The 56,550-nt window shown below is 67.1% G+C and carries 48 protein-coding genes and 2 pseudogenes (1 of these 50 only partly in view); 22 read left to right on the top strand and 28 right to left on the bottom strand.

The window, feature by feature from the left end:
- The 9 genes and pseudogenes from BLS55_RS10140 to rfbB form a co-directional block, all read right to left on the bottom strand.
- A pseudogene (locus tag BLS55_RS10140) lies at positions 1-103 on the bottom strand (polysaccharide biosynthesis protein) (its annotated part extends 248 nt beyond the left edge of the window); the annotation flags it as partial.
- Positions 104-165: 62 nt separating this feature from the next.
- On the bottom strand, positions 166-1,986 hold the full coding sequence (locus tag BLS55_RS10135) for an ABC transporter ATP-binding protein (RefSeq protein ID WP_092154861.1): 1,821 nt from the start codon (positions 1,984-1,986) through the stop codon (positions 166-168).
- Positions 1,980-2,924 carry a GDP-L-fucose synthase family protein gene (locus BLS55_RS10130; protein WP_092154859.1) on the bottom strand — a complete coding sequence of 315 codons (945 nt, stop codon included), beginning with the start codon at positions 2,922-2,924 and terminating at the stop codon, positions 1,980-1,982. Before BLS55_RS10130 ends, BLS55_RS10135 begins: the two co-directional genes overlap by 7 nt.
- A gap of 4 nt (positions 2,925-2,928) precedes the next feature.
- Positions 2,929-4,077, bottom strand: coding sequence for a GDP-mannose 4,6-dehydratase (gmd, locus tag BLS55_RS10125; protein WP_092154857.1), 1,149 nt, complete (start codon positions 4,075-4,077; stop codon positions 2,929-2,931).
- A gap of 139 nt (positions 4,078-4,216) precedes the next feature.
- The gene (locus BLS55_RS10120; RefSeq protein WP_092154855.1) at positions 4,217-5,647 is read right to left on the bottom strand and encodes a mannose-1-phosphate guanylyltransferase/mannose-6-phosphate isomerase; all 1,431 of its coding nucleotides are present in this window, start codon (positions 5,645-5,647) and stop codon (positions 4,217-4,219) included.
- A 164-nt stretch (positions 5,648-5,811) separates the two neighbouring features.
- Complete coding sequence (locus BLS55_RS10115) at positions 5,812-7,227, bottom strand: phosphohexomutase domain-containing protein (RefSeq protein WP_092154853.1); 1,416 nt, start codon at positions 7,225-7,227, stop codon at positions 5,812-5,814.
- A 143-nt stretch (positions 7,228-7,370) separates the two neighbouring features.
- Complete coding sequence (gene rfbC / locus BLS55_RS10110) at positions 7,371-7,904, bottom strand: dTDP-4-dehydrorhamnose 3,5-epimerase (RefSeq protein WP_092154851.1); 534 nt, start codon at positions 7,902-7,904, stop codon at positions 7,371-7,373.
- Positions 7,895-8,788, bottom strand: coding sequence for a glucose-1-phosphate thymidylyltransferase RfbA (gene rfbA / locus BLS55_RS10105; RefSeq protein ID WP_092154849.1), 894 nt, complete (start codon positions 8,786-8,788; stop codon positions 7,895-7,897). Before rfbA ends, rfbC begins: the two co-directional genes overlap by 10 nt.
- Positions 8,785-9,915: a dTDP-glucose 4,6-dehydratase gene (gene rfbB, locus BLS55_RS10100; RefSeq protein WP_092154847.1), complete on the bottom strand. Its 1,131-nt coding sequence runs from the start codon at positions 9,913-9,915 to the stop codon at positions 8,785-8,787. Before rfbB ends, rfbA begins: the two co-directional genes overlap by 4 nt.
- Before the next feature lie 569 nt (positions 9,916-10,484).
- Here rfbB and BLS55_RS12340 point away from each other — a divergent pair.
- From BLS55_RS12340 to BLS55_RS10070, 6 genes are read left to right on the top strand one after another with little or no spacing between them, the layout of a single operon-like run.
- Positions 10,485-11,288, top strand: coding sequence for an efflux RND transporter periplasmic adaptor subunit (locus BLS55_RS12340; protein WP_257243214.1), 804 nt, complete (start codon positions 10,485-10,487; stop codon positions 11,286-11,288).
- Entirely contained in the window at positions 11,228-11,728 is a 501-nt protein-coding gene (locus tag BLS55_RS12335; RefSeq protein ID WP_257243213.1) for an efflux RND transporter periplasmic adaptor subunit, read from the top strand. Before BLS55_RS12340 ends, BLS55_RS12335 begins: the two co-directional genes overlap by 61 nt.
- The gene (locus tag BLS55_RS10085; protein ID WP_092154843.1) at positions 11,728-13,659 is read left to right on the top strand and encodes a MacB family efflux pump subunit; all 1,932 of its coding nucleotides are present in this window, start codon (positions 11,728-11,730) and stop codon (positions 13,657-13,659) included. The genes BLS55_RS12335 and BLS55_RS10085 overlap by 1 nt, the downstream gene beginning before the upstream one ends.
- The gene (locus BLS55_RS10080; RefSeq protein WP_092154841.1) at positions 13,656-15,080 is read left to right on the top strand and encodes a TolC family protein; all 1,425 of its coding nucleotides are present in this window, start codon (positions 13,656-13,658) and stop codon (positions 15,078-15,080) included. The genes BLS55_RS10085 and BLS55_RS10080 overlap by 4 nt, the downstream gene beginning before the upstream one ends.
- Before the next feature lie 9 nt (positions 15,081-15,089).
- Positions 15,090-15,764, top strand: a complete 675-nt coding sequence (locus BLS55_RS10075) for a response regulator transcription factor (RefSeq protein ID WP_092154839.1) — start codon at positions 15,090-15,092, stop codon at positions 15,762-15,764.
- Positions 15,764-17,062 carry a sensor histidine kinase gene (locus tag BLS55_RS10070; protein ID WP_092154837.1) on the top strand — a complete coding sequence of 433 codons (1,299 nt, stop codon included), beginning with the start codon at positions 15,764-15,766 and terminating at the stop codon, positions 17,060-17,062. The genes BLS55_RS10075 and BLS55_RS10070 overlap by 1 nt, the downstream gene beginning before the upstream one ends.
- Before the next feature lie 93 nt (positions 17,063-17,155).
- On the opposite strand, the gene hcp is transcribed toward BLS55_RS10070, so the two are convergent.
- The 5 genes from hcp to BLS55_RS10045 form a co-directional block, all read right to left on the bottom strand.
- On the bottom strand, positions 17,156-18,781 hold the full coding sequence (hcp, locus tag BLS55_RS10065; RefSeq protein WP_218970744.1) for a hydroxylamine reductase: 1,626 nt from the start codon (positions 18,779-18,781) through the stop codon (positions 17,156-17,158).
- Between the two features lie 90 nt (positions 18,782-18,871).
- Positions 18,872-19,222, bottom strand: coding sequence for a cupin domain-containing protein (locus BLS55_RS10060; protein ID WP_092154833.1), 351 nt, complete (start codon positions 19,220-19,222; stop codon positions 18,872-18,874).
- 442 nt (positions 19,223-19,664) lie between these two features.
- Positions 19,665-20,351, bottom strand: coding sequence for a Crp/Fnr family transcriptional regulator (locus BLS55_RS10055; protein ID WP_092154831.1), 687 nt, complete (start codon positions 20,349-20,351; stop codon positions 19,665-19,667).
- 37 nt (positions 20,352-20,388) lie between these two features.
- On the bottom strand, positions 20,389-21,282 hold the full coding sequence (locus tag BLS55_RS10050) for a UbiA-like polyprenyltransferase (protein ID WP_092154829.1): 894 nt from the start codon (positions 21,280-21,282) through the stop codon (positions 20,389-20,391).
- Between the two features lie 76 nt (positions 21,283-21,358).
- Positions 21,359-22,159 carry a MogA/MoaB family molybdenum cofactor biosynthesis protein gene (locus BLS55_RS10045; RefSeq protein ID WP_092154828.1) on the bottom strand — a complete coding sequence of 267 codons (801 nt, stop codon included), beginning with the start codon at positions 22,157-22,159 and terminating at the stop codon, positions 21,359-21,361.
- Between the two features lie 169 nt (positions 22,160-22,328).
- Between BLS55_RS10045 and queF the strand changes: the two genes are divergently transcribed.
- The 4 genes from queF to ftsY all read left to right on the top strand — a co-directional run bounded on the left by queF (position 22,329) and on the right by ftsY (position 27,309).
- On the top strand, positions 22,329-22,829 hold the full coding sequence (gene queF, locus BLS55_RS10040; protein ID WP_092154826.1) for a preQ(1) synthase: 501 nt from the start codon (positions 22,329-22,331) through the stop codon (positions 22,827-22,829).
- A 104-nt stretch (positions 22,830-22,933) separates the two neighbouring features.
- A complete protein-coding gene (locus BLS55_RS10035; protein ID WP_257243212.1) occupies positions 22,934-24,643 on the top strand; it encodes a lipid II flippase MurJ in 1,710 nt (569 codons plus the stop codon).
- Positions 24,644-24,685: 42 nt separating this feature from the next.
- A complete protein-coding gene (locus BLS55_RS10030; RefSeq protein ID WP_180365447.1) occupies positions 24,686-25,792 on the top strand; it encodes a hypothetical protein in 1,107 nt (368 codons plus the stop codon).
- A gap of 50 nt (positions 25,793-25,842) precedes the next feature.
- A complete protein-coding gene (ftsY, locus tag BLS55_RS10025) occupies positions 25,843-27,309 on the top strand; it encodes a signal recognition particle-docking protein FtsY (RefSeq protein ID WP_092154824.1) in 1,467 nt (488 codons plus the stop codon).
- A gap of 61 nt (positions 27,310-27,370) precedes the next feature.
- Here ftsY and BLS55_RS10020 read toward each other — a convergent pair whose 3' ends face one another.
- Positions 27,371-27,736 (bottom strand): molybdenum cofactor biosynthesis protein MoaE, encoded by a 366-nt coding sequence (locus BLS55_RS10020; RefSeq protein WP_092154823.1) that lies wholly within the window; start codon positions 27,734-27,736, stop codon positions 27,371-27,373.
- Positions 27,737-27,841: 105 nt separating this feature from the next.
- Between BLS55_RS10020 and BLS55_RS10015 the strand changes: the two genes are divergently transcribed.
- Entirely contained in the window at positions 27,842-30,559 is a 2,718-nt protein-coding gene (locus BLS55_RS10015; protein WP_092154821.1) for an atrophin-1 family protein, read from the top strand.
- A 199-nt stretch (positions 30,560-30,758) separates the two neighbouring features.
- Here BLS55_RS10015 and BLS55_RS10010 read toward each other — a convergent pair whose 3' ends face one another.
- From BLS55_RS10010 to guaB, 8 genes and pseudogenes are all read right to left on the bottom strand, one after another.
- Entirely contained in the window at positions 30,759-31,106 is a 348-nt protein-coding gene (locus tag BLS55_RS10010; RefSeq protein WP_092154818.1) for a DVU0772 family protein, read from the bottom strand.
- A 268-nt stretch (positions 31,107-31,374) separates the two neighbouring features.
- Positions 31,375-32,115 carry a 1-(5-phosphoribosyl)-5-[(5-phosphoribosylamino)methylideneamino]imidazole-4-carboxamide isomerase gene (gene hisA / locus BLS55_RS10005; RefSeq protein ID WP_092154816.1) on the bottom strand — a complete coding sequence of 247 codons (741 nt, stop codon included), beginning with the start codon at positions 32,113-32,115 and terminating at the stop codon, positions 31,375-31,377.
- Positions 32,112-32,771 carry a hypothetical protein gene (locus BLS55_RS10000; RefSeq protein ID WP_092154814.1) on the bottom strand — a complete coding sequence of 220 codons (660 nt, stop codon included), beginning with the start codon at positions 32,769-32,771 and terminating at the stop codon, positions 32,112-32,114. The genes hisA and BLS55_RS10000 overlap by 4 nt, the downstream gene beginning before the upstream one ends.
- Entirely contained in the window at positions 32,771-33,367 is a 597-nt protein-coding gene (locus BLS55_RS09995; RefSeq protein ID WP_092154812.1) for an imidazoleglycerol-phosphate dehydratase, read from the bottom strand. Before BLS55_RS09995 ends, BLS55_RS10000 begins: the two co-directional genes overlap by 1 nt.
- A 146-nt stretch (positions 33,368-33,513) precedes the next feature.
- Positions 33,514-34,272 (bottom strand): annotated as a pseudogene (tatC, locus tag BLS55_RS12440) (twin-arginine translocase subunit TatC); the annotation flags it as partial.
- 590 nt (positions 34,273-34,862) lie between these two features.
- On the bottom strand, positions 34,863-35,378 hold the full coding sequence (gene tatB / locus BLS55_RS09985; protein WP_092154810.1) for a Sec-independent protein translocase protein TatB: 516 nt from the start codon (positions 35,376-35,378) through the stop codon (positions 34,863-34,865).
- Positions 35,379-35,382: 4 nt separating this feature from the next.
- Entirely contained in the window at positions 35,383-36,918 is a 1,536-nt protein-coding gene (gene guaA, locus BLS55_RS09980) for a glutamine-hydrolyzing GMP synthase (protein WP_092154808.1), read from the bottom strand.
- 63 nt (positions 36,919-36,981) lie between these two features.
- The gene (guaB, locus tag BLS55_RS09975) at positions 36,982-38,439 is read right to left on the bottom strand and encodes an IMP dehydrogenase (protein WP_092154806.1); all 1,458 of its coding nucleotides are present in this window, start codon (positions 38,437-38,439) and stop codon (positions 36,982-36,984) included.
- A gap of 215 nt (positions 38,440-38,654) precedes the next feature.
- Here guaB and ffh point away from each other — a divergent pair, with 215 nt between their 5' ends.
- The 4 genes from ffh to rimM all read left to right on the top strand — a co-directional run bounded on the left by ffh (position 38,655) and on the right by rimM (position 41,541).
- Positions 38,655-40,181, top strand: coding sequence for a signal recognition particle protein (ffh, locus tag BLS55_RS09970; RefSeq protein ID WP_092154804.1), 1,527 nt, complete (start codon positions 38,655-38,657; stop codon positions 40,179-40,181).
- A gap of 124 nt (positions 40,182-40,305) precedes the next feature.
- The gene (gene rpsP / locus BLS55_RS09965) at positions 40,306-40,545 is read left to right on the top strand and encodes a 30S ribosomal protein S16 (RefSeq protein ID WP_092154802.1); all 240 of its coding nucleotides are present in this window, start codon (positions 40,306-40,308) and stop codon (positions 40,543-40,545) included.
- 232 nt (positions 40,546-40,777) lie between these two features.
- Positions 40,778-41,008 (top strand): KH domain-containing protein, encoded by a 231-nt coding sequence (locus BLS55_RS09960; RefSeq protein ID WP_092154800.1) that lies wholly within the window; start codon positions 40,778-40,780, stop codon positions 41,006-41,008.
- 8 nt (positions 41,009-41,016) lie between these two features.
- Entirely contained in the window at positions 41,017-41,541 is a 525-nt protein-coding gene (rimM, locus tag BLS55_RS09955) for a ribosome maturation factor RimM (protein ID WP_257243210.1), read from the top strand.
- Positions 41,542-41,647: 106 nt separating this feature from the next.
- Here the strand turns inward: rimM and BLS55_RS09950 are convergent, their stop codons facing one another.
- Positions 41,648-43,033, bottom strand: coding sequence for a sigma-54-dependent transcriptional regulator (locus tag BLS55_RS09950; protein WP_092154798.1), 1,386 nt, complete (start codon positions 43,031-43,033; stop codon positions 41,648-41,650).
- Entirely contained in the window at positions 43,030-44,499 is a 1,470-nt protein-coding gene (locus tag BLS55_RS09945) for a sensor histidine kinase (RefSeq protein ID WP_092154796.1), read from the bottom strand. The genes BLS55_RS09950 and BLS55_RS09945 overlap by 4 nt, the downstream gene beginning before the upstream one ends.
- A 254-nt stretch (positions 44,500-44,753) precedes the next feature.
- Between BLS55_RS09945 and BLS55_RS09940 the strand changes: the two genes are divergently transcribed.
- Positions 44,754-45,179, top strand: coding sequence for a hypothetical protein (locus BLS55_RS09940; protein ID WP_092154794.1), 426 nt, complete (start codon positions 44,754-44,756; stop codon positions 45,177-45,179).
- A gap of 262 nt (positions 45,180-45,441) precedes the next feature.
- Positions 45,442-46,497 (top strand): sulfite exporter TauE/SafE family protein, encoded by a 1,056-nt coding sequence (locus BLS55_RS09935; RefSeq protein ID WP_092154792.1) that lies wholly within the window; start codon positions 45,442-45,444, stop codon positions 46,495-46,497.
- A gap of 280 nt (positions 46,498-46,777) precedes the next feature.
- On the opposite strand, the gene BLS55_RS09930 is transcribed toward BLS55_RS09935, so the two are convergent.
- From BLS55_RS09930 to mtnA, 3 genes are read right to left on the bottom strand one after another with little or no spacing between them, the layout of a single operon-like run.
- A complete protein-coding gene (locus tag BLS55_RS09930) occupies positions 46,778-47,215 on the bottom strand; it encodes a C-GCAxxG-C-C family (seleno)protein (protein ID WP_092154790.1) in 438 nt (145 codons plus the stop codon).
- Positions 47,212-49,188: a TIGR04326 family surface carbohydrate biosynthesis protein gene (locus BLS55_RS09925; protein ID WP_092154788.1), complete on the bottom strand. Its 1,977-nt coding sequence runs from the start codon at positions 49,186-49,188 to the stop codon at positions 47,212-47,214. The genes BLS55_RS09930 and BLS55_RS09925 overlap by 4 nt, the downstream gene beginning before the upstream one ends.
- Before the next feature lie 9 nt (positions 49,189-49,197).
- Positions 49,198-50,301: an S-methyl-5-thioribose-1-phosphate isomerase gene (gene mtnA, locus BLS55_RS09920; RefSeq protein ID WP_092154786.1), complete on the bottom strand. Its 1,104-nt coding sequence runs from the start codon at positions 50,299-50,301 to the stop codon at positions 49,198-49,200.
- A 219-nt stretch (positions 50,302-50,520) separates the two neighbouring features.
- Here mtnA and BLS55_RS09915 point away from each other — a divergent pair, with 219 nt between their 5' ends.
- From BLS55_RS09915 to BLS55_RS09895, 5 genes are all read left to right on the top strand, one after another.
- Positions 50,521-51,702 carry an aminotransferase class I/II-fold pyridoxal phosphate-dependent enzyme gene (locus BLS55_RS09915; protein ID WP_092154784.1) on the top strand — a complete coding sequence of 394 codons (1,182 nt, stop codon included), beginning with the start codon at positions 50,521-50,523 and terminating at the stop codon, positions 51,700-51,702.
- Between the two features lie 53 nt (positions 51,703-51,755).
- On the top strand, positions 51,756-53,090 hold the full coding sequence (locus tag BLS55_RS09910; RefSeq protein ID WP_092154782.1) for a homoserine dehydrogenase: 1,335 nt from the start codon (positions 51,756-51,758) through the stop codon (positions 53,088-53,090).
- Between the two features lie 32 nt (positions 53,091-53,122).
- Positions 53,123-53,539: a secondary thiamine-phosphate synthase enzyme YjbQ gene (locus tag BLS55_RS09905; protein WP_092154780.1), complete on the top strand. Its 417-nt coding sequence runs from the start codon at positions 53,123-53,125 to the stop codon at positions 53,537-53,539.
- 4 nt (positions 53,540-53,543) lie between these two features.
- Positions 53,544-55,232 carry a cation:proton antiporter gene (locus tag BLS55_RS09900; protein WP_092154778.1) on the top strand — a complete coding sequence of 563 codons (1,689 nt, stop codon included), beginning with the start codon at positions 53,544-53,546 and terminating at the stop codon, positions 55,230-55,232.
- A 129-nt stretch (positions 55,233-55,361) separates the two neighbouring features.
- Positions 55,362-56,550 (top strand): DNA polymerase IV (locus BLS55_RS09895; RefSeq protein WP_143339549.1); only part of this gene is annotated, 1,189 nt, incomplete at its 3' end.

Here is a 56,550-nt window from a genome sequence, read left to right as displayed (position 1 = left end):
TAATAAGCCGCTTCGGTCTATACGCGTGAAGCAGCACGTCTACGCATTTTTTCCCGAAAGAGCCTGTGCCGCCAGTGATGAGGATCGTTTTGTCTGTGAACATTGTCGTTATGATTAAATATTATTTTATAAATGTTTTTAATTACGGATCGGCAGCTCACCAATTTATTTGATTTTTTTTAAATCCAGATATGCCGCATATGCCGGTAGGACTGCTGCCGACGTCCCTTCCATGCGTACCGCGCCACCGTCTATCCAGTACACATAATCGCAGGCTTCCACCGTACTCAACCTGTGGGCCACTACCACCAGGGTCATGCGTTCGCGCAGGCTGTTGATGGTCTGTTGGATAGCCTGTTCCGCCGCGCCGTCCAGGGCGCTGGTGGCCTCGTCAAACAGGATGAACTGCGGATCGTTGTACAGCGCGCGGGCAATGGCTACACGCTGCACTTGCCCGCCGGAAAGGCGCACGCCGCGTTCGCCTATGACGGTGTCAATATTTTGGTCCAAATCATCCACAAAGTCCATAGCCGCCATGCGGCAGCACTGGCGCACCCGTTCGCGGTCCACAGTGGAACCCCAATGGCTGAAGGCCACGTTCTCCGCAATGCTGGCATTGAGCAGAAAGGGCGACTGGGGCACATAGCCGATGCGGCGGATCCAGCCCTCGCGCAGGGCCACATCCATGGGGCGGCCGTCCACCAGCATCCGACCGGCCGTAGGTGGGAAAAGGCCGGTCAGCAGGCCCACGATGGTGCTTTTGCCCGCGCCGGAAGGGCCCACAAAGCCCACCATGCTTCCGCGCGGAATGCGGATTTGTAAGTGGCGCAGGGCATCGGGCTTGCCCTCTGCAGTGTTGGGGTAGCGGAAGGAGACGTCCTCCAGGCGCAGTGCTTCCTGCAAGGGGCACTCCTGCGCCGTAGCAGTATCCGTGCGCGGCAGGTCGGCCACTTCGTCCAGTTTGCGCAGCACGGGTTCGATCTGCGGGATCTGCTGCTGCATAATGAGCAGTTGTTGCACCAGCTTGTTCATGGTGGGCAGCAGGCGCCAGGCTACGGCGGCCAGCAGGGTGAGGGTGCCCACAGTGCGGGCCACGCCGACGTTTTGCCAGTACAGCAGAACGACTGCCCCCAGCAGCAGCGCCATGCCCACCCATTCCAGCGTCCAGGAGGGCAGGGGGTGGCAGAGAGGCAGAAGCGCCTGGGCGTGCGCTACCCGTCCTTCGTGTTGCAAATAGCGGGCTTCAAAGGCGGCCTGCTGGCGGTAGATCATTAGTTCGCGCACGCCATACAGGGCCGTATGTGTAATGCGCCCAGAATCACGTTGTGCAACGGTTAATTCTCTACTGTATTTGTTGACCAGTTTGCGGCTCAGGCGAAACATGACAAAGGCGCACAGGCCGGTGCCCGCAAGTACTACTGTGCCCGCCAAGGGCGTCACCACAAGGACAACGGCCAGTAACAGGGCAGCCACTGCCACTTGCGCCAGTGCCTGTACAACGGCAAAATAATACATTCCGATGCTGTTGCGCCAGCCGAGAGCCGTGGATAGGTCACTGACCCTTTGCTCCACATGCCAGAGGTAGGGCGCGTGCACAAAGCCGTGGAACAGCCGTCGGCCCATCTCCAGGTTGACGGCCTGGCTGAAGCTGGCCTGCCGCCAGGTGAGCAGGGCCAGGGCCAGGGATTTGCAGAGTACGGCTCCGCACAGGCCTGTCAACAGGACAATCAACAAAAGGCGCGGGTCTTCGGTCACCGGGCGCAAGGGCGGCCACAAAGCCACCAGCCTGTGCATAATGCCGGACTGGGCAATGGTCTGCGGCGAGGCCAGCACCACGCCCAGCAGGGACACGGCGGCGGTAAGCACAAATTCGGTCAAAGCCACGACGGTGGAAAGGCTCATGACCCGCCAGAAGCGCCGTTGCAGATCCCTGCTCAGGCGGGTGTAGATGGCGCGAAATACTTTGCCGATCTGCGGATTCAGCATGCGGCCCCCGCCCCATTACGGGCGCAAAAATCCCCATACGCCGCGCGCAGGCCTTCCTCCAGCCCCACGCGGGGCCGCCAGCCCATGGCGAAGAGCTTGCCGCAATCCAGAAGTTTGCGCGGCGTGCCGTCGGGCTTGGAGGGATCCGTAACAATGCTGCCTTGATAGCCCACCACCTGGGCCACGCGGCGGGCCAGATCCAGAATGGTGCATTCTTTCTGGCAGCCCACGTTCACCTGCTCGAAATCCGAGTAGTTTTCCAGCAGAAACACGCAGGCTTCGGCCATGTCGTCCACATACAAAAATTCGCGCAGGGGCGTGCCCGTGCCCCAGATGGCCACCGCCGCCGCGCCGGCCGCCTTGGCCTCGTGAAAGCGGCGGATGAGCGCCGGGACCACATGGCTGTTCTCCGGATGGTAGTTGTCGCCTGGGCCGTAGAGATTGGTGGGCATGGCGCTGATGGCGTCAAAGCCGTACTGCCTGCGGTAGGCCTGGCACATCTTGATGCCCGCGATTTTGGCCAGGGCGTAGGCGTCATTGGTGGGCTCCAGCGGGCCGGTAAGCAGATACTCTTCCTTGATGGGCTGCGGGCAGAGCTTGGGATAGATGCAGGAGGAGCCCAGAAAAAGCAGTTTTTGGCAGCCGTTGCGCCAGGCGCTGTGGATGACGTTGTTCTGGATTTGCAGATTCTGGTGGATGAACTCCGCCGGATAGGCGGCGTTGGCCTTGATGCCGCCCACCTTGGCGGCGGCCAGGATGACCACGTCCGGTCGCTGGGCCGCAAAGAAGGCCGCCACGGCCGCCTGGTCGCAGAGGTCCAGCTCCGCATGGGTGCGGGTGAGCAGACGCGCGTAACCCGCGCGGTTCAGGGCGCGGCACAGGGCGCTGCCCACCAGGCCGCGGTGCCCGGCTACATAGATGCGAGCGTTTTTATCCACCGCGCTACTCATTGTGGCTGAAGGTTCTGAAGCCCGCCACCCGGCAGAGGGCGTCGCGCATGCTTAAGCTCAGGTCTTCGCGGGCCATTTCCGCCACCATGTCCTCAAAGCTGGTTCTGGGCTCCCAGCCCAGCTTCTGCTTGGCCTTGGCCGGATCACCCAGCAGGGTTTCCACCTCTGTGGGGCGGAAGTAGCGCGGGTCCACCCGCACGATGACGTCGCCGGGTTTGAGGCGGCATTCCAGGCCCTGGCGGTCGCCGGCGGCCCGGCGCAGACGATCCTGATCCACAGCGGCCAGCGTGCCCGTTTCCTCCACGCCCGCGCCCTGCCAGGTCAGGCTGAGGCCCATTTCCGCCGCCGCCGCGTTGACGAAATCCCGCACCGAAAACTGCCGCCCCGTGGCGATGACAAAATCCTCCGGCGCGTCCTGCTGCAGCATAAGCCACTGCATTTCCACATAGTCGCGGGCGTGGCCCCAATCTCGCTTGGCGTTGAGGTTGCCCAGGTAGCAGCAATCCTGCAGCCCCAGAACCATGCGGGCCAGGGCGCGGGTGATCTTGCGGGTGACGAAGGTCTCGCCCCGGATGGGAGACTCGTGGTTGAACAGGATGCCGTTGCAGGCGTACAGGCCGTAGGCCTCGCGGTAGTTGACCGTGATCCAGTAGGCGTAGAGCTTGGCGCAGGCGTAAGGCGAGCGCGGATAGAACGGCGTCTTTTCCGTCTGCGGCACCTCCTGCACCAGGCCGAACAGCTCGGAAGTGGAGGCCTGATAGAACCGCGTGGTCTCCGTGAGCCCGGCGATGCGGATGGCCTCCAGCAGGCGCAGCGCGCCCAGGGCGTCCACGTCCGCCGTGTATTCCGGCGATTCAAAGGAGACCTGCACGTGGCTCTGGGCGGCCAGGTTGTAAACCTCGTCGGGCCGCACTTCCTGCATGATGCGAACCAAGTTGCTGGAGTCGCTCAGATCCCCGTAGTGCAGGATAAAGCGGCGCTCCTGGGCGTGCGGATCCTGATAGAGGTGGTCGATGCGATCCGTATTGAAGAGCGAGGCCCGGCGCTTGATGCCGTGCACCTCATAGCCCTTGTGCAACAGAAATTCCGCGAGGTAGGCCCCGTCCTGGCCGGTGATGCCGGTGATCAGCGCTTTTTTCATGATGTCAGGCACATATCCTTTGCTGCGCGGGGCGTGACGCTCCCCGCAGAGAAGCTGGTCTGCAACAAAATCGTAATAGAATATCCTGAGTCCGTGTTCTTGTCCACCGCACTGCACGCCGTGAAGCGGGCGGAAGGCGTCATGGCCGCGGACGTTTGTCCTCGCGGCCGTAGACGTCCGCAAAGCGCACAATGTCGTCCTCACCCAGATAGGAGCCGGACTGGATCTCAATGAGCACCAAGGGGATGACGCCGGGGTTTTTGAGCCGGTGCCGGGTTCCCACAGGAATATAGGTAGACTGGTTTTCCGTGTAAAGGCGCACCTCCGCGCCGTTGGTGACCTCGGCCGTGCCGCTGACCACCACCCAGTGTTCGGCGCGGTGGTGGTGCATCTGTAAGGAGAGCTCCGCGCCGGGATTGACCACAATGCGCTTGACCTGAAAACGCCCGCCCAGGGCAAGGGTCTCGTAGCTGCCCCAGGGCCGGTAGACCAGCGGATGCTGGCGGCATTCCGGCCGCCCGGCGCGCTGCAGACGGCCCACGATTTTTTTGACGTTCTGCGCTTGCTCCCGCGGGGCCACCAGCACGGCGTCCCGCGTTTCCACCACCACCAGATCGCGCACGCCCATAACGGCCAGCAGCCGGTGGGTGGCGTTGCAGTAGCAGTCTGCGGCGTCTTCCAGCAGTACGTCCCCGGCGCAGACGTTGCCCGCCGCATCGGCGGCCCCGGCCTGATAAAAGGCCTCCCAGGAGCCCAGGTCGCTCCAGCCCGTGGCCAGCGGCGTCACGGCCGCCAGCGTGGTGTGCTCCATGACGGCGTAGTCAATGGAGTCGGCGGGCGCGGCCAGAAAGGCGTCCTTGTCCGGCCGGCAGAATACGCCGTCGTTTGTGTGCCCTTCCCAGGCGGCGCGGCAGGCCGCGGCCATCTCCGGCGCGCAGCGCGCCAGCTCCTGCAGATAGACGGAGGCCCGCAGCAGGAACATGCCGCTGTTCCACAGGTAGCCGCCCTGGGCCAGCATGGCCGCGGCCGTAGCCTGGTCGGGCTTTTCCGCAAAGCGGGCCACGGCAAAACCGTCCTCGCCCAGCGGCGCGCCCTGTTCGATGTAGCCGAAACCCGTCTCCGGGGCCGTGGGCGCAATGCCGAAGGTGACGATGCGCCCTTGCGCGGCCAGACGCGCGGCGCGCGCCACGCCTGCCGCGAAGACGTTCGCGTCCGCAATGGCGTGGTCTGAGGGCAGCACCAGCATGCAGGGATCCGCGCCTGCGGCGGTCAGGGCCAGGGCCGCCAGAGCGATGGCGGGGGCCGTGTTGCGCGGGGCGGGCTCCAGCAGCACCGTGCCGCTGACGCCGCACTGGTAGAGGGCGGCGGTCACATAGAAGCGGTGTTCTTCATTGCAGACGATAACGGGCGCGGCGTCCGGGGCCACAGCGGCGGCGCGGGCCACCGTATCTTTGAACAAGGTGCGCCCTTCGCCCAGGTCCACAAACTGCTTGGGGTAGGCCTCGCGCGAAAGCGGCCAGAGCCGCGTGCCGCTGCCGCCGCAGAGAATGACGGGAACAATGTCCGGCATGGATGCCTCGCAGTTACGCCGTGTTGGAAAGTATCGTATGGCACAGGCCATATCCGGGGAGAGTATAGCCCGCCTGCCGTCCTGAAACAAGGCCGCTGTCCGGCGGGCGGTATGCGGCTGCAGCCGCGCTCCAGCTGTATAAGCGCCTGCGCGTCCGCCCGCCCCTACGCCCCCGCAGCTCCGCCTGCGTCCAGAAACCGCAGCAACTCGCCGGTTTTGTCTTCCAGCAGGGCGCGGTCGCCGCGCGTTTCCACATTCAGGCGCAGCAGGGGTTCGGTATTGGACATGCGCAGGTTGAAGCGCCAGTCTGCAAATTCCAGATTCACGCCGTCCACGCTGTCCTCGTGGAGCGCGCCGGGCGCGTAGCGCTCCCGCACCTGTCGCATCAGGGCCGGGGCGTCCATCACGCGGCGGTTGATTTCGCCGCTGCAGGGGTAGCGGGTCATGCGCTCGGCCACCAGCTCGGCCAGGGGGCGGCCCGTGCGCCGCAAAAGCCCCAGCACCAGCAGCCAGGGCAGCATGCCCGAATCGCAGTAGGCAAAATCCCGAAAATAGTGGTGGGCGCTCATTTCGCCGCCGTAAACCGCGTCTTCGGCGCGCAGGCGCTCCTTCATGAAGGCGTGCCCTGTCTTGCCCATAATGGGCGTGCCCCCGGCGGCCAGGACCACCTCGCGGGTGTTCCAGTAGACCCGCGTGTCGTGCACCACCTTGCCGCCGGGAAAGCGGCGCAGCAGCTCCCCGGCCAGCAGGCCCACGCAGTAATAGCCCTCGATGAAGTTGCCTTCGCCGTCGTAGAAGAAGCAGCGGTCAAAGTCGCCATCCCAGGCCAGGCCCAGGTCGGCCCCGGCCTCGCGCACGGCCGCGGCCGTGGCGGCCCGGCGTTCCGGCAGCAGAGGATTGGGCACCCCGTGGGGGAAGGCGCCGTCCGGCTCCATCTGACGGCAGACAAACCGGCAGGGCAGGGCGGCGGCCAGTTCCTGCAGAACCAGCCCGGCGCAGCCGTTGCCCGCGTCGGCCACGATGGCGAGCGGCCGCTCGGTCTGCGTCGCCCACTGCGCCGCGCCGCTGTAGTCCAGCAGCCAGCGCACATACTGTTCTCGATAGGAGGCGGCGGCCAGTTCCGGAGCCGGCTCCTTCGCTCCCTGGGCGGCCTCGTCCCGCGCGGCCTCGTTGGCCAGCAGTTGCGCCACGCGGTCGCGCAGGGCGTGCAGGCCGGAATCCCCGCTGACGGGCACGGCCCCGGCGCGCACGATTTTGAAGCCGTTTTCGTCCGCCGGGTTGTGGCTGCCGGTGATCATCACGCCTGCGTCATAAGGATGGTTGGCGGCGGCGTAGTAGATTTCTTCCGTGCCGCAGAGGCCCAGGTCCGTCGCCTGCGCTCCGGCTTCGCGCAGGCCCGCGGCCAGGGCGTCGCGCAGCAAGGGGCCGGAGAGCCGGGCGTCCCGCCCCAGCACAACCCGACGCGCGTTGAGCACTTCGGCCACAGCGCGGCCCAGGGCGCGGGCCAGGGGAGCGTTGAGCGCGTCCGGCACGCGGCCGCGGATGTCGTAGGCCTTGAAACAGGAAAGATCGATATTCATGACAACACCTTATACGAATGGCACGCGCTTGTCCGGAGCGGGCGCCCGCTGTGGAGGCGTAAGCGCAAGTTATTTGCGCTGGTAAGCGCAAAAACGCGCGTGCCGTAAACTTTGAGAATGCATATTCTCAAAGTTAGTCTGCTCTAAAGGCTGGCCTCGCTCCAGCACGGGGCTGCCGCATCCTTGGCGGAAAGTTTGGGATGTTCCAGCGGCCAGCGCACGTTGAAGGTGGGGTCGTTCCAGCGGATGGCCCCTTCGTCCTGCGGGCAGTAGTAGTCTGTGCACTTGTAATGGAAGTGGGCTGTTTTACTGGTGACGGCAAAGCCGTGGGCCAGGCCCGGCGCGATCCAGAGCTGCCACTGGTTTTCCTGGGTCAGTTCCACGCCGTACCACTGGCCGAAGGTGGGGGAATTGTGCCGGATGTCCACGGCCACGTCAAAGACCTTGCCCAGGGAAACGGAGACCAGCTTGCCCTGGGGCCGGGTTTTCTGAAAGTGCAGGCCGCGCAGGATGCCGTAGGCGGACATGGAGTGGTTGTCCTGCACAAAGGGCAGGTCCATGCCCGCCGCCGCATAGCGCTCCTGCTGCCAGGTTTCCACAAAATAGCCCCGGGCGTCGCCCCAGACCTTGGGCTTGATGAGCAGCACGCCCGCAATGGGCGTGGCGACTACTTCCATGCTTGTCCTCCCGTGTCCACCAGTTCCAGCAGATACTGGCCGTAGCCCGTTTTGAGCATGGGCCGGGCCAGTTCCCGCACCTGATCGGCGGTGATGTAGCCCCGCCGCCAGGCGATTTCCTCCAGGCAGGCCACCTTGAGGCCTTGCCGGCTTTCCACGGCCTGCACAAAGGCCCCGGCGTCCATAAGCGAATCGTGGGTGCCCGTGTCCAGCCAGGCGATGCCCCGGCCCATGAGCTCCACATGCAGGTCGCCGCGCTCCAGATAGGCGTTGTTCACGTCTGTGATTTCCAGCTCGCCCCGGGCCGAGGGCCGCACCCGCCGGGCGATGTCCAGCACGTCCTGGTCATAAAAATAGAGGCCCGTGACCGCGAAGTTGGATTTGGGGGTCCGGGGCTTTTCTTCAATGCTCAGCACGCGGCGCTGGGCGTCGAATTCCACCACGCCGTAGCGCTGCGGGTCGCGCACATGGTAGGCAAAAACCGTGGCCCCGCGCTGCCGCGTCATGGCCTCGTGGGTCAGGTCCGGCAGGCCGTGGCCGAAAAAAACGTTGTCCCCCAGGATGAGGCAGGTGTTGTGCCCGGCGATGTGGTCCTCCGTCAGCAGAAAGGCCTGGGCCAGGCCTTCGGGCCGGGGCTGCGCCACATAGCGGAGGCGGCAGCCCCACTGGGAGCCGTCGCGGAGCAGGGCCCGGTAGAGGGGCAGGTGCTCCGGCGTGGAGATGAGGCAGATGTCCCGGATGCCCGCCATCATGAGGGTGGCCAGCGGGTAGTAGATCATGGGCTTGTCATAGATGGGCATGAGCTGCTTGCTCACGCTCAGGGTCAGCGGATAGAGCCGCGAGCCGGATCCGCCCGCCAGGACAATGCCTTTCCAGTCGGTCATGCCGCGCCCCCTTGGGGAGCGTCTTCCGGGGGCGCGCTTGCGGCGGCCATGCTCCGGCCGTCGTAGTTGGCGGCCAGCCACTGGCGGTAGGCCCCGCTCTGGACATGCTCCACCCAGGCGGGGTTTTCCAGATACCAGCGCACCGTGGCCCGCAGACCGGAGGTGAAGTCGTGCGCCGGTTTCCAGCCCAGTTCACGCTCGATCTTGGCGCAGTTCATGGCGTAGCGGAAGTCGTGCCCCGGCCGGTCAGTCACAAAGCGGATCAGCTTCGCGTGGGGCTGCGTTGCGGGAGCCAGCTCGTCCAGCAGGACGCAGAGGGTTTGCACCACGTCCAGGTTGCTGCGCTCGGCCCGGCCGCCGATGTTGTAGCTCGCGCCTGGGCGTGCGGCTTCCAGCACCCGCAGGATGGCCGTGCAGTGGTCTTCCACGTGCAGCCAGTCGCGGATGTTGGCCCCCCGGCCATAGACGGGCAGCGGGCGGCCCGCCAGGCCGTTGCAGGCCATGAGCGGAATGAGCTTTTCCGGAAACTGGCGCGGCCCGTAGTTGTTGGAGCAGTTGGTCAGCAGGACGGGCAGGCCGTAGGTTTCGTGAAAGGCCCGGACCAGATGGTCGCTGGCGGCCTTGGAGGCGGCATAGGGGCTGTTGGGGCTGTAGGGCGTGGCTTCCGTAAAGGGCGGGTCGTCGGGCTGCAGCGCGCCGAAGACCTCGTCCGTGGAAACGTGCAGAAAGCGGAAGGTCCGCTGCCGGGGCGCGTCCAGGCCGCGCCACCAGTCCTTGACTGTCCGCAGCAGGGCGGCCGTGCCCAGCGCGTTGGTGCGCACAAAGGCCTCCGGGTCCACGATGGAGCGGTCCACATGGCTTTCCGCCGCAAAGTTGAGCACGGCGTCGGGGGTGTAGGCGCGCAGCAGATAGTCCACCAGCTCGGCATTGCCGATGTCGCCGCGGACAAAAATGTGCTCCGGATCCTGGCGCAGGGCGGCCAGATTTTCCAGATTGCCAGCGTAGGTCAGCTTGTCCAGGTTGACCACCCGAAAACCGCGCTGCCGGGCCAGCAAAACCTGGCAGGATCCGATGAAGCCCGCGCCGCCGGTGATGAGCAGGGTGGGGCGGTCGGAAGGGAAAATCATGTGTGCGTCTCCGTTCCGGAATAGAGAATGCCGCCGAGACTCCAGACCCGGGCGCGTCAGTTGCGGCCGGGCAGGGGGAATGCCGGGGCTGGAAGTAAGGCCCCAGCATAGAACAAGCCAGCGGGTAAGGCAAGACGCGCCCGCTGTCCTGCGGAAGGGGCAGGGGAAGGGGCATGTGGGCAGGCGGCCATGGGCGTCATATAAGGCTGGTCACGGCAGGCGGGCTGCGGTAAAAAGGTTTGCGCGGGGCGCACGGAGAGGCTGCCGGGCGTCAAGGGGGCGTCCCAGCCTTGCACAACGACGCGGCCTTTTTTGCAGCGAAAGTCGCAGACCTGGCCGCCGTCAGCCAGGGGCGTGGTGCGGCGCAACAGCAGCGTGGTCATGGCAAAACTTCCGAGGTCTGGAAGACCGCTCCGGGGCGGAAGATCAGTGCGGTGGAAAACGTTTTCCGCTGTTATTCCTACAGCTTGGGAGAGGAAAAAATTACGGCCCCTTTGTCGGGCTGTCAAGCGAGGAGGTCTTAACGCGGTCTTAACCGGGGGCGGCTTCTTCTGGTGTTGAGGTGGAGTATGACGGACTGGAAAACCTTGTTGCAAAAATACAAAAAACGCCTGGCCGCGGCGGCCCTGGCAGTCCTGATCCTGGCGGCGGCCTTCTGGTGGTGGGCGGGCCGGGGGAATGGAGCGCCCTTCTATCTTACCGAGCCGGCGGTTATCGGCGACATCAGCCACACCATCAGCGCCACGGGCGAGGTCAAGGCCGCACATCTGGTCACGGTGGGCGCGCAGGTCTCCGGGCAGATTACGAAACTGCACGTGACTGTGGGCCAGCAGGTGCTCAAGGGCGACCTGCTGGCGGAAATCAATTCCACCAAGCAAAAAAATCAGCTGGAGACGGACAAAGCCCTGCTGCAGTCCTACAAGGCGCAGCTGGAATCCAAAAAGATCAGCCTGCGGGTGGCCGAGCGCCAGTACCAGCGGGAGAAGAAGCTCCACGCCGGAGACGCAGCCTCGCGGGAGGACCTGGAAAACGCGGAAACGGCCCTGGCCCTGGCCAAGGCCGAGGTGGCCGCCCTGGAAGCCCAGGTGCGCGAAACCACCCTGGCCGTGGATACGGATACGGAAAATCTGGGCTACACCAGGATTACCGCCCCCCTGGACGGCACGGTGGTTTCCGTCCCTGTGGACGAAGACCAGACTGTCAACGCCGCGCAGACCACGCCCACCATCGTGCAGATCGCCGATCTCAACAAGATGGAGATCTGGCTGGAGATTTCCGAAGGGGACATCCCCTCGGTATCGCCGGCATGGAGATGTCCTACACCATTCTGGGCGAGCCGGACATGGCGCGCACGGCCGTCATCAACTCCATAGATCCCGGCCTGACCACGCTTTCCGACGGCAGCTATGAAACCAGTACCAGCGGCACTTCCGGTTCCAGCAGCTCGTCTTCCTCCTCCTCATCGGATACGGCCGTGTATTATTACGCCCGCGCCGCCGTGGACAACGGCGACGCTCACCTGCACATCGGCATGACGGCGCAGGCTTCCATCACCACGGCCACCCGCAAGGGCGTGACGCTGGTTCCCCTGCTGGCGGTGGAAAGCGCGCCCGGCGGCAGGCAGGTCCGCGTGCTTGAGGCGGACGGCGCAGTGCGGCCGCGGCCGGTGACCACAGGCTTGTCCGACGGCGTGCGGGTGGAGATCCGCTCCGGGCTGCGCGAGGGCGAAAAGGTAGTCTCCGGCGAGCTGACCCAGGCGCAGGTGGAGGCCAGCGAGCAGCGCCACGGCCCCGGCCCCGGAGGGCCGCACTGATGCCGCTTATCGCAGTGGAGCGCGTGTCCAAATGGTACGGCGTGGAGCCCAACCGTGTGCAGGTGCTGCATGAGGTGAGCTTTACCATTGAGCGGGGCGAGTTTGTCGCCATCATGGGGCCTTCCGGTTCCGGCAAATCCACGCTCATGAACCTGCTGGGCTGCCTGGATACGCCCGGCGCGGGCGTCTGCCGCATCAACGGGCAGGATACCGCCGCTCTGGACGCCGACGCGCTTTCAGATCTGCGCTGCGCGTACCTGGGGTTTGTGTTCCAGCGCTACAACCTGCTCAGCAGCTGCAGCGCGGTGGAAAACGTGGCCCTGCCCGCCGTGTACGCGGGCACGGGCAAGGCCGTCCGGCTGGCCAGGGCCGCCGCCCTGCTCCGGTCTCTGGGGCTGGAGGACCGGCTGCGCAGCCTGCCAGTGGAGCTTTCCGGCGGCCAGCAGCAGCGGGTGAGCATTGCCCGCGCCCTGATGAACGGCGGGGAGATCATCCTGGCGGACGAGCCCACAGGCGCGCTGGATTCAGTCAGCGGCAAGCAGGTCATGGATACGCTGGAGGCCCTTAACCGCAAGGGGCATACGGTCATCGTGGTCACCCACGACCCCACGGTGGCGGCCCGCGCCGCCAGGGTCATCCGCATCAGCGACGGCCGGCTGGCGGCGGACGAGCGCACGCGCCCGGCGGCGGACGCGGCTGCGCTGCCGCAGGCGGCCGCGGCCCCGGCCTGGGGGCGGCTGGAGCGGCTGCGCGAGGCCGCGCGCATGTCCGTTCAGGCCATCTGGGCGCACAAGCTGCGCTCCTGCCTGACCATGCTGGGCATTATCATCGGCATTGCGGCGGTGGTCTGCGTCATGGCGCTGGGCCGGGGCTCGCAGGAAAAAATTGTGGCCGACATCAGCGCCATGGGCACCAACACCATTGATATTTTTCCTGGCAAAGATTTCGGCGACCGGCACGCCGCCAAGGTGACCACCCTTACGGCGGCGGACGCCGCCGTGCTGGCCCGGCAGACCTACCTGGCCAGCAGCACGCCCAACGCTTCCGCCAGCGGCACGCTGACCTGGCGCAACATTTCGGTCACGGCCCAGCTCAACGGCGTGGGCGCGAGCTATTTTGACGTCAAGGGGCTGGAGCTGGCCTCAGGAAGGTTTTTTGACGCGGCGGACGTGCGGGCCAACGCATCCTGCGTGGTCATTGACGACAATACGCGCAAAAAGCTCTTTCCCCTCGGGGACGCCGCGGGCCAGGTGGTGCTGTTTAACAAGCGCCCCCTGCGCGTGGTGGGCGTGGTCAAAAAAAAGGACATGGGCTTCGGCCCTTCGGATACCCTGAACCTTTGGGCGCCGTACACCACGGTCATGTACCGGGTATCGGGCACGCACAGCATTTCTTCCATTACGGTCAAGGTGGCGGACGCGGTGCCGCCCCTGCTGGCCGAGCAGAACATCGTCCGCCTGCTCACGGCCCGGCACGGCAGCAAGGATTTTTTCACCTTTAATACCGACACCATCAAAAAGACAGTGGAGAGCGCCACCGGCACCATGACCCTGCTGGTCACGGGCATCGCCCTCATCGCCCTGGTGGTGGGGGGCATAGGCGTTATGAACATCATGCTGGTTTCCGTGACCGAGCGCACCAGAGAAATCGGGCTGCGCATGGCCGTGGGCGCGCGGCGGGGGCATATTATGGAGCAGTTTCTTATGGAGGCCATATTCATCTGCCTGGCGGGCAGTCTGGCGGGCATTTTGCTGGCTACGGCGGTAAGCGGCCTGGCGGACATGCTGGCCGTCGCCTTTCCCCTGCGCATTGCGGCGGATTCCATCGTGCTTTCCGTGGTCTGCTCTTCGCTTATCGGCACGGTGTTCGGCTTTGTGCCGGCCCGCAACGCCGCCCGGCTCAACCCCATTGAAGCGTTGGCGCGCGAATGAGCACGTTTTTCCGTTCCTCAGGCCTGCGGGCGTTTGCGGCCCTGGCGCTGGCCTTCCTTGTGCTGGGGGGCTGCGCCGGCAGGCGCTACGACAGCGCCGACCTTACCCGGGCTGTGGCGGCGGAGGCGGACGTGGCCGCCCGCTACGGCCTGGACAGAGCCTGGTGGCGCGCCTACGGCCTCGACGCTCTGAACAGAACTGTGGACCTGGCCCTGGAGCGCAACGCGGATCTGGCCAAGAGCGCCCTTACGGCCCAGAAGGCGCGCTACCAGGCGCGGCTGCGCGTCAGTGACCTCATTCCCGCCCTTGCCGCCGAGGGCACGGCAAGCTCCACCCGCAACCTGGGCGCGAAGGAAACGGCCCAGGGGCGGGATATGTATGAGGATTGGTCGGCCGAGGGCTCCCTGAGCTATGAGCTGGACCTCTGGCAGCGCCTGGCCGCCGCCCAGAACGCCGCCGCATGGGAATACAGGGCCACGCTGGAAGATCTGGCCGCCGCCCGGCTGACCCTGATCAACAGCGTGGTGGCGGCCTGGTGGCACATTGCCTACCTGGACCAGGCCATGCGGCTGGTGGAGGGCAACATTGCGGCGTATTCCCGCATCCTTGACATTGCCCGGCAGCGCTATGCGGGGGGCAAGGTAGCGGTGGTGGAGCCGCTGGAGGCGGAACAGGCCCTGCTCAACGCGCGCCACAGCCTTACAACCCTGCGCGCCCAGCGCGTTCAGGCCCTGCAGACCCTGCGCGACCTCTGCAACCTGCGTCCCGGCGAAGACCCGCCCCTGCCCGCCGGTCTGGACATCCTGGCCCTTGCCGGAGCGGAGGTTGACCTGGGCGTGCCCATTGCCGCCCTGGCCGCTCGGCCGGACATCCGTGCGGCGGAGGCCCGCGTGCAGTCCACCTTCAAGAGCGTGGCGGCGGATAAAGCCGCCTGGTACCCCAGGCTGAGCGTGGGCGGCAGCCTTACGGCCACGGCAGGCAGCTCCGGCGCCATGTTTGACACGCCCCTTTTACAGGGGCTGGTGAGCCTGAGCCTGCCGTTTCTGGACTGGAACACCCTGTGGTGGAACCTCAAAGTTTCGCAGAACGCCTTTGAAAGCGCCAAACTGGATCTGATCCAGAGCCTGACCACGGCCCTCAACGAAGTGGACGCGGCCTACGCCGCCTACCATCTGGCCGGGGAGGCCCTGGCCCAGCTGCAGACCGTGCACCAGCGCGACGTGCGCATTGCGGCCTATTATCAGACGCGGCACGCCGTGGGGCGGGCGGCGCTCAAAGACTATCTGGAAGCCCTGGCCACGGCCAACAGCTCGGCCCTTTCCGCCCTGGAGGCCCGCTACAGCCGGCTGACGTGGGAAAACGACGTCTACAAGGCCATGGGCGGGCGCTACGAACCTTTGCGCCAGCCGCAGGGGCAGTAAGGAGCGCGCATGTTGCAGACGCTGCTGGTGGAGGACGATGTGGATCTGGCCACCACCATAGTGGAATATCTGGAGCTGGAATCCGTGCTCTGCGACTACGCGGCCACGGGGTCCGCCGGTCTGCGGCTGGCCTTGGGCAACGAGTACGACGCGATCATGCTGGATCTCAATCTGCCGCTTCTGGACGGCCTTTCCCTGTGCGAACGGCTGCGCCGCGAGGGAAACGACACCCCCGTGCTCATGCTGACGGCGCGGGAGCGCCTGGAGGACAAGCTGGCCGGCTTTGCCGTGGGGACGGACGATTATCTGGTCAAGCCCTTTGAGCTGCGGGAGCTGGCGGCCCGGCTGCGGGCCCTGGCCCAGCGGCGCAGCGGGCAGGTCCGGGTGCTGCGCTATGCCGACCTGGTCATGGACCTGGAAGCCCGCACGGTAACGCGCCAGGGGCGCAGCGTGCCGCTTTCGCCCACCGGCTGGCGGCTGCTGGAGGCGCTGCTGCGCCGCGCGCCCCAGGTGGTCAGCCGGCAGAAGCTGCTGCGCGACGTCTGGGGCGAGGACGCGCCGGACAGCGACAGCCTCAAGGTCCATCTTTTCCATCTGCGGCGCGCGGTTGACGCGGCCTTTACCCCCAAGCTGTTGCATACGGTGGCCGGGCACGGCGTAGCCCTGCGCCGGGAGGAAGACTGATGACGCGCAATGTAAGCCTGACCTGGTCTCTGGGCCTGACCTTTCTGGCCGTGGCCCTGCTCATCATGCTGGGCTACGCCCTGCTGGCCCTCAACTTTTTCGGCAAAGGGCTCGACAGCGTTACCTCGTCCAATCTGGCGCGCTCGGTGCGCAGCTTTGTGGCGGCCATGCCGGAAGGCCCAGGGCGGGGGCTGCTGGAAGTTAACGGTCTGCAGATCGCGTCCTCCTGGGAAAACCTGCCCGCCGAGGTGCGGGCCAACCTTGCGCCCCCCCTGCGGGAAGGGGAGCTCTACAAATACGATCTGGCGCGCTGGCCCGCGCCGCCCAAGGAATTCAACTTCGTCATGCGGGTGCGCGAGGGCGGGCGCGACTACTATGTGCGCCAGCGCCTGACGCCGGAAACGGCCTCGCCCCTGGTGGGCCGCCAGATGCGTGAAACCCTGCGCACCCTGCTGGGGGTCAGCGCCGTAACCCTGGTGGTGCTGTGCCTGTTTACCTGGCTGATCATCCGCCGGGTGTCGCGCCCGGCCAGGGCTTTGTCCGCCTGGGCGGCGTCGCTCAACGAAAGCGGGCTTAAGGAAACGCCGCTGGACTTTTTTTATCCGGAGCTCAACCGTCTGGCCGGGCTTATCCGGAACAGCCTTACGGCGGAGCACCGGAGCCTGGAGCGGGAGCGGCTGTTCTTGCAGTACAGCAGTCATGAGCTGCGCACGCCCATCAGCGTGGTGCTGGCTTCCGCCGAGCTGCTGCACAAGATTATGGACCGCCACGGCAGCGTCCGGGAGACGGAAAAGGACATTCTGCGGCGCATTGAGCGCGCGGGCCGCACCATGCGCCACCTGGTGGAAACGCTCCTCTGGCTGGGACGCGACGTGACGGAGCTGCCGCCCTCCGGCATGGTGGACCTGGCCGCGCAGACGCAGGAGGTTGTGAACGAATCGCAGTACCTCTGCGCGGGAAAGAAACTGGATGTGGTGGTGGAAACTTCGCCCTGGGCGGCCCCGCTGCCGGAAGCCGCCGTGCGCATTGTGCTGGGCAATGTGGTGCGCAACGCCCTGCAGCACACCTTGCGGGGCATTGTCCATATCCGCCAGCACGGCGGCAGCGTCACGGTGGTCAACTATATGGCGCGGGAAGGGGATGCGGCGGGCGATATGGGCTTCGGCCTCGGCCTCGGGCTTATTGAGAAGCTCTCCGCCCGGCTGGGGTGGGGGTATGAAAATCGGCGCTTCCCCGGCCGCAATGAGGTGGAAGTGCGGTTTGCGCCGCTCAGGGCGCGTCCTCTGTCCCTGCCCTGAGCGGCGTTTTTACGGCTTTTTGCCGCGCGGTCGCGCGCTGGCGCGCGCGTTTTGCCGCCCTTGGGAACATATGTCCTCAAGGGCGGCATGCGCTTAGCCGAAGAAGGCCTTGAGGTCGTCCTGCGGGGTAGTGATGCCCGCGATGTTGAACTGCTCCACCAGCACCTTGGCCACGTTGGGCGAGAGGAAGGCGGGCAGGGTGGGGCCCAGGTGGATGTTCTTCACGCCCAGGGCCAGCAGGGCCAGCAGCACGATGACGGCCTTCTGCTCATACCAGGCGATGTTGTAGACAATGGGCAGGTCGTTGACGTCCTCCAGGCCGAAAACTTCCTTGAGCTTCAGGGCAATGACGGCCAGGGAGTAAGAATCGTTGCACTGCCCGGCGTCCAGCACGCGGGGGATGCCGCCGATGTCGCCCAGATCCAGCTTGTTGTAACGGTATTTGGCGCAGCCCGCCGTGAGGATCACCGTATCCTTGGGCAGGCCCTCGGCAAATTCCGTATAGTAGGAGCGGGACTTGGCCCGGCCGTCGCAGCCCGCCATGACCACGAACTTCTTGATGGCGCCGGATTTGACGGCCGCCACCACCTTGTCGGCCAGGGCCAGCACCTGATTGTGGGCAAAGCCGCCCACGATCTGGCCGCGCTCGATCTCCGTGGGCGGCGGGCAGGCCTTGGCGTGGGCGATGAGGGCGGAAAAGTCCTTGCGCTCGCCCACTTCGCCGGGAATATGCTTGCAGCCGGGAAAGCCCACGATGTCCGTGGTGTAGATGCGGTCCTTATAGCTTTCCTTGGGCGGCACCAGGCAGTTGGTGGTCAGCAGCACAGGGCCGTTGAAGCTCTCAAATTCTTCCTTCTGCCGCCACCAGGCGTTGCCGTAGTTGCCCTTGAAGTGGCTGTATTTCTTGAAGGCCGGATAGTAGTGGGCGGGCAGCATCTCGCCGTGGGTATACACGTCCACGCCCGTGCCTTCGGTCTGCTCCAGCAGCATTTCCAGGTCGCGCAGGTCGTGGCCGGAGATGAGGATGCCGGGCCGGTTGCCCACGCCGATGTCCACCTTGGTGATTTCCGGATGGCCGTAAGCCCCGGTGTTGGCCGCGTCCAGCAGGGCCATGGCCGTGACGCCGGCCTTGCCCGTCTCCAGGGTCAGATTGACCAGGTCGGGCACGCTGAGGCTGTTGTCCAGGGTCTGGGCCAGGGCCTTCTGCATGAAGGTGTCCAGGCCTTTGTCGTGGCGGCCCAGCACGTCCGCGTGCTTGGCGTAGGCGGCCATGCCCTTGAGGCCGTAAGTAATGAGCCAGCGCAGGGAGCGCACGTCGTCGTCCGGGGTGGCCAGCACGCCCACGGCGGCGGCCCTGGCCAGGATGGCTTCGTCGTCCCCGGCTTCCCACAGGGCGGCGTCGGTCAGGCCCGCGGCGTCGGCGAGGCCGGCCCGCAGCTTTTTGGTCATGGCGCAGGTTTCGCGCACGCGCCGGGCCAGGATGTCGTCGTCAAAGTTGGCGTTGGTGATGGTGGCAAAAAGATTGCCCGTCACCAGGCGGTCCACGGCGTGGTCCACAGCTGCGCCCTGGGCGCGCAGGCTGGTGGTCACCTCGCCCAGGCCCTTGGTGGCGTAAACCAGGGCGTCCTGCAGGGCGGCGGTGCGGGGCTTTTTGCCGCACACGCCCATCTGGGTGCAGCCCTTGTTGCCTACGGTTTCCTGACACTGATAACAGAACATGGCGTTGCTCATAATATTTTCCTCTTGCGCTCCGCGCGGCGGAGGTTGCGCGCCCGCCAGGGGGGGCGGCGGGCGTTCGTTGTACGGTGGCTACTTCCCGGCTTCGGGGGCAAAAATGACGGTCAGCAGCATGGCGCTGCGCTCCAGGGCGCGCACGGCATGGGGCTGGCCCGCGGGCATGACGATAACCTCGCCTGCGCGCACGGGCTGCGTTGTCCCGGCTATGGTCACCTCCAGCGCGCCTTCCAGCACCTGCACCAGGGCGTCGCCTGTGGAGGTGTGGCTGCTGATTTCCTCGCCCGCGTCAAAGGCGAACAGGGTCAGGCCCACGGCCGGATTCTGCACCAGTGTCTTGCTGGCGATCTGACCGGGGCGGCACTCCACCTGCGCCGCCAGGGGCAGCGGGGCGGCGTATTCCAGATTCTTGAAGAGGCGTTGCATAGAGCCCTCCTTGCCGTTTCAGGGTGAAAAATGCTCTTGCCTGACGATGTTGTTGTAGCAGGGGGAGGGCCAGGGTTCCGTAACAATTGTTACGGGAGGCGAAAAATGTGAAAAAAGTTTTTGGTGCGGATTGTCGTGGTTCCGGGAGCCTGGCCGCAGGCAGTGCCCAGACCGGCGGCTGGTTTGCCCTGCGGGTACGGCGGCGTTTCTGTTGCGTTTGGGCTGCGCCGTGCACGCGACCGCGCCCTTTTACGCCGCTCGCAACCGCCGGGGAAAGCCTGCCGGAATGGCAGCGCACGGGGTACTCATGGTCAGGGTACGCCTGCTGCGGCAGCTGTGCAGGGTAACGTTTTTTGAAGGGGATGGGGGGTGTGGGGGGAAGGGGGGACTTTTGTTCACAAAAGTCCCCCCTTCCCCCCACTGATTTTTCCGTAAAACTACGCTACTCCGGGTATTCGCAGAGGCGGCGCAGGGCGGCGGGGTCGGGCAGGCGGATGTGCCTGCCGTGCAGTTCCAGGAGGCCTTCGTCGCGCATGGCGGCCAGCTCGCGGGAGAGGGAGGGGCGGGTCACGCCCAGAAATTCGGCCATCTGTTCGCGGTTCATGCCGGGAATGGGGCTGCCGTCTGGGCGGCGGCGTTCCAGAAGGAGCCCGGCCAGTTTGCGGCGCAGGCTGCCGGAGGAGAGCAGGGCCACCCGCCGGGTGAGGGAGAGGGCCTTGTGGGCGAAGATGCCCAGCATGTTGCGGATCATGCGGGCGTGTACGGTGCAGCCTTTTTCGCAGGTGGCGTAAAAGAAGCGGCCGGGGATGCCCAGCACGCGGGCCGGGCTTTCGGCCAGCACGCTGCAGCCGTAGCTGGCCTGGCCCAGGAAGACGTAGACCTCGCCGAAGAGGTCGCCCGGCTGGTCGATGTGGGCCATGACCGCCCGCCGCCCCTGGGCGGATTCGCGGCAGACGCTCACTGCGCCTTCCAGCAGGACGTACAGGCGGGCGGGCGGGTCCGTTTCGCCGAAAATAAGGCTGCCTTTGGCGTGGGCGGTAATGGCGGCCCCGCTGCAGGCGAGGCAGCGGCGGGCTTCCTCCGGCGTCATGCCGCCGAAGAGGGGGCAGATGCGCAGGGCCTGCTCCATGTTGTCCTCCTTCCCCAGGCGGGGCCGCGCGTTTTTGTTACATATAGATGCCCAGCAGCACGCCGGCCAGCACCACGGGCGAGATAATGCCGTTGAGGGTAAAGAAGGCCGTGTTCACATAGCGCAGGTCCTGGGGCCGCATGAGGCGGTGCTCCACGAAGAGCAGAACGACAATGCCGGCCCAGAGGACGTACCAGGGCCAGGCAAGCCCGGCGGCGCAGCCCGTAAGCAGCAGGAAGATGGCCGTCATGGTGTGGGCGAAGGCCGCCAGCAGCAGGGCCGCATCCGGGCCGTAGTCGGCGGGCGCGGAGTGAAGATCGAAGGCCTGGTCGAATTCCAGATCCTGAAAGGCGTAGTAGATGTCGAAGGCGGCCACCCAGAAGGTGACGGCAAAAAAGAGCAGGATGGCAGGCAGGCCCAGGGCGGCGGGGTTTACGGAGAGCCAGCCCGCCAGGGGGGCCAGGCCCAGGGTGGCCCCCAGCCAGAAGTGGCAAAGGGGGGTAAAGCGCTTGAGCAGGCTGTAGGCCGCGGCAAAGAGCAGGGCGGGGATGGAGAGCCACAGGCAGACCGTGTTGAGCGCCGCGCAGCAGGCAATGAAGATCAGGGCCATGAGCGCGATGAAGGCCCAGGTCTGCCGGGTGCTGATGACGCCGGTGACCAGGGGGCGGTCGCAGGTGCGGGGGTTGTCCCGGTCAAAGGGCAGATCCGCCAGGCGGTTGAAGGCCATGGCAAAGGAGCGCGCCGCCACCATGGCCAGGGTCAGAAAGATGAGCGCGCGCGCGGAGGGCAGGCCTTTGGCCGCCAGGAAGGCCCCGGCCCAGGCGTAGGGCAGGGCGAAGACGGAATGCTCTATCTTGACCATGCGGCAGATGTCGCCGAACTGGCCGAAAGGGGTGGACAGAGTGAAGCCGGATGACGGCAGAAGGCGCATGCTGGGTTCTCCTTGACGCAGTGGGGGCGCTGGGTAGTGCCGCAACGGTTGGCGCGGCGGCGCGGGGGATTGGGGGTTATCCGCCGCAGTCGGCGGGGTCTCCGCGCAGTTTGGCCAGGGCATGGGGCAGGGCGGGCAGCACGGCGGCCAGGTTTTCGACCACGGCCTTGCGGCTGCCCGGCAGGTTGACGACAATGCTGCGGCCCAGCACGCCCGCGGCCGCGCGCGAGATGACGGCGTGGGGCGTTTTGGCCAGGCTGGCGGCCAGCATGGCCTGGGTAAAGCCCGGCAGGGGCACGTCCAGCAGGGCCGCCGTGACCTGCGGGGTGACGTCGCGCGGGGAAAGCCCGGTGCCCCCGGTGGTGCAGATGAGGTCGTAGCCCTGGTTCAGGGCCAGATCCGTGAGCAGGGCGCGCAGCTCCGCCGGTTCGTCCGGCAGCAGAAAGCCCTGGCAGTGGCAGAGGGGCAGGGCCGCGCCCACGGCGGCGGCAATGGCCGGGCCGCTCAGATCTTCGCGCTGCCCGCGCGAGCCTTTGTCCGAAAGGGTCACCCAGGCCAGGCTCAGGCCCTCCTTGCGGGGGGCGAGCTCCAGCGGGCCTGCGGGCAGGTCGGCCAGGGCCGTGAGCAGCGGGCAGTGGGCGGCAGGGAGGCTTTCGCCCGTGGGCGGCGTGGGCAGCCAGATGCGGCCTGTAATTTGGAAAAGCGGCGTGCCGCAGGCCCCGTGGAGGCTTGTGCCCACGTCCAGCCGGGGCAAGGCCCAGGGTTCCGGGGCCAGCAGGCCGTGGCCGGGGCAACAGGCCGCATCCAGGGCGGCGGGCGGCAGCAGGGGCAGACACTGCCCCGGCGCGCAGGCGTGGATGTGCAGACGGATGTTCATGCGTGTTCCTCAACTGCGGAGGCGGCGTCAGGGGGCGCGCCGCGACGGACGTATTCCCACATTGTAGCCGCAAGCGCGATGGGTTACAAGGGTGGGAACGCGCCGTGCATTGCAGGCGGCGTGCGGCCGCGCCGTGGGGCGCGGTACGATCAGCGTAAGGAGTTTGCCCATGACCAGCCGCAGCCAGGACCGCACCGGGGAGCTCAAAATCCTCGGTTCCGGTCGCCTGCACGCCCCGGAAGGCGGCCCCAGCGTCGCTTTGCTGGAGTCCTTTCCCAATTGTTTTCCGCAGCGCCCCTATGTGGTCAGCTTCACCTTTCCGGAATTTACTTCGCTCTGCCCCGTGACCGGCCAGCCCGACAGCGGGACCATCACGGTGGAATACATCCCGGACCAGCGTTGCGTGGAATCCAAGAGCTTCAAGCTCTATATGTTCGCCTTCCGCAACCATCAGTCGTTTATGGAAACCATCACCAATACGGTGCTGGACGATCTGCGCGCCCTCATGGACCCTTGCTGGTGCCGGGTCAAAGGGCTGTTCGCCCCGCGCGGCGGCACCCGCATCCACGTTTTTGCCGAGGATTTCAAGGCGCTGCCGGAAGAGCGCGACCGCCTGGTGCGCGCGGCCGTGGCCGCCTGGAAAATGGAGCCCGATCCGCACCGGCCCTGAGGCCTGGCCCTGAGCTCCGGCCTTGGGAGTTCAGCGGCAGAGGCGCGCCCTGAGCGACGCGGTTGCCAAGGGGCGGGCACACGTTTCTGGCGCGGGGAGGCCCCGTGAAGGACAGCACGGAGCGGCTTGTGACGGAATATCCACAGCCTTTGGCGGCGGCCGCGGCCCCGCCGACGGGCCTGGCCCGCACGGCGGCCCGGCTGGGCGGCTATGCCCTGGCCTCGCGCCTGCTGGGGCTGCTCCGGGATATGAGCATGGCCTGGCTTGCGGGCAGCGGGCCCGCGGCGGACGCCCTGGCCGCCGCCCTGCGGCTGCCGCACATTTTGCGCCGTCTGCTGGGGGAAGGTTCCCTTTCCATGAGCCTCACGGCGGCCCTGGTGCGGCAGTGCCGCCCGGATACGGCGGCGGGCCGGGTCTGCCTTGGGCAGGTGGGCCGCGCCCTGGCCGTGCGGCTGGGCCTGCCGCTGACCCTGCTGACCCTGCTGGCCGTGGCGGCCGCGCCCTGGATAATGGCGGGCCTCGCGCCGGGCTTTGCCGGGCCGGAACGGGAGCGGGCGGTCTTTTTGCTGCGCCTGTGCCTGCCCTACGGGCTGGCCGCGGGCATGGCGGCCCTGGGCACGGCCCTGCTGCACAGCCTGGGGCTTTTTCGGCTGCCGGGGCTTTCGCCCGTGCTGTTTAACGCGACGGCGCTGGCCTTTGCCGGGGCCGCCGCATTGGGGGCCCTGCCGCCGGGCCCGGCCTTTGCCCTGGGCATGAGCTGCGCGGGCCTGGTCCAGTGGGGTCTGCTCTGGTGGGGCGCGCGGCGCGCCGTGCGCGGGCGTCAGGCCGGAGCGTCTGCTTTTCAGACTGGCGCGCACGCTTCTCAGGCCGCTGTGCGGCCGGGCCGGATGGCCTGGCGCTGCCTTTCCGGCACGCCCGCCGGGCTGGCGGGGGCCTGCGCGCCGCAGCTCTGCCTGCTGGCGGCGGCGGCCCTGGCCTCAAGCCTGACGCCGGGCCTGGTGGCGAGCCTGTATTATGCGGAGCGCCTGCTGGAGCTGCCCCTGGGCCTGGTGGGCGTGTGCCTGGGCACGGCCAGCCTGCCCGCCCTGAGCCTTTTGGCGGCGGAAGGGCGCTATGCGGATTTTGCGGCGGCCCTGGGCACGGCCCTGCGCCTGACCCTGCTGCTCAGTCTGCCCGCCACCGCCGGGCTGTGGGCCGTGGGCGCGCCCCTGGTGCGGGGCCTGTTCTGCCACGGCGCGTTTGACGCGGCGGCCGCGCAGGCCACCTGGCTGGCGCTGGCCGCCTCCCTGCCCGGGCTGCCGGCCCTGGCCTGCAATCGCTCTCTGCTGGCGGCCTGCAACGCCCTGGGCGAAGAGCGCCGCACGGCCCTGAGCGCCCTGGCCGCCGTGGCGGCCACCCTTGCGGTGGGGGCCGCGCTGGTACATAGTTGCGACGCCGGGCTGTTGCCCCTGGCCCCCGCTCTTGCGCCGCCCCTGGCTGCGGGCGCGGGGCTCTGGGTACAGACAGGCCTGCTGCTGCGCACGCTGGTTGGAGCTCTGCAACGCGGCGGGGCGTCGGTCGGTCTGGCCGCCTGCCTGCCCGGCGGGGCAGCGCTGCTGCGACAGGGGCTGGCCGCCCTGGCCGCGGGCCTGGCGGCGCGGGCGCTGATGCTGGCCGCGGAGGTTTGGTCTTCGGCGGCGGGTCCAGCCCTGGCTTTGGCCCTGTCCTTGTCCGTGGCCGGCGGCGTGACGGCCTGGGCCTTGTGTCTGCTGGCCCTGCGGGATGGAGACATGCTTGCCCTGTGCGCGCGGGTGCGCGAGCGGGCGCATTTATAATTCAAGGAAATGCGGGGGGCCGTCCCCCCGGCGGTGACTGCCATGCGCCACATTTTTGCCGTCAGACGACGCCGACTGGCCCTGATCATTTGGGGCGCGGGTCTGCTTTTGTTTCTGCTTCTGGGCGTCTGGAACATCAATGCCGACAAGGAGGAGACCGCCAACCGCCTGAGCGGCGATGCGGGCCGCATGGCGGCCCAGCTGGCGGCCCTGCTTTCCCTGCCCGCCTGGGAGCTGGACGAGCTTACCGCCCGCACCATTGTCATGGCCGCCATGGAGGACGAATCCATCTACGCCATCAAGGTGCAGACCGCGCGGGGCATGCTGGAAGGTCAGCGCCGCAACTACCAGTGGGAACCCGTGCCCTGGGACGACGAAATTACCGAAGACAGCGTGCAGGGCATGAATCCCTTGAAGATGGAAGGCCGGGTGGTGGGCTCCGTGGAAGTGTACCTTTCGCCCCGGGTGAGCGACGAGGATCTGGCCCAGAAGGCCCGGCGGGAGGTCTGGCGCTTTGCGCTCACGGCCCTGTTTGCCACGGGCGTGCTTGCGCTGCTGCTCTGGCAGTGGGGCGATCTGGATCGCCTGCGCGGCCTGGTGCGGCGGAACCGTGGGGATGCCCTTATGGGCGTGGTCGGAGCGACAGCCGCGCAGGAGCCTGCCGCGGCTGCGGCCGCAGAGAGCCTTGCGGGGACGGCCGCGCCTGAAGCGGACCGCTCGGCCGCTGCGGCCGCAGACGACGCCCTGAGCGCCGGGGCCGTGATCAGCCCGGCCCTGGGGCGGGCCTTTGCCCGGCGCAGGCCCGAAGCCTGGCGGGTGACGGCCGCGCTGTTCGGCCAGACCTTTGCCCACGCGCCGTCCCTGTTGGGCCGCCTGTTTGAGGAGGGGGACGCGGCGGGTCTCTGCCGGCTGGGGCAGGTGCTGGAAAAGGCGGCTCCGGCCGTGGGTGCGGAGCGCCTGGCCGCGGCGGCCGCCGCCATGCAGGCGGCGCTCAACGATCCGGACTGCGCGGCCCCGGCCCTGGCGGTGGAGCAGTGCCTGCACGCTTTGGAAGATGTGCTGGCGACCCTGAACGGCCCTGCAGAAAGTGCGGCTGCGGCCGCCAGCCAGCCTGTAGCCGCGAGGCCTGCGGACAAGACGGACGTATAAATCCAGACGCCGGGGCGCGGCCCCGCGCGCAGCTATAGAGGGAGAGCGGTATGGGATTTTTCAGCGCCATCAAAAAAATATTCGGCAACGGGCCGGAGGGCGCAGCCCCGGCGGCGACCCCGGACGCGGCTCCGGATGCGTCCCCTGATGCGGTCACAGAAGCTGCACCGGCCATGCCGGACGAACGCGCCCAGGAAAAATCCGCTGCGGCAAAACCCAGCGCTGGGGGCGCGGCCCCCACGGGCGCGCCTGAAAGTGGCGGGGTGCAGACCGCGGCCCCCGCAGCGCCCACGGAGGAAGAGGCCGCCCTGACCCTGCGCCTGCGCGCGGCCGCGCCGCGCCTTTCCGTCTGGCTGGGCATTGTGCTGGAGGGCGTGGAAGAAGCCGGAGACGCGCTGTGGCGGCGGCTGTTTTTTCTGTTGCGGGCCCTGGACGCGCCTGAGGCCGAAGCTCAGGCCTTTGTGCGGGATTTTCAGGACTGGCTCGCCCGCATGGACTACAGGCTGGTGGAGGAATTCCGCTCCGAGCTCCAGTACCGCCTGGCCCTGGCCCTGGACCTGGAGGACGAGGAGGACGAACGCAGCCGCCTGTTCCTGAAGATCAGCGAAGGGCTCAGCCGCACGCGGGAGCAGCTGGCCCGTGGGCTGGATACGCTCTTTGCCGGGCACGGCGAGCTCAACGAAGCCTTCTGGGAAGAGCTGGAAGAGCTCTTTATTATGGCCGACCTGGGTTACGAGCCCGCGCTGGAGCTGGTGGAGCGCCTTAAGGAGCGCGCCCGCAAAGAAAAGGTCACCCAATCGGAAGGCGTGCGCGAGCTGCTCAAGGCCGAGCTGGAGGACATTTTCCGCGCACCCCGGCGCATTGCGGCCGTCAATCCGCCTGAAGTGGTGCTCATGATCGGCGTCAACGGCGTGGGCAAAACCACTACCATCGCCAAGCTGGCCTATCGGGCGCGCATGCAGGGCAAAAAGGTCATGATCGCCGCGGCGGACACCTTCCGCGCTGCGGCCATAGAGCAGCTGCAGGTCTGGGCCGAGCGGGTGGGGGCGCTGTTCCACGCCCGCCAGGCGGGGTCGGACCCCGCGGCTGTGGCCTACGAGGCCGTGGAACGCGCCGTGAAGGAAGGGGTGGACGTGCTTTTTGTGGATACGGCGGGCCGCCTGCAAACCAAGGTCAATCTGATGGAGGAGCTCTCCAAGATTCGCCAGGTGCTGGGCAAGAAGCATCCCGGCGCGCCGCACCGCAGCATTCTGGTCATTGACGCCACCACGGGGCAGAACGCCCTTTCCCAGGTCAAGCTCTTTAAGGAAGCCGCCGGGGTGGACGAGCTTATTCTGACCAAGCTGGACGGCACGGCCAAGGGCGGCGTGGCCATTGCCGTGGCCATGCAGCACCATTTGCCCATCACCTATGTGGGCCTGGGCGAAAAGCTGGAAGATCTGCGCCCCTTCAACGGCGCGGACTACGCCCGCGCCCTGCTGGAAGCGCCGTCAAGTTCCGCGCCCGCCGGCCGATAAGACCGGCAGGGGCGTCTGCCCCGGCGCGTCCCGCGTTTCCCCCGTGGAGGAAGGGCGGCGGTCAGTCCTGGCCATATTCCTGTTTGATGACGGCCTCGGCTTTGACTCTGTCCAGCAGCTCGGCAAAGGTGGCCTTGACGTGTTCGCGGATGTCGCCGGCCACCACCAGAAAGAGCAGGTCGTCTCCGGGGCGCAGCAGGCCCTCGGCGCTTTCGGCCAGGATGGCGAAGATGCCGGGGCGTTGCGCCATTTCCTGGCAGATGGCGGTTATTCTGGCCCTGTCCGGGGTGACGCGCACTTTGGTTACGGGGCTGTGGTCCTTGCGCGACCAGGCGCGCACCACGCCGTTGTGCACCAGCATCATGCCCACATGCTCGGCAAAGCCGGGGCGGGCTTTGAGTTCCTGCAGCGTTTTGTTTATATCCATGGCTACCGCCTGGGTTGCGGCCAACGGCACGGGGGGCCGCGCCGGGAGCCTGATTGCGGAGCCGCATCCTAACCTTTTTCGGTCGGTTTTCAAAGGATAGTGTGCATGGCGCAGTTATCGCAATTATTGGCCCGTCTGCCGGAATGCCGGGAAGTGCGCATGAGCGCCATGGGTCATGTGCTCTGGGTCTGCTGGCAGGGGGAGCTCGCCCCGGCCGTGGGGCAGACCCTGCTCAACTACGGCGGCATGCAGGTGGGCGCGGCCTCGGAACAGGCCCTGTGGTTCTTTTTTACCGACGACGTCTTTCTGGCCTTGGCGCGGCTGCAGGTCTGGGGCAATTTCAACGAGCTTTCGGCGGGCATTGAGCTCATGCCGGGGCGGCTGCAGCTGGGCCGGCGGCAAGAGGCCAACGTGCTGCTGGACGCGGCCCTGCAGAACCAGGAAATGCTGGTCACGGACAAGCTGGACGTTTGGGTGCACCCCAAAAGCCGGGAAGGCAAAAACACCCTGCCGGGCATCAGCTTTGAGCGCCACGCCGCCCGTCAGGGCATGGCCGCCGCTGACTGGTCCGGCATGGTGGTGGACGTGCGCATGCCTTACGCCTCCACCCAATCCTGGTTCGCCATTCTCCACCCCTTGGGCAGCCCGGTGGACAAAGCCTTTCAGAGCGGCTGGAGCGCCATGTTCAAAAGGCTGGAGACCCTGCTGCAGCACCTCAAGATCAAGTCCATCGTCCACGAAACCTTTGTCATGCTGGCGCTGGAAAACCTGCTCATGCTGCGCACTTTTCTGCGCGATTATCTGCACAGCTTTGACAAGGAACACAGCGAAGGGGGTTACTGGCCTTGCGTCTGCGTGGTGGCGGACCGCAACAATCTCAATTTTAATATCGACCTGCCCAAGAAAATCGGCCTGCAATGGGATAACCTCATGCCCGATTTTCCCTACCTGAGCTACCGCAATGCCTATCTGCTGGGCGAGGGCTTTACGGTGCAGGATCTGCGCTACACGGGCGAGCAGATGTCTGTGGACAACTGGTGCAACGTGCTGCTGGACGAAAACAGTCTCAGCGGCCGCTCCATCCCCCTGCTCATGCCAGGGCAGCTCACCGCAGGCAACGGCGTGGGCTGCTTCTACTGCGGCGTGCACAGCCACGAGGCCGCCCAATGCCCCACGCGGACCAGCCCGCCCAGCCGCCCCGCGGTCTGGGACAGGCTGGCGGAAATGGATCTGGAAGCCGTCAACGAGGGCTTTCGGCAGATTGAACAGGGCTTGGCGGCGAAGGGCGTGGCGGCCTACGCCGCGCTGCTTGCCGGGGGCGACCCGGCGGCCACGGTGCTGGAGGCCGTGCTGGACCTCAACGGCGCCTGCCAGCTGCGTAATGTGCCCCGGCGCTGGCTCTACCGCAGCCACGACCCGGACCTGGAAGGGGAAACCCCCGCCCGGGACGACAGCCCGGCCTGGGCACTGCTGGACGCCCTGGCCAGCACCGCGCCCGAAGGTCTGGGCGACCTGGAAAAACGGATCGTCCAGACCATTGCCCGCCACCAGCGCGACCCGCGCCTGCGCATGGTGCTGGCCTTTGCCCAGGTGGAGCGGGGCGAGCCAGGGCGCGCCTTGGACAGCTTTCGGGAGGCGGCGGCCCTGACCCCTTCCCCGGCCCTGCAGACCTGGAACGAATTTCTGCAGGCCCGGCTGGCCGAGGAGCAGGGGCAGTTCGGCTCCGCCATTGAGCAGTATGCCCAGGTGTGGCGGGTTATGCCCCAATGGCGCGAGGCCAAATACCGGGGCATTGTCTGCAAGGTCAAAATGGGCTTTACCGAGCCGGTGCTGGATCAGATCGTCAAGCTGGTGCGGGAAGAACCGGCCTACTTCAACCGCGTGCTTATCGACCCCGCCCTGGAGCGCGGCCGTCTGCTCATCCTTTCCGCCCTCTACGACCTGTGGGAGGAGGCCCGCAAAAAGGCCGAGGCCGAGCGCGTCTGCATCAACGATCTGCGCGCCCGCCTGGACGCCTGGTTCCCCGCCGACCATCCCGTGCAGCTCCAGCTGGGCGAGAGCCTGGGCAAGCTGGAGGCCCTTTCCAACGTCAGCAACTATCTGGCCTTTCTTAAGGTCGTGGAAGATCGCCCCACGTTGGAAAAAGAACTGGACGCGGCCATTGAGCAGCAGGTGGAAGACCTGCGCAACCGCTACAAATACTACCTGGACATTCTGCAGGAGATCCGCGACGAGGCCTCCTGGTTCCCCTTCCCCACGGCCCTGCGCGACTTCAGCCGGGAGTTCAACGCGGCTGCGGGCGTCATCAACCGCGCCTTTGCCTGCAACTTTCGCGAGGCGGAATCCTTCAAGCGCGTGCAGGCCGAAACCCCACGCCTGGCGGAGCTGCTGCGCGAGCTGCGCAAGCGCCTGCAAACCCTGCGCATGGTGCGGGACGGCACCCTTTTTGGCCTGACCATGGCCCGCACTTTCATCTGGGTGGAGGCCGTGGGCCTGCTGCTCTGCTTTATCGGCGTGCCCGTGGTGGTCTTCTGGGGCGACGCCCTGGGCCTGGGCTGGCTCAAACGAATCTTGGGCGCGGACCAGTGGTCCATCCAGAAGGTGCTTATCCTTATTGTCAGCGTTATTGCCCTGGGCGTGGCCGCCCTGCGCACCACCCTGACCTTTGACCGCAAGCGGGAAAAACTGCTGGAACAGGCCAGGGAACAGCGCGAAAAGGCCCAGCGCGTCCGGCTGGAAAAAATCAAGCGCCAGCGCCGCGCCGAGGCGGAAAAAGCCGCCCGCGAGCGCGAGGTTATGGCCGCGCGGGCAGCAAAAAAATAGCGGTCCACAGCGGGCGGGGCCTGCCGTGGACCTGTGGGCGCGCAGCGCCGTTGCGCGCCAGAGGGCTTTTTGCACACAGAAAAAGCGTCGGAACCGGTTGCAGGCCAGAGCGTTTCAAGGGCGAAATGCTCTGGCTAGTCCGGTTTCCGGCGCTTCTGCCGCGCGGGCAGCCGCCCTGCGCCGCAGAGCGAAGGCCGCGTTATTCCTGCCCCAGCTCGTGTCTGAGCCAGGCCTTGACGGCGGGCGTGGGCGCGCTGACGCCGCGCCAATGACCGTGGGCCTGGTAAAAATCCGCCAGCAGGTTCTGCGGCAAGGGCACGACAATAAGATCCTCGGCCTGCTCGGAATTGCGCCGCACCAGGCGCACCACGGGCGGGTCTTGCCAGCTGTCCACCACAAAATAATGGGAAACGTCGTCCTTGGAGCGCACGGGTGGGTATTCCGCATGCCAGTCGTTGTTGCCCCATTCCAGATACATGGTCACGGCGTGTTCCGGGGTCAGGTTCCAGTCGATGTCATAGAGCGCAAAATCCTTGAGCTGGGCCATGGTGACCTCCTCGGCGTAAGTTTCCCGGCAGTCCGGTGGCCGTTGCCTTTGCGAACGTCTGCCCGCAAGGCGGGCGAGACGCTCGCTCCGGCGCTTCGCCGCGCAGCAAAGCTGTGCTTGCGCCTTTGTGGCGGGCGTCTGCGAGCGCGGCCGCCCGCGCATTTCAAGGTTGAACTGCGCTGGCCTTTGCGAGTTTTAGCAATAACAATTCTCGATAGCTATGGCAAGGCTTTTAGCGCCCGCCGGGGCTTTGCAGGGCCGCGGCGCTCTACGCTTTTTCCTGCGCGGCGATCCAGGCGTTGGCTTCTTCCAGGTCGAGGGTGCCCTCGTAGAGGGCGCGGCCGCTCACGGCCCCCGCCAGGCGGGTAGTGCGGGTAAGGGGGTAGAGGCGCTGCACGTCCGTCAGGGTGGCTACGCCCCCGGCGGCGATGACCGGCACCTGCGCGGTTTGGGCCAGATGCTCCAGAGCGGGCAGATTGACGCCGCTCTGCATGCCGTCGCGGTCGATATCCGTATAGATGATGAAGGCTGCGCCGTCGTCCTGCAGGCGGGGCAGCACGTCGTCAACGGTAAGGCCCGTGTCCGCCACCCAGCCCCGGCTTTTGAGGCGTCCGCCTTCCGCATCCAGAGAAACGCCTATCCGGCCGGGAAAAGCGCGGCACAGGGCGGCGAAGGTTTCCGGCTGCTCCAGGGCCAGGGTGCCGATGATGCAGCGGCTTACGCCCGCGTCCAGGTAGGCGCGGGCCGTCTCCAGGTCGCGGATGCCGCCGCCCAGCTGCACGGGGATGGTCAGGGCCGCGCAGATACGGCCCACCACTGCGCGGCTGCTGGCTGCGCCGTCAAACGCGCCGTCCAGGTCCACCACATGCAGCCAGCGCGCGCCCCGTTCCTGCCAGGAGCGGGCCGCGGCTGCGGGGTCTTCGGCAAAAATCGTGCTGTCTTCGGCGCGGCCGCGCCGCAGGCGCACGGCCTTGCCGTTCTGGATGTCCACAGCGGGAAAAATGATCATAAACCCATATCCTTCACAGCCTTGCGCATGCCTTCGGCCGCCAGAGCCTCGGCCGTGACCCACTGGCCGCGCCGCTGGATGAAGGCCCCCATGTTGAGCAGGTTGTCCGCCAGGCCCACCTGCTGTTCTTCATACACGGAGTGGGAGGCCACCTCGCCTTCAGCCACCCGCAGGAGGAAAAATTCCACCCGCACATGGGCGGCGCGGGTCACGCCGGCCTTGGAGCCTTCGCGCTGATGCCAGTCCAGCACCTGGGGCACCAGCAGGTAGTGCACGCCCCGTTTCTTGCCGTAGGCGATCCAGCGGGGCAGGGCCTGAGGCTGCTCCGAGCTGTGGAAGGTGGTGACGTCCGCCGGCAGTTCCTGCTCGGTGATGAAGGCGTACTGCCTTTTGCTTTCTGCGGTGAGGATATGGCGCAGCTGGAGGTTGAGGGCCTCCAGATCCTCGGGCGTGATGCGGCCCTGGTTTTCAGGGATGCGCCCCACAATGAGCTGGCTGGCGTTGATGGGCTGGGTAAAGGGCGCCACCGTGACGGCAAAGGCCGCCGGAAGGGAGCGGGGCACTTCGGCCGTGCTGCGCGGGCGGCGGCTGCAGGCGCCGAGGGCCAACGCCAGGCAGAGGGCCAGGAGAATCCAGGAACGGGTAGGGGCAGACATCAGTCAAGACCTCCCTTGGTGCTTCGGACGGTTGTGCCGTGCCGCCGCACGGCCTGGGCCAGGGCAAGGCCCAGCCCCTTGGCGGCGGACTCCAGCAAATGGTGGCCGTTCTGGCCGTAGCGAAATTCCACATGCAGGTTGCAACGGGCGGCGCTGGCCAGGGCCTTGTAGTATTCGCGCCAGAGGTCTTTTTCTTCCCCCGCCAGCACGGGGGGCAAGAGCTCGCCCCCGCGCCACTCCAGCCAGGGGCGGCCGGAAAGATCCACAGTCACTTCGGCCAGGGCCTCGTCCATGGGCACGCGGCCGTAGCCCACGCGGGCGATGCCGGCCCGGTCGCCCAGGGCCTCCAGCAGGGCGCGGCCCAGGGTCAGGCCCACGTCTTCGGCGGTGTGGTGGGCATCCACGTTGAGGTCGCCCTTGCAGTGGAGCTGCAGGTCCATGCCCGCCCAGAAAGCCGTGAGGGTGAGCATGTGGTCCAGGAGGCCGAAGCCGGTGTCTACGGCGATCTCGCCCGTGCCGTCCAGGTTCAGGCGCAGGTTGACGGCCGTTTCCGCACTGGCGCGAGATTGCTCGGCCACGCGCTGGGGCTGGTTCATGCGTCCTCCGTGGGTTTGGCGGCGGGTTTGGCTTGGGCTTCGGCGTCAGGCTGCGCGCCTTCCGGCCGCGCGGCCAAGTCGGGCTGCCCCTGTTCCGTCTGTGCCTCGCCGCCCTGGTTCTGGCCGGCCTGCTCCGGACCAGCCGGTTGCGGGCCGGTTTTGTCGTCCCCGGCGGCGGCTGCGCCTGCGGCGGCCTTTTTGCCGTTTTTGCGGCCAAAAAGGGCGGCTACGCCGATGCTGATTTCATAGAGGATAAGCATGGGGCAGGCCATGAGCAGTTGCGAAACCACGTCCGGCGGGGTGAGGATGGCCGCCACAATGAAGATGCCGAGGATGGCGTAGCGCCGCGCTTTGCGCATCATGGCGGCCGTGATGATGCCCATGCGCGCCAGGAAGAGGGCAAAGAGCGGCATTTCAAAAATGAGCCCGAAAGCCAGGATGAGCTTGAGCACGAAGCTCAGATAATCGCTGACCTTGGGCATGGCCACGATTTCTTCCGTGGCGAAGCTCACAAAGAAGCTGAAGGCGTAAGGGAAGACCATGAAGTAGCAGAACGCCCCGCCGCAGGTGAAGAACAGGGCGGAGATCACGGCCACGGGCACGATGTAGCGCTTTTCTTCCTCATACAGGCCGGGCGCGATAAAGGACCAGACCTGATAGAAGATGACCGGGCTGGATACAAACACCCCGGCCACAAAGGCGATGTACATGCGGGTGAAAAAGCCTTCGGGCAGGGTGGTGTAAATGGCGTGGGAGCCCTTGGGCAGCACGGCCAGCAAGGGATCCACCAGAGCGTTGAAAATGGGGTCCACCACGGCCCAGCAGGCCAGAAAGCCCAGGCCCACGGCAATGCAGCAGCGCACCAGGCGCCCGCGCAGCTCGCCCAGGTGGTCCATCAGACTCATGGGCGTGTCGTCCGGCGCGCCGGGTTTTTCCCCTTCTTGCGGGGCGGGCAGGCCGCTGTCGTCCGTGAGTTCGGCCGGGGGCGGGGCGTTGGGCGGCGGGGGCGGATTGCCCGCTGCCTCTGTGGGGGGGGCGGCGTCCGCCGCTTCGGTTGCCGTTTGCTCCGCTGCGTCCGGCTGCCATTGGGGTACGGCCAGGGCGTCGGCAAAGTCGTCGGCAGAGGCGGGCTGCCCGGCGGCGGTCACGGCCGCCGCGTCTGCATCCGCCGCGATTGCTGGGGCGGTGGGGGCCTGCGCGGCTTCAGCGGCAAGGGCAGGCCCGGCGGCGGCAGAAGCCGCGGGGGCTTCCTGCCGCGGGGCAGTGCCTTCCGCAGCGGGCCCGCCTGCGGCCGCGGCCACAAAATCCGGCATGGCAAAGCGTGGCGCAGGGGCGGTCGCCTCCTGGCCCGTGAAGGAAGTTCCCGCCGTTGCGGCCTCGTCGGGAACGGCCGCTCCGGCTTCGCCGTCGGGCCGCCTCGCGGGCGCGTCGCCCGCGCCGGGGGCAGCGGTCGGCGTCGGTTCCGTTGCGTCGGGAGAAAAAGGCTTCTGCTCGCTCATGCCTTGCCGCCGTGCGCCGCGTCTGGCTGCGTCTGGGTTGTGGCGGCGGGGTCGGCTGCGGCAGGGCCCTCGGCTGCGGCAGCCTGGGCCCTGGTCTGGGCCAGAGCTGCGGCCAGGGGGCTGTCCGGCGGGGGCGCAGGCACGCCGGCTTCCGGCGCGCCGACAGGCGTGGCCGCGGCCGATTCCGCCGGGGGCGGCGCCACGTCAATGGTCGCGCTCGCCGCACTCGCAGGCTGCGGGGCCCCGCCTGCAGCGGGGGCCGCGGGCGCTGCCGCAGCGGCGGTTTCAGTCGCGGCCTTGGCGGCCGGAGCCTTGGCGGCTTTTACCTTACGCTGCTCTTCCTCGGCTGCGGCCTCGGCATTAAGGGTGCGTTGAAAGTCCGTGGATACCCGGCGAAATTCGCCCATGGCCTTGCCCAACATGCGCGAGACGTTGGCCAGGCTCTTGGGCCCGAGCACAATGAGGGCCACCACCAGGATGACCAGAAGTTCCGTGCTGCCGATGCCGAACATGGGCTTACTCCCATTCGATGGTGCTGGGCGGTTTGGAGGACACGTCGTAGACCACGCGGTTGACGCCCTTGACTTCATTGATGATGCGGCCGGAAATGCGCGCCACAAGCTCCGGGGGCAGGCGGGCCCAGTCGGCGGTCATGGCGTCCACACTGTCCACCACGCGCAGGGCCACCACATGCTCATAGGTGCGGCCGTCGCCCATGACGCCCACGGTGCGCAGCGGCAGCAGCACGGCAAAGCCCTGCCAGACCTTGCGGTACCAGCCGGAGGCGCGCAGTTCCTCCAGCACAATTTTGTCCGCCTGGCGGAGAATGTGCAGCCGCTCCGGGCTCACCTCGCCCAGCACGCGGATGGCCAGGCCCGGCCCGGGGAAGGGGTGCCGCCAGACCACGCTTTCGGGCAGGCCCAGCTCTACGGCCACCTTGCGCACCTCGTCCTTAAAGAGCTCGCGCAAGGGCTCAATGAGCTTGAGCTGCATGGTCTCCGGCAGGCCGCCCACATTGTGGTGGCTCTTGATGACGGCGCTGGGCCCCTTGTGGGATACGGATTCGATCACGTCCGGATAGAGCGTGCCCTGGGCCAGAAAGTCCACCTGCGGCAGCTTGCCCGCTTCTTCGTCAAAGATTTCTATAAAGGTGTGGCCGATGATTTTGCGCTTCTGCTCCGGATCTTCCACGCCTTTGAGGCGGGAGAGGAAGCGCTCCTGGGCCTGCACAACGTTGAGGTTGAGGTCAAAGTGCTCGGTGAGGCAGTCCGCCACCTCCTGGCCTTCGCCTTCGCGCAGCAGGCCGTTATCCACAAAGATGCAGTGCAGGCGCTTGCCGATGGCCCTGTGCAGCAGCACGGCCACCACGGTGGAGTCTATGCCGCCCGAAAGGCCGCAGACCACATGGCGGTCGCCCACCTGGGCGGCCATGTCGGCCACGCAGCGCGTCACAAAGGAGGACATGGTCCAGTCCGGGGCGATGCCCGCCACTTTGAAAAGGAAATTCTGGAGCATGCGCTCGCCGTCCACGCTGTGGTGCACCTCAGGGTGGAACTGCACGGCGTAGATGCGGCGCTGTTCGTCGGCCATGGCGGCCACGTCCAGGGTGGGGGTGCGCCCGGTGACGGCAAAGCCGGGCGGCGGGGTGAGCACGCGGTCGCCGTGGCTCATCCAGACCCTGGTGGGGGATTCCACCCCCTCCCACAGGGCGCAGGGGGCCGTAAGGGCGAGCTCGGCCGGGCCGTATTCGCGCGTCAGGGATTGGGCCAGCTCCCCGCCCAGATGTCTGGCCAGAAGCTGCATGCCGTAGCAGATGCCCAGCACGGGCACGCCCAGATTCAGAAAGCCGGGGTCCAGGGCCGGGGCGTCGGCCTCGCCCACGCTGGCGGGCCCGCCGGAAAGGATCAGGGCCTGGGGCTGCATGGCCGCCACCTGCGCGGCGCTGGTAACGCAGGAGTGGATTTCGGAATACACCCCTGCCTCGCGCACGCGCCGGGCAATAAGCTGGGTGACCTGGGAGCCGTAGTCGATGATGATGACCTTGCTGGGCATGGTTCGCGTCCCTGAAAGCGGCAAAAGGTTGCGCGGCCCCCTCCTGGCGGAGGGGGCGCGGGCCTAGTTTTCGATGCGGTAGTTGGGGGCCTCCTTGGTGATGACCACGTCGTGGACGTGGCTTTCACGCAGGCCCGCCGGGGAGATTTCGCAGAAGGTGGTGTTCTCGTGCAGCTCGCGCAGGTTGTGCGCGCCCACATAGCCCATGCCGGAGCGCAGGCCGCCCATGAGCTGATAAATGGCCTCCATGACCGGGCCGCGGTAGGGCACGCGGCCCACAATGCCCTCAGGCACGAGTTTTTTGCTTTTTTCCTGGAAGTAGCGGTCGGAGCTGCCTTCCTTCATGGCGTCGATGGAGCCCATGCCGCGGTAGATCTTATAGGTGCGGCCCTGATAGAGGATGGTCTCGCCGGGGCTTTCCTCGGTGCCGGCGAAGAGGGAGCCGATCATCACCGAATGCGCGCCCACCACCAGGGCCTTGACAATGTCGCCGGAAAATTTGATGCCGCCGTCCGCAACGCAGCAGCGGCCCATTTCACGCGCGGCGCGGCTGGCGTCCATAACGGCCGTCACCTGCGGCACGCCCACGCCCGCCACAATGCGGGTGGTGCAGATGGAGCCGGGGCCAATGCCCACCTTTACCGTATCCGCCCCGGCCTCCAGCACGGCCTTGGCCCCTTCGTAGGTGGCCACATTGCCGGCCACCAGCTGGCAGGCGGGGAAGGAAGTTTTGACCTGGCGGATGGCCTTGAGCACGTTGAGCGAATGCCCGTGGGCCGAATCCAGCACCAGCACGTCGGCCCCGGCCTCCAGCAGCTGCTCGGCGCGGGCCTCGCTGTCCCGCCCGATGCCGATGGCCGCCCCCACGCGCAGGCGGCCCTTGTCGTCCTTGCAGGCATTGGGGTATTTCTGCACCTTATCGATATCCTTCATGGTGATCAGCCCACGCAGGCGGCCTCCCTCGTCCACCACCAGGAGTTTTTCGATGCGGTGCTCGTGCAGGTGGCGCTTGGATTCCTCCAGCGAGGTGCCCATGGGCACGGTGACCAGATTTTCGCTGGTCATGACCTCAGCCACGCGCACGGCCTGGGCGTCCTCCACAAAGCGCACGTCGCGGTTGGTGAGGATGCCCACCAGGCGGCTGTCCTCCACCACGGGCAGGCCGGAAACGCGGAAGTCCGACATGAGGTCCAGGGCCTCCTGCACCGTGTTGTTGGGCGAGATGGTCACGGGGTCGAGGATCATGCCGCTCTCGCTCTTCTTGACCTTTTCCACCTCCAGCCGCTGGCGGGAGATGGGCATATTCTTATGGATGATGCCGATGCCGCCCATGCGCGCCATGGAAATGGCCATGGCCGCCTCGGTGACGGTATCCATGGCGGCGGAAAGCAGGGGAATGCGCAGGGGGATGGAAGGCGTGAGCCAGGTGGTGATGTCCACGGCGTCCGGAGTGACGTCCGAAAAGCCGGGGATGAGCAGAATATCGTCAAAGGTCAGGGCCTTGCCGCGATTGGTGAACATGACTGCCTCGTAATGGTCTGAAATAACTAACCAAAATATAGACGATTAGGGTATCCCCTTGTGGGGCGCATGTCAATGCGGGGGCGGCGCGAGCAGGGTGGGGCGGCCCGGGGAAAAGGCGGGCGCGGAACGCGGCCGGCCGCACTTGACGCGGGCGCGCAAACAGCCTATGAATCACCACTTCGCCCCTTTGGGGATGCGGCGCAGAGGTAGCTATGTTTGAGAGCCTTTCCGACAGACTTTCCGGAGTGTTCCGCGACTTTCGCGGGCACGGTCGGCTGACCGAAGAAAACGTGCAGGCAGGCCTGCGCGAGGTGCGGCTGGCCCTTCTGGAGGCGGACGTCAACTTCAAGGTCGTCAAAGACTTTGTGGAAAGCGTGCGCGACAAATGCCTGGGGCAGGAAGTGCTCAAGGGCGTGAGCCCGGCGCAGCAGGTAGTCAAGATCGTCCACGACGAGCTGGTGGCCCTGCTGGGCGGCGAAACCGCCGGTCTGCGTCTGCAGGGCAGGGAGCCCGCCGTCATCATGCTGGTGGGCCTGCAGGGTTCGGGCAAAACCACCTCGGCGGGCAAAATCGCCAACCTGCTGCGCAAGCAGAAGCTGCGCCCCTATCTGGTCCCGGCGGACGTCTACCGCCCGGCGGCCATTGACCAGCTCACTGTGCTGGCCAGGCAGCTGGACATGCCCTGCTATCCTTCCACCACGGCCATGAACCCCGTGGATATCGCCCGCGAGGCCGTGGCGGCCGCGCGCGAGCAGCAGGCCACCGTGGTGCTGCTGGACACGGCGGGCCGCCTGCATGTGGACGAGCCCCTCATGGAGGAGCTTGCGGCCATCAAGGCGGCCGTGGAGCCGCAGGAAATTCTGTTCGTGGCCGACGCCATGACCGGTCAGGACGCCGTGACCGTGGCCCAGAGCTTTAACGAGCGCCTGGGTCTTACCGGCGTGGTGCTGACCAAGATGGACGGCGACGCGCGCGGCGGCGCGGCCCTTTCCATCCACGCGGTGACGGGTGCGCCGGTCAAGTTTGTGGGCATGGGCGAAAAGCTCTCGGAGATGGAGGTTTTCCATCCCGACCGCATTGCCGGGCGCATTCTGGGCATGGGCGACGTGCTTACCCTGGTGGAAAAGGCGCAGGGCGCCATCAACGCCGAGGAAGCCGAAGAGCTGGCCCGCAAGATGCAAAAGGCCAGCTTTGATCTGGAAGATTTCCGCACCCAGATGCGCCGCATCAAAAAGCTGGGTTCGCTGGACAGCATCCTCAAGCTCATTCCCGGGCTGGGCGGCCTGCGCGAAAAGCTGGCCCAGGCCGGCGGGGCCGTGCCGGAAAAAGAGCTGGCCCGCACCGAGGCCATCATCAGCTCCATGACCATGGCCGAGCGCCGCAACCCCGATCTGCTCAACGGCAGCCGCCGGGCGCGTATTGCCAGGGGCTCCGGCGTCACGGTGGCCCAGGTGAACCAGCTGGTGCGCCAGTTTGAGCAGATGCGCAAGATGATGCAGGGCATGATGGGCGGCGGCAAGGGCGGCAAAAAGGCCGCCATGCCCCGCATGCCGCGGATGCGCGGCATGCCTCCGGGCCTGAACCTGCCCGCCGGCATGGGCGGGATGCCTTCCGGCATGGGGGTGCCGGGCATGCCGGGCATGCCCGGTATGGAAGGCCTGCCCGCGGGGCGCTCCGGATCCGGCAAGGCCGCCAAAAAGCGCAAGAAAAAAGAACGCCCCAAGCGCAAGAAAAAGTAAACCAAATTTCCCACGGCAAGGGCGCCGCCGCGAGCGGCAGACATCCTGTATGCGCCGGGCCATTTCGCCCTTGCCCTTTCCCGGACGCAACGCTAACATTACTACCAGCAAGGGAGTTTGACGCATGGCTGTAAAGTTGAAATTGACCCGCCTCGGCAGCAAGAAGCACCCCTTTTACCGGGTGGTGGCCGCCACGGACGAAACCCGCCGTGATGGCCGCCCGTTGGCTTTTCTTGGTTACTACAACCCCATGACCAACCCGGTGGACGTGAAGCTGGACGCGGACCAGATCAAGGAATGGCTGGCCCGGGGCGCGGAACCCACGGACACCGTGCGCGCCCTCATCAAAAAATACATGGCCTGATGGCGTCGGCTTTGCGCGCCGGGCCGCTGTGCGCCGCCCGCGGCGGCAACGGTTCGTGCAGCCGGAAGTTTTTTTCGGCTGCACGGGCAGCGTGTTGCAACGCGCCTTCCTGGTGACGGCGCGGGGCTTTGCCGCACAGCACGTTCCGGCCCCGGCGGCGCTTCCCTTTGGGGCGGCGCACCGTTGCGGGCGGTTGCCCCTTCAGGCCCAGGCCCCCTTTGGGAGGAGACCCATGAAAGAGCTCATCCAATACATCGCCCGGTCCCTGGTGGACCATCCCGAAGAGGTGCAGGTCAACGAGGTGGAAGGAGAGCAGACCACGGTGCTGGAGCTGAAGGTGGCCAAGGAAGACCTGGGCAAGGTCATCGGCAAGCAAGGACGCACGGCCCGCGCCATGCGCACCATTCTGAGCGCGGCCTCCACCAAGTGCAAGAAGCGGACGGTGCTGGAAATTCTGGAATAACGCCGCCCATGACCGGAGCCTGGATTGAAATGGGCACGCTGGCGCGGCCCCACGGCATCAAAGGGGAGCTCTGCATCGACTGGCATGCGGACTCCCCCTTGCTTTTGGAAACGCCTCTCTGGCTGCGGCAGGGGAGTGCGCCGCCCCGGCGCGTGCGCCCTTTGGCCGTGCGCAGCCATAAAGGGCGGCCTTTGCTGGTGCTGGAAGGGGTCAACGACCGCACGGCGGCCGAGGCCCTGCGCGGCGCGGCGCTGCTGGTGCGGCGCGAGGATCTGCCCCCGCCCGCGGCGGATGAGGCCTATCTGCACGACCTCCTGGGCTGCGCTGTGCTGCTGCCCGACGGCGGCCGTCTGGGCCGCCTGGACCATGTGGAGTATCCCGGCGGTCAGGAGGTCTGGTCCATCCGCACCGAGGACGAGCGCGAGGTGCTCTTTCCCGCGCGGCCCGAATATATCCTGCATCTGGATCCGCAGATTCCCGCCGTGACCATTGACCCGCCCCCCGGACTTCTGGAAATCTACCTGGGGGAGTAGGGCGCGCACCGCGCGTGGGGTTCCTTTTTTCAGCAATGGCGGCCGGCGTTCCCGGCCTTTTTTATTTTTCTCCCCACACAACGCCCTTCCCCCGCAGAAGATCCTGTCATTCCACACCGTACTGGCGGAGTTTGCGCCAGAGGGAGGAGCGGCTGATGCCGAGCATGTCTGCGGCCAGGGTGCGGTTGCCGTGGGCGCGGTCCAGGGTCTGGAGGATATGTGCGCGTTCCAGTTCGGCGAGGGTGGTTACGGGGGCGGCGTCGGGCGTGGCGGCCGTTTCCGGCGGCGTGGCCTGGGGCGCGCGGGTAGCTTCGCGCACTTCCGGGGGCAGGCAGGCCGGGCCGATGCGGCCGCCCTGGGGGCAGAACACGGCGGCGCGTTCCAGGATATTGCCCAGTTCGCGCACGTTGCCGGGGAAGGGATAGGCGCGAAGGGCCTGGAGGGCGCTGTCTTCCAGCTCCAGGGGGGCGGTTTTGCCGTCGGCGAGCTTTTCCAGAAAATAGCGGGCCAGGAGGGGAATGTCTTCGGGGCGACTGCGCAGGGGGGGCACCTCCTGGGTGACCACGGCCACGCGGTAGTAGAGGTCGCGGCGAAAGCGCCCGGCGGCCACTTCGTCTTTGAGGTTGCGGTTGGTGGCTGCGATGATGCGCACGTCCACGGGGATATCCACGGTGCCGCCCACGCGGCGCAGGGATTGCTCCTGCAGGACGCGCAGCAGCTTGACCTGCATGGGGGCGGGCATTTCGCCGATTTCGTCCAGGAAGAGGGTGCCGCCGTCCGCGGCTTCAAAAAGGCCCTCCTTGCGGCGCAGGGCGCCGGAAAAAGCCCCCTGCTCGTGGCCGAAGAGCTCACTTTCCAACAGTTCCGGGGCCAGGGCCCCGCAGTTGACAGCCAGAAAGCGCCGCCGGGCCCGCTGGCTTTGGGCGTGCATGGTGCGGGCGGCCAGTTCCTTGCCGGTGCCGGTTTCGCCTTGCAGCAGCACGGCCACGTCGGTGGGGGCCAGGCGTTGCAGGGCCTGGCGCAGACCGCGCATGGCCGGGGAATTGCCCACCATGGGCGGCATGGGGCCCTGGGCCTCCAGTTGGGCGCGCATTTCGTCCACCTGGCGGCTGAGGCGGCATTTTTCCAGGGCGCGGCGAACCAGGAGGCGGGCTTCGTCCAGGGAGTAGGGCTTGGCCAGATAGTGGAAGGCCCCCTGGCGCATGGCCTCCACTGCGCTTTCGATCATGGGGTAGCCGGTGACCATGATGATTTCGGTCTGCGGGTACGCGGCGCGCACGGCGCGCAGCAGGGCCATGCCGTCCATGCCGGGCATGGCCAGATCCGTGATGACCAGATCGGCGGGGGCTTCGCGCAGCAGGGCCAGGGCTTCCTGGCCGCCTGCCGCCTGGCGCACCGTGTGGCCCTGGCGTTCCAGCACCCGGGCCAGATTGGCGCGGGCCAGGCGTTCATCGTCCACCACCAGAATGCTGGCCGGGGGAATGGTTGTCATGCCGCACCGTCCTTGGGGGAATGCAGGGGAAGCCGGATGGTAAAACGTGCGCCGCCGTCCGGAAGGTTGGCCGCGTCAATGCGGCCGTGGTGGCGGCGCACGATGCCGAAGGCGATGGAAAGCCCCAGCCCTGTGCCTTCGCCCACGGGTTTGAGAGTAAAGAAGGGGTCGAAGACGCGGCCCAGGTACTCCGACGGAATGCCTGGGCCGTTGTCCTCCACCTGGAGCACGGCCTGGGCGGCGGTCTGGTCCGTTTTGGCCGTGATGCGGATCCGCCCTTGGCCGCGCATGGCCTGGGCGGCGTTGAGCAGCAGGTTGATGAGGGCCTCCTGCATGTGGCGGGCGTCCAGGGGCAGGATGAGGTCTTGCGGGACGACGGCGGTCACATCCACGCCGGGCCCCAGGTCGTGGCGCACCAGAGCCAGGGCTTGCTCCACCACCTGGGCCAGGGGCCGGGGGCTGGCCGCAAAGGGCGTGTTCCGCGCAAAATCCAGCAGGCCGCGGACAATATCGCGGGCGCGCAGGGCCTCCGCGCCGATGGCGTCCAGCTGAGCGGCCGCGTCATCGGGCGTGAGGGGCGGGCGGCGGCCCTGGCGGCCGTCCTCCAGATCCTCGCGCAGCAGGGCGCAGCCCACGGAGATATTGTTGAGAGGGTTATTGAGCTGATGGGCCACCCCGGCGGTAAGCACGCCCAGGGAGGCCAGCTTTTTTTCCTGCAGCAGCAGGGCGTGGCGGTTTTCCAGCTCTGCGGTCATCTGCTCCAGGGTGCTAAGCACATGGCGGGCTTCTTTTTCCAGTCTGGCGGGGGGGTGGGGCAAGGGGCGGCCCGCGCCCACCTCCAGAGCGGCGGTTTCTATGGCCCCCAGGGCCAGCAGCACGCGGCGGCCCAGCTGCCAGGCAAAGACCACCCCCAGGGCTAGCAGCACGCCCGCGGCGGCCAGGAGCTGAAGGCGCAGGTTGCGTACGGTTTTGAAGATGCCCTGACGCACCTGGCGCACCACGGCGTCCGCCAGGCCGCTCAGGCTGGTGCCCAGGGCGCTGAGGGCCGGAAGGTTTGCTTCCGGAAGCGGGTGGGGGGGCTTTGCCAGCAGGCGCGCGTATTCTTCCAGACCTTCCTGCAGCAGGCCCAGCCTGCGGTGCGTGCCGTCGCCGGGGCGGTGGCCCAGGGCCGTGGTATGGGCTTCAAGGATGGCGGCGGCCCTGGCGCGGGCCGTATCCACAAAATGGCGCAGGGCGGCAAGGTCGCCCTCGCGGCCGGGAAAGAGCTGGAGATTTTTTTCATAACGCCGCATTTCCAGCACGTCGTTGCGCAGATCGTCCACCATGTCGATGAGCCGGGCGGCGCGTTCGATGCGGCCCAGGTCGTAGCGGGCGATGCTGCCCATAAGCAGCAGCAGGGCCAGAAAAAGCCCCATGCCCACGGCAATTTTGCCGCGCAGCGTCTGGCGGAGCGAAAGCAGGGACATGCGGACCTCCGGAGCTTGCGGCCGCAAGCGTTTAACTTTGAAACAGCGTAGCTTATTGGAACGGCATCCGCAAGACCCGCGGCTGGGCCGCCGCCTGCCGCCCGAAAAGCGGCGGCCGCCGGCGCAGTGTTGCAATCTGCAACAAACTGCCCGGCAGTACGCGGGCCTGGGAAAAAAGACGCAATAAAACCAGCAGAATGCCAGTTTAAGATTTGTGGCACAAATGTTGAAACAAGGGCGACAGGAGGTAGCCCATGAACAGCTTGCAGGAACACATGGAGGATTGTTTCACGGCCGTGGCCTATGCCGATGCGGGCCAGCCCGGCTGGGTGGAGGATATCTGGAGCGTTGACGGGCGGCACGAAGGCGCGCCCCTGACGCGGCTGCTGCTCTTTGGCTGCGGCAGCGTGTTCATCTATGCCCTGGCCTTCAGCCACGCCGCGACTTTTGCGGCCCTGTGCGCGCGGGGCGGCTGGTGGAGCGCTCTGCCCATTATTTCCGTGCTGGTTCTTTCGTATGTGCACGGCAGCTTTGCCGCGGCTTTGTGGGAGCTGTGCGGCGTTACGGGCGTGCGCAGGCAGGGTGCGGCGCAGCAGGCGCAGGGCGCAGCGGCCGGGGACGAACAGCCCCGTAAGGCCCACCGCCCGGTGCGGCTGGATGTGGCCGCCGCGCACGGCTAGAGCAGGTTACCTTTGAGAATAGGCATACTCAAAGTTTACGGCATGCTCGTTTCGGCGCGTAACAGCGCAAATAAATTGCGCTTACGCCTGCACGGCGGGCGTCTCTCGCGCAGCCGCCAGGGCGTTGCGACAGTGAAATGCCCTAAGGCCGGTTTTGCCGCCACAGCTTCACAAAGGCAGGCGGAACGACGCGCCCGGCGCGCCCCGCGCGGAGCCGCACCACGTCGGCCAACGAATTTTTGTCAGCTATAAGGAACAGCGTATGGACGTCTTTGCGCTTAACCCCGATCTTTTTATCACCCTGACCCCCGTAACCGTGGCCTTTTTGCTGGCCGTGGGTTTTGTGGGCGGCCTGGTGAGCGGCTTTATCGGTTCCGGCGGAGCCTTTATTCTCACCCCCGGCATGATGGGCCTGGGCGTGCCCGGCACAGTGGCCGTGGCCAGCAACATGTGCCACAAGTTTCCCAAGGCCCTGGTGGGGGCCATCCGGCGCTTCCGCTTCGGTCAGGTGGACATCAAGCTCGGTCTGGTGGTGGCCGCTTCGGCCGGGGTGGGCGTGCAGTTTGGCATCCGCATTCAGAACATCATTCTGGAACGCTGGGGCCAGGCCGGGTCCAACCTGTATGTGAGCCTTTCCTTTGTGGCCGTGCTGGTCATTGTGGGCGGCTATATCCTTAAGGACGCCCTGCGCGCCTCCCACAGCGCCGCGCCCGAAGGCACGCCGCCCCTGGCCGCGCGTCTGCAGCGCGTGGAGCTGTGGCCCATGATCTCCTTTCCCCGCTCCGGGCTGCGCATCTCCCTCTGGTTCACCCTGCCGGTGGGCATCGCCACGGGCATGCTGGCCGCCACCATTGCCGTGGGCGGCTTCATCGGCGTGCCGGGGCTCATCTATGTGCTGGGCGTGCCGGGGCTGGTGGCTTCCGGCACGGAGCTGGTCACCGCCTTTGTCATGGGGTTGTGCGGCTCCGTCAACTGGGCCATGCACGGCATGATCGACATCCGTCTGGTCTTCATCATCCTGGGCGGATCCCTGTTGGGCGTGCAGCTGGGGGCCATAGGCACCACCTATGTGCGGCCCATCATGGTCAAGTTTGTCATGGCCGCCATCATGCTCATTGTGGCCGTGAGCCGCATCATAGCTCTGCCCGGCTACCTGCAGGCCCTGGGGCTCATGGACCTGAACCCCGAACTGCTGGGCGTGCTCAAGGCGGTCAGCTTTGTGACCATGTGCGCCGGGCTGCTGGTGGGCGCGGGTATGATTCTGGGCGGCATGTGGCGCGGCGCGCGCCGCAACCGCGCGGCCTGCGAAACCGCCTGAGCAGGTTCCCGCACAACAATCCGGCGTACAAAGATTCGGCGCGGGAATCCGCAGCAGCAGCGCAGCAATCAACACAGGCGCGGGGCAAAAGCTCCGCGCCTTGCGCGTTTATGGCCGCAGCCCGTTGCGTCTCGCGCGGCCGGCTTGCGGGCTTTGCACGGGGCGCGGTGAAGGCCTGTCGTCCGCAGGGGCTTACGACGCAGCCCTGAAGTTGCGCAGGAGCGCGTGCGGAAGCCTGTGCAGCTTCCCGCAGCCGGGGGGGCGTTTGCGGGCGGTGGCGTTATTCCACAGGCGGCTGGCCCGTGAGCCCCCGCACATAGTTGTGCAGAAAGCAGATGGCGTCCACGCTGAGGATTTCACATACATGGGGCGGATCCTGCTTGTGGAAGCCGTCGGGCCGCAGGTCGCTGCAGCCCAGGCTGCCGAAACGCTCGGCGAATTGGCGGGCATAGGCGGCGCAAGCGTCCACGGTGGCGTCCTCGCTCAAGCCCAGGGCCGCGCCGTAGATGCCCAGAAACAGCAGGCCGCCTTCCACCAGGCCGCACTGCCCGCCGGTACCGCCGGCTCCGTGGCAGCCAACCACGGCCTGATAGAGCTGGGGATGCACCTTCTGGCCTGTCAGGCTCTCCAGGCAGCGCAGGGTAGTGCGCGCGCAGTTCATATCCCTGTCCCAGTAGTAGTGGCGCACCAATGCGGCCACGCGGTCGTGTGCGGTCATGGCATCCTCACCAGGTTGAGAAGGTGTTTCCAGCGCGGCAGGGCCGGGTCCAGATCCAGATAGCCGTCAGGCAGGGCAAGCGGGGCCGCGGCGGCCAGTGCGGCCTTGACGTCCTCCAGGCTGCCCGTGCGGGGCAGACCGGGCACATCTTGCAGGGGGCAGAGGTCAAAATCATTGGTCGGCAGCATAACCAGGACAGGCAGACCCTTGAGGACCGCCTCCAGGGCTGCGGTGGTGGAGTTGCTGGCCCAGACCAGCACGCCCGGCGCGAGCAGCGGGCCGATGGGGCCTTCCAGCACCCGCACCTCGGCCGCGCGTGCGCCCAGCAGGGCTTGCAGGCGTTCGGCCACGGGCAGATAGGGGTGCGGCTTGACGCAGACCTCCCAGCCCTCCAGCAGCCCGCCCAGCAGGGCGCGGGCCAGCAGGCGCAGGTGGGCGTCCGTCTCGTCGGCAAAAAAGCTCGTCACCGCCAGAAGCCGCCGGGGCGTCGCGTCCTGGCTCGTCGGAGTGGTAGGGGGCGCGCCTGCCGCGGCAGCCGTGCCCGTGCCGTCCTTGACCAGATAAAGATAGCGCAGGGCTTCCGCCAGGTCCAGCCGGGCGGCGGGCAGGCCCGCGTCCCGCCACTGGGCCAGGGCGGAACCGCCGTTGGCGCGCACCTGGTCGGGCTGCATGACGGCCAGGGGCGGCGTGAAGGCGCGCGGATCGTCAAAATAGCGGAAATCCGTGGGCCGGATGGTGGAGTGCTGGGCCCCCACCACCGGGCCGTTGCCCGCGCGGTGCACGGCTGTGGTGAGCATCCGTTCCCAGGGGCAGTTCTCCAGGGGGAAGAGCGTCCAGCGTTGCGGCCCGGCGGCCGCGGCGTAGCGCTCGCAGGCCCGCAGCTGCAGGCAGCGCTCCAGGGCGCGCCAGCCCCGGAAGGATTCCGCCCAGTAGGGCCCCAGATAGTCCCAGAAATTCAGGCGCGAACCCGGAAGGTGGAAGGCCGGGCGCACGGCGCGCTCCAGAAGCAGACTAGAAAGGCAGATGCGGACGTAGCGCCAGGCCGCCGCGACCAGGTCGCGGGGCCGCAGCAGCTCCTCCAGGTAGTGGAAGCTGCAGCCGTCCCTGCCGCTCTGGCGGAAGCGGTCGCGCAGCTCCAGGCACTGCCGCAGGCTGAGCTGCGGCGCGGGAAAGCGGATGAACAGCCAGCGCACAAAGTGCCCGCCCTCGGCCTGCGCCGCGGCGTTGAGGGCCTCGTGCAGGCTCTCCCAGTAGCGGGAGCGGAAGCGCCCCTGGCGGGCCGCCTCCATATCCACATTGGGGAAGTAGGTGGCGATGGTGGCCGTCTGCCGGGGCGCGCCGCCTGCGGCGGGCGCGGACGGCAGGGGGCAGGCGGGCAGCAGCCGGCGCACGGTCCACCACCAGTGAACATAGCGGGCCGCGGCGCGCAGGGGGGCCGGGCAGGCCGCATAGCAACGGCGCAGCAGGCCCGGCCGCGCCGCGAAGGCCGCGTCCGTTTCCGGGCCCGCGGCGGCAAAGCTGCGGTCGCCGGCGGCGCAGAGGGCTTCCAGCACGCGGCGCAGGCGCGCGTCCCCCCCGCTGCAGCGCAGGGCCGTCACGCCCCTGGCGTCCATAAAACGCTCCAGGGCTCGCAGTTTGTACACTTCATAGAGGCCAGGCGTCATCTTGGGGTGACGTTCATAGAGCAGGGAGCACCACCACAGGGAAAGGGGGGCCCCGCCGGTCAGACGCTCCTGCACGCTGCGTCCGCCCGCGTCCAGCAGGCCCAGCTCGTAGGCCCAGGCCGCGTGTTCCGCGCGGATGTGGAGGAGATCCCGGCGGAGCAGGGCAGGCAGGGAGTATTCGCCCTCCGGGGCCTCCCAGCCTTCCCAATGAACCACCAGGCGTTCCGGCCCGCCCTCCGGGCAGCATTCCCGTCCGCAGGGTTGCGGACGGGGCGCGGGCACCGCCGCCACCACCAGTTCCAGTTCCATAACCGCGCCTCAGTCGTCCGTTGCGGCGGGGGATACTGCGCCTGCGGCCGCATCGCAGGCTCGGTTTGTGCGGGTGTCGTTGCAGGCCGCCCAGATGGAAAGGCCGTAGGGCGGCCGCAGCACGCCTTGTTCCGTGATGATGCCCGTAATGCACGCGGCAGGGGTCACGTCAAAGGCAAAATTGTACACGGGCACGCCTTCGGGGCAGAGGCGCCTTGCGCCCATATGGGTCACCTCCGCCGCCGGGCGCTCCTCAATGGGGATGGCGTCGCCGTGGGGCGTGGCCGGATCTATAGTGGAGAGGGGCGCGGCCACATAGAAGGGGATGCCGAAGTGCCGGGCCAGCAGGGCCACGCCCAGGGTGCCGATTTTATTGGCCGTATCGCCGTTGGCGGCTATGCGGTCCGCGCCCACTACCACGCACTGCACCAGCCCCTTGTGCATGAGCAGGGCGCAGGCGTTGTCGCAGGCCACGGCCACGGGGATGTTGTCCTCGTGCAGCTCCCAGGCGGTGAGCCGCGCGCCCTGCAAAAAGGGTCGCGTTTCGTCGGCGATGACCCGGATGCGCTTGCCCGCCGCCACCGCCGCGCGCACCACGCCCAGGGCCGTGCCGTAGCCCGCCGTGGCCAGGGCCCCGGCATTGCAGTGGGTGAGCACCGTGTCGCCATCCTTGAGCAGGGCCGCGCCGTAGCGGCCCAGGGCCTTGCAGGCGGCCACGTCTTCTTCCTGCATGCGTCTGGCCTCATCCATAAAGGCCTTATGCAGCGTTTCCCGGTTGGCGGCCTTGCCCAGCCGACGCCAGCGGGCGCGCATGCGCTCCACGGCCCAGCGCAGGTTGACGGCCGTGGGCCGGGCCTGGGCCAGGTTTTCCAGGGCTGCGTCCAGGCGGTCGGGCCAGTCCGCGCCCGGCGCAAGCCCGTGCAGGGCCAGCGCGCAGCCCCAGGCGGCGGCAACGCCGATGGCCGGCGCGCCCCGCACCGCCATGCTGCGCAGGGCCTCGATCACGTCTTCGGGCGTGCGGCAGAGGATGTAGGCCTCCTGTTCCGGCAGCAGGCGCTGGTCCAGCAGGCGCAACGCCGGAAGAGCGGGGTCAAAGCTGATGTGTGCTTCCATGCCGTTCTCCTGATAGGCTGCAGGCTACACCAAGCAGCGCATAAAGGCAAAAGCGCGCTTTACAAACGGGCGGACCGCTGGCTATGCTGCCTGTGCCGGAACTGTGGCCGTTTGCGGGGCCGTAGGCCGGACTGGCGCGCTGCCCCGGACGGGCCTTCGCATGGTGCGGAGGTCGCGCCGCGGGCGTCTGACGCGCCGAACCATCCAGGAGCCAGTGACATGGAAGAATTTTCGCGGATTCGCCGCCTGCCCCCCTATGTGTTTGCGCTGGTGGGCGACCTCAAAATGCGGCTCAGACGGCAGAATGTGGATATTGTGGACTTCAGCATGGGCAATCCGGATATCCCCACGCCGGCCCATATCGTGGACAAGCTCGTGGAGGCCGCCCAGAAGCCGGTCAACCACCGCTATTCCCTTTCCCGCGGTATCCCCAATCTGCGCAAAGCCATCTGCGATCGCTACGCCCGCAACTACGGCGTGCAGCTGGACCCGGACAGCGAGGCCATTGTCACCCTGGGCTGTAAGGAAGGCCTGGCCCACCTTTCCCTGGCCATGCTGGAGCCGGGCGACGTGGTGCTGGCCCCGGACCCCACCTACCCCATCCACAAATACGCCTCGGTCATTGCCGGGGCGGACGTGCGCAGCGTGCCCATCGGCCACGGCCGCGACTTTTTTGAGGATCTGGAGACCGCCACCCGTCAGGCCTGGCCCAAGCCCAAGGTGCTTTTTCTCTGCTACCCGCACAACCCCACCACGGAAGTGACCGACCTGGAATTTTTCCAGAAGGTGGCGGATTTTGCCAAAGAGAACAATATCTGGGTGGTGCACGACCTGGCCTATGCGGATCTGGTTTTTGACGGCTACAAGGCCCCCAGCTTTTTGCAGGCCAAGGGCGCCAAGGACGTGGGGGTGGAGTTTTACTCCATGTCCAAAAGCTATTCCATGCCCGGCTGGCGCGTGGGCTTCTGCGTGGGCAACCAGCACCTTATCCACGCCCTGGGGCGCATCAAGAGCTACCTTGATTACGGCATGTTCCAGCCCATTCAGATCGCCGCCACCGTGGCCCTCAACGGCCCGCAGGACTGCGTGCAGCACATTTGCGACGTCTACAAGGAGCGGCGCGACTGGCTTATCGAAGGTCTGAACCGCATCGGCTGGGAGACGCCCTCGCCCAGGGCCACCATGTTCGCCTGGGCGCACATCCCCGAACCCTTCCGCAAAATGGGCTCGGTGGAGTTTTCCAAGCTGCTCTTGCAGGAGGCCCATGTGGCCGTTTCGCCGGGCCTGGGCTTCGGGTCTTACGGCGACGAATATGTGCGTTTTGCCCTTATTGAAAACGACCAGCGCACCCGCCAGGCCATGAGCAGCATGCGGCGTCTGCTCTCCGGCGTGGGCGATTAAACGGCACCATCAGCATTGCGGGCCGGGCGTCCGGCGGCGGCAACGGAGAATCCATGAGCAAGAACAGCGACAAACCCCTGGTGGCGGGGCTGGCCGGCTACGGCACCGTGGGCGGCGGCCTGGTGCGCCTGCTGCGCGAAAACGCGGACCTTATCCGCCGCCGTACGGGGCGCGACATTGTCCTCAAAAAAGTGCTGGTGCGCGACGTAGCCAAGGCGCGCAGCGTGCCCCTGCCGCCGGACGCCGCGCTCGTCACCGACCCGCGCGAGCTGACCGAAGACCCGGAAATCGACGTGCTGGTGGAGCTGATGGGCGGCATTGACCACGCCCGCGCCCTTATTGACCGCGCCCTGGACCAGGGCAAGCACATTGTCACGGCCAACAAGGCCCTGCTGGCCGAGGAGGGGCTGGCCCTCTTTCAGAAGGCCGACCGCAAAAAGCGCGTGCTGCGCTATGAGGCCAGCGTGGCCGGGGCCATCCCCATTGTGGAGACGCTCAAAGAGAGCCTTGCGGGCAACCGCGTGCTTTCGCTCATGGGCATTCTCAACGGCACCAGCAACTACATTCTCTCCGCCATGACCTCGGAGGGCATGGAGTTCGGCCTGGCCCTCAAGCAGGCTCAGGCGCTGGGCTACGCCGAGGCCGATCCCACCCTGGACATCGACGGCCACGACGCGGCCCACAAGCTCATTCTGCTCATTCGCCTGGCCTTCGGCGCGCACTACCCCTACACGGCCCTTTCCGTGCGGGGCATCCGCGGGCTTTCCAGCCTGGACATCCGCCTGGCGCGGGAGTTTGGCTACCGCATCAAGCTCATTGGCCAGGCGCGCGAGGTGCCCCAGGCCGGGGCCGCTGCGGGCGAGGGCCCGGTGCGCCTGGAGGCCGGGGTTTTCCCCGCCCTGGTCTACCACAAGTACCTGCTGGCCAGGGTGGGCGGCGTGTACAACGCCGTGCGGGTGGAGGGCAACGCCTCCGGCCCGCTCTTTTTCCACGGGCGCGGCGCGGGGGACCTGCCCACGGCCGGGGCCGTGCTGGCGGATCTTATGGCCGTGGCCCGGGAGGAGCGCCCCAACAACACGGGCTTCGCGGGCAAGGATCTGCCCACGGCCGCCATTGTGCCGCCGGAGGAGTGGCGCTCCTGCTACTATGTGCGGGTTATGGTGGAGGACGCCCCCGGCGTGCTGCGCGACCTTTCGGGCTGCATGGCGGCCGAGGGCATCAGCCTTGCCCAGGTCATCCAGAAAACCGACGAGGGCCACGGCGTGCCCCTGGTCTTCATGACCCACGAAACCACGGCCAAGGCCATGAGCGACGCTTTGCAGCGCACCATGGACGCGGGGCTGCTGCGCGAGCCCGCCGTGTATTTCCGCGTCTTGGGCGGCGCATAACCATCGGGCGGCAAAAGGCCGCGGAGGCGGACGTGTTTACCCTGGAATGCGCCACCCACAGCCGCTGCGAAATGCGCGACATTACGGCCGAAGTCCGTGCTTTTGTGCGGCGCATGGCCGTGGAGCGCGGCTGGCGCTACGGCGCGTTGACACTCTTTTGCCCGCACACCACCTGCGGCCTGACCCTCAACGAGGGGGCGGACCCGGACGTGCGCCGCGACATGCTGGCCTTTTTCAGCCGCCTTGTGCCCGATGCCGGGGACTACCGCCACGCCGAGGGCAACAGCGACGCCCACATCAAAACAACCCTGCACGGCCCTTCGCTGCTTTTACTGGTGGAGGACGGCGAGCTCTGCCTGGGCACATGGCAGGCCGTCTATCTGTGCGAAGGCGACGGCCCGCGCCGCCGCAGCCTTTGGCTGCAGTGGCTGCCGGGCGCGCGGGAGTAACGCCATGCCTCATGAAACCGTCCTCATCCTCACCCTGGCCGGCGGCCTGAGCGCCGCCCTGGTTCTGGGCATCCTGACCCAGAAGCTGCGCCTTTCGCCCCTGGTGGGCTATCTGCTGGCGGGCATTCTGGTGGGGCCGCACTCGCCGGGCTTTGTGGCCGATGCGGGCACGGCCGCCCAGTTTGCCGAAATAGGCGTGATCCTGCTTATGTTCGGCGTGGGGCTGCACTTCCACCTCAGCGACCTGTTGGCCGTGGGGGCCATTGCCGTGAGCGGCGCGGCTATCCAGATCGCCGCCGCCACCCTCACCAGCATGGTCATATTGCACTTTTTCGGCTTCTCGCTTCTGGCGGGCGCGATTTTCGGCATGGCCATCTCCGTGGCCAGCACCGTGGTGCTCACCCGCGTTCTGGCCGACAACCACGCCCTGCACACCCGCACCGGCCATGTGGCCCTGGGCTGGCTGGTGGTGGAGGATATTTTCACCATTCTGCTTCTGGTGCTCTTGCCCGCCGTGCTCACCCCCGGCGGGGAATTCTGGAGCGCCCTGGGCCTGACCCTGCTCAAGCTGGGGGCCCTGACCCTCTTCACCCTGGTGGTGGGGCAGAAGCTCATTCCCCTTTTTTTGGGCTATGTGGCCCGCACGGGCACCCGCGACCTGTTCACCCTGGCCGTCATCGCTCTGGCCCTGGGCATTGCCGTGGCCGCCGCCTACTTTTTTGACGCCAGCATGGCCCTTGGCGCGTTCCTGGCCGGCATGGTGGTGGGGCAGTCCGAGTTCAGCGCCCGCGCCGCCGCCGAGGCCCTGCCCCTGCGCGACGCTTTTGCCGTGCTCTTCTTCGTCTCTGTGGGCATGCTCTTTAACCCCGCATCCCTGCTCACGGACTGGCCCCTCATGCTGGCCACCCTGTTCGTCATCCTGGTGGCCAAGCCGCTGGGGGCTTTTATTATGACCAGGCTGTTCCGCAAGCCTTTGCGCTTGTGTCTGGCTGTTTCGGCCTCCCTTTCTCAGATCGGCGAATTCTCCTTCATCCTCGCCGGCATGGGCATCAGCCTGGGGCTCTTTGACGAGCGGGTCAACAACGCCATTATCCCGGCGGCCATGATCTCCATCACCATCAACCCCATGATCTACCGCCGCATGGAAGACCTGGCCCGCTGGCTGGAGCGCCGTCGGCCGGAGAAAGCCGAACGCGGCGAGGTCTGCCAGATCGTGCCTGAAGAGGGAACCGCCCCCCGCGTGGTGGTGGTGGGCTACGGCCCCGTGGGCCGCAGCTGCTGCCGCATCCTGCGGGATAGCGGCCTCTCCGTTATGGTCGTGGAGATGAATATCGATACCGTGCACGCCCTGCGGGAGAAGGACCGCCCCGTGATCCACGGCGACGCCCTGCAGGCCGAAGTGCTGCGCGAGGCGGGCCTGGAAAAGGCCGAGGCCCTGCTCCTGACCTCCACCAGCATCCCGGCCAGGGACGTGACGCCCATCGCCCGCGCCGTCAATCCGGACGTGCGCATCCTGGCCCATACCGCCTTTGTGGGCGAGGCCCGCGTGCTGCGCGACCTGGGCGTGACGGCCGTGTTCAGCGGCGAGCGCGAAGTGGCCCTGGCCATGGCCGAATTCTTGCTGCGCTCCCAGGGCGCGCCCGAAGTCTATATCCAGTCGGAGCTGGAGCGCGTGCGCGAAAAGCTGGACTGAGGCGGCGCAGCGCGCCGGCTTCGCCCGGTCCGCGGGCTGCGGCGTCTGCCCGCTCCGCCCCGGCCTTGCGCCGCCGCACGCCCCCTTTGTCGGCGCGCGGGCCCCAGCCGTGCCGCCCGGACATCCCCTATGATTCTGCACCTCGACATGGACGCCTTTTTCGCTTCCGTAGAGCAGCTGGACAACCCCGACCTGCGGGGCCGCCCCGTTATCGTGGGCGGCGGGCAACGGGGCGTGGTCTCCACCTGCTCCTACGAGGCCCGCGCCTTCGGCGTGCACTCGGCCATGCCCATGAGCACGGCCCGGCGGCTCTGCCCCCAGGCCGTGGTTCTGCGCGGGCGCTACCCGCGCTATGCCGCAGTTTCCCGCGCCGTCATGGCGGCCCTGGGCGAATTCTCCCCCCTGGTGGAGCAGGCCAGCGTGGACGAGGCCTATGTGGACGCCGCGGGCCTGGAGCGGCTGTTCGGCCCCCTGGAGGAACTCATCGCCCGCATGAAGGCCCGCGTCACCGCCGCCACCGGCGGGCTGACCTGCTCCGTAGGCGCGGCCCCGGTCAAATTCCTGGCCAAAATCTGCTCGGATATCCATAAGCCCGACGGCGTCTGCATCCTCCGCCCCGAAGACGTGGACGCCTTTCTGGAAGACCTGCCCGTGGAAAAGCTCCCCGGTGTGGGCAAACGCGGCGCGCAGCAGCTGCACGGCCTGGGCGTTCGCACTGTGGGGCGGCTGCGCCGCTACAGCCCGGATTTTTTGGAGCGCCGCTTCGGCCAATGGGGCCGGGTGCTTGCCGAACGTGCCCACGGCCGCGACCCGCGCGCTGTGGAGCCCGCGCGTGAAGCCAAAAGCGAAAGCGCGGAATGCACCTTCCCCCAGGATACCCGCGACCATGAGCTGCTGCGCCGCGCCTTGCTGGCCCACGCCGAAAGGGTGGGGGCCTCCCTGCGCCGCCATAACTGCAAAGGCCGCACCGTGACGCTCAAAGTCAAATTTGCGGACTTCCGCCAGATAACCCGCTCCCGCAGCCTGCCCGCGCCCGTCAACGCCACGGAAACCATCTTTGCCGTGGGCGCGGCCTTGCTCCAGGCCCTGCCCCTGCCTCAGCCCGTGCGCCTGGTGGGCCTGGGCGTCTCCGGCTTCGAGCGGCCCCCCGCCGCGCAGCTGGCCCTGCCCGGCCTCCCCGCCGCCGCCCCCGGCCTGGCGGACCCGGCCCTGGAAGCCCGCCGCGAACGCCTGGACGCCGCCCTGGACCGCCTGCGCGATAAATTCGGCAGGCAGGCCGTGCAGCGCGGCCGCCTCTTTCAGCCTCACGTTGGCAAAA

This window comes from Desulfovibrio legallii, from assembly GCF_900102485.1.
Taxonomy (GTDB): domain Bacteria; phylum Desulfobacterota; class Desulfovibrionia; order Desulfovibrionales; family Desulfovibrionaceae; genus Desulfovibrio; species Desulfovibrio legallii_A.
This window is presented reverse-complemented; position numbering and strand designations above follow the sequence as displayed.

Coding starts and splice junctions, on each gene's coding strand:
- BLS55_RS10085 (WP_092154843.1), top strand. CDS start 11,728: ATGCCGCTTATCGCAGTGGAGCGCGTGTCCAAATGGTACGGCGTGGAG.
- BLS55_RS09910 (WP_092154782.1), top strand. CDS start 51,756: ATGAGCAAGAACAGCGACAAACCCCTGGTGGCGGGGCTGGCCGGCTAC.
- guaB (WP_092154806.1), bottom strand. CDS start 38,439: ATGTTCACCAATCGCGGCAAGGCCCTGACCTTTGACGATATTCTGCTC.
- BLS55_RS10015 (WP_092154821.1), top strand. CDS start 27,842: ATGGCGCAGTTATCGCAATTATTGGCCCGTCTGCCGGAATGCCGGGAA.
- BLS55_RS09945 (WP_092154796.1), bottom strand. CDS start 44,499: ATGTCCCTGCTTTCGCTCCGCCAGACGCTGCGCGGCAAAATTGCCGTG.
- BLS55_RS10120 (WP_092154855.1), bottom strand. CDS start 5,647: ATGCCGGACATTGTTCCCGTCATTCTCTGCGGCGGCAGCGGCACGCGG.
- BLS55_RS10000 (WP_092154814.1), bottom strand. CDS start 32,771: ATGTCTGCCCCTACCCGTTCCTGGATTCTCCTGGCCCTCTGCCTGGCG.
- rfbA (WP_092154849.1), bottom strand. CDS start 8,788: ATGACCGACTGGAAAGGCATTGTCCTGGCGGGCGGATCCGGCTCGCGG.
- queF (WP_092154826.1), top strand. CDS start 22,329: ATGACCAGCCGCAGCCAGGACCGCACCGGGGAGCTCAAAATCCTCGGT.
- BLS55_RS12335 (WP_257243213.1), top strand. CDS start 11,228: ATGTCCTACACCATTCTGGGCGAGCCGGACATGGCGCGCACGGCCGTC.
- hisA (WP_092154816.1), bottom strand. CDS start 32,115: ATGATCATTTTTCCCGCTGTGGACATCCAGAACGGCAAGGCCGTGCGC.
- BLS55_RS09930 (WP_092154790.1), bottom strand. CDS start 47,215: ATGACCGCACACGACCGCGTGGCCGCATTGGTGCGCCACTACTACTGG.
- rfbC (WP_092154851.1), bottom strand. CDS start 7,904: ATGGAAGTAGTCGCCACGCCCATTGCGGGCGTGCTGCTCATCAAGCCC.
- BLS55_RS09995 (WP_092154812.1), bottom strand. CDS start 33,367: ATGAACCAGCCCCAGCGCGTGGCCGAGCAATCTCGCGCCAGTGCGGAA.
- BLS55_RS09960 (WP_092154800.1), top strand. CDS start 40,778: ATGAAAGAGCTCATCCAATACATCGCCCGGTCCCTGGTGGACCATCCC.
- ffh (WP_092154804.1), top strand. CDS start 38,655: ATGTTTGAGAGCCTTTCCGACAGACTTTCCGGAGTGTTCCGCGACTTT.
- BLS55_RS09925 (WP_092154788.1), bottom strand. CDS start 49,188: ATGGAACTGGAACTGGTGGTGGCGGCGGTGCCCGCGCCCCGTCCGCAA.
- guaA (WP_092154808.1), bottom strand. CDS start 36,918: ATGCCCAGCAAGGTCATCATCATCGACTACGGCTCCCAGGTCACCCAG.
- BLS55_RS09900 (WP_092154778.1), top strand. CDS start 53,544: ATGCCTCATGAAACCGTCCTCATCCTCACCCTGGCCGGCGGCCTGAGC.
- BLS55_RS10115 (WP_092154853.1), bottom strand. CDS start 7,227: ATGAATATCGATCTTTCCTGTTTCAAGGCCTACGACATCCGCGGCCGC.
- BLS55_RS10055 (WP_092154831.1), bottom strand. CDS start 20,351: ATGGAGCAGGCCCTGCGCATCTGCCCCCTCTTCGGCGGCATGACGCCG.
- BLS55_RS09915 (WP_092154784.1), top strand. CDS start 50,521: ATGGAAGAATTTTCGCGGATTCGCCGCCTGCCCCCCTATGTGTTTGCG.
- BLS55_RS12340 (WP_257243214.1), top strand. CDS start 10,485: ATGACGGACTGGAAAACCTTGTTGCAAAAATACAAAAAACGCCTGGCC.
- BLS55_RS10050 (WP_092154829.1), bottom strand. CDS start 21,282: ATGCGCCTTCTGCCGTCATCCGGCTTCACTCTGTCCACCCCTTTCGGC.
- BLS55_RS09950 (WP_092154798.1), bottom strand. CDS start 43,033: ATGACAACCATTCCCCCGGCCAGCATTCTGGTGGTGGACGATGAACGC.
- tatB (WP_092154810.1), bottom strand. CDS start 35,378: ATGTTCGGCATCGGCAGCACGGAACTTCTGGTCATCCTGGTGGTGGCC.
- BLS55_RS09935 (WP_092154792.1), top strand. CDS start 45,442: ATGGACGTCTTTGCGCTTAACCCCGATCTTTTTATCACCCTGACCCCC.
- mtnA (WP_092154786.1), bottom strand. CDS start 50,301: ATGGAAGCACACATCAGCTTTGACCCCGCTCTTCCGGCGTTGCGCCTG.
- BLS55_RS10060 (WP_092154833.1), bottom strand. CDS start 19,222: ATGCAACGCCTCTTCAAGAATCTGGAATACGCCGCCCCGCTGCCCCTG.
- rfbB (WP_092154847.1), bottom strand. CDS start 9,915: ATGATTTTCCCTTCCGACCGCCCCACCCTGCTCATCACCGGCGGCGCG.
- BLS55_RS10020 (WP_092154823.1), bottom strand. CDS start 27,736: ATGGATATAAACAAAACGCTGCAGGAACTCAAAGCCCGCCCCGGCTTT.
- rimM (WP_257243210.1), top strand. CDS start 41,017: ATGACCGGAGCCTGGATTGAAATGGGCACGCTGGCGCGGCCCCACGGC.
- BLS55_RS10010 (WP_092154818.1), bottom strand. CDS start 31,106: ATGGCCCAGCTCAAGGATTTTGCGCTCTATGACATCGACTGGAACCTG.
- BLS55_RS10075 (WP_092154839.1), top strand. CDS start 15,090: ATGTTGCAGACGCTGCTGGTGGAGGACGATGTGGATCTGGCCACCACC.
- BLS55_RS09940 (WP_092154794.1), top strand. CDS start 44,754: ATGAACAGCTTGCAGGAACACATGGAGGATTGTTTCACGGCCGTGGCC.
- gmd (WP_092154857.1), bottom strand. CDS start 4,077: ATGAAAAAAGCGCTGATCACCGGCATCACCGGCCAGGACGGGGCCTAC.
- BLS55_RS10045 (WP_092154828.1), bottom strand. CDS start 22,159: ATGAACATCCGTCTGCACATCCACGCCTGCGCGCCGGGGCAGTGTCTG.
- BLS55_RS10030 (WP_180365447.1), top strand. CDS start 24,686: ATGCGCCACATTTTTGCCGTCAGACGACGCCGACTGGCCCTGATCATT.
- BLS55_RS10135 (WP_092154861.1), bottom strand. CDS start 1,986: ATGCTGAATCCGCAGATCGGCAAAGTATTTCGCGCCATCTACACCCGC.
- ftsY (WP_092154824.1), top strand. CDS start 25,843: ATGGGATTTTTCAGCGCCATCAAAAAAATATTCGGCAACGGGCCGGAG.
- BLS55_RS10080 (WP_092154841.1), top strand. CDS start 13,656: ATGAGCACGTTTTTCCGTTCCTCAGGCCTGCGGGCGTTTGCGGCCCTG.
- BLS55_RS10070 (WP_092154837.1), top strand. CDS start 15,764: ATGACGCGCAATGTAAGCCTGACCTGGTCTCTGGGCCTGACCTTTCTG.
- hcp (WP_218970744.1), bottom strand. CDS start 18,781: ATGTTCTGTTATCAGTGTCAGGAAACCGTAGGCAACAAGGGCTGCACC.
- rpsP (WP_092154802.1), top strand. CDS start 40,306: ATGGCTGTAAAGTTGAAATTGACCCGCCTCGGCAGCAAGAAGCACCCC.